Origin of the sequence: Synechococcus sp. R5-15 (genome assembly GCF_047462035.1) — a bacterium.
Lineage (GTDB): Bacteria > Cyanobacteriota > Cyanobacteriia > Thermostichales > Thermostichaceae > Thermostichus.
Genome location: NZ_JANSIK010000060.1, coordinates 1 through 56,435, shown reverse-complemented (window position 1 = coordinate 56,435; position 56,435 = coordinate 1). Strand labels below are relative to the sequence as shown.

The following is a 56,435-nucleotide window of genomic DNA, read 5'->3' as shown; positions in this document are numbered from 1 at the left end:
GGCTTGCCAACTGCAGGGCTACCGAAAGCCCGCCCTGTACTGCGAAGCAGTCAGGGCCGGGTAGTTTACGTCAGTCTTCAACCCAACTCAGGGTGGGGACGGCTAGATAAGGCAAGGGATCCTGGGGTTGCAGTTGAGAAAGATGCCGCAGGATGCCCTGGTTAGCCTGCCACAGGGCTTGCACATCCCATCCGGCGTAGGTGGGCAGAAAGTCCGCCAGCTTGCGGTTGGCCTCCCCCAGCAGGATCATGCAGCCGCGGCGGTTGCCGTTTTGCAGGTGATAGTAGGCCACGGCGGTTTGCAAAAGCCCCTGGTAGAAGCGCCGCTCTGGATCCACTGCCTCCATCCACAGGGCCTCTAGGGTGTCGTGGCAGGCGTAAAATTCCCCCCGGTTAAACTGCTCGGCGGCCAGACGCAGCGCTTCTGAGGGGGCGTCGCTCATGTCGCTAGGCACAGGCCAGGGGGGATGTCTGCACAGGCAGGGATCCCTGCGGCAACACCAGGGTAAAGCAGGTTTTGCCTTGAGAGCTCTCCACTGAGACGCTGCCCCCCAACCGCTGCATCCACTGCTTGACCAAAGCCAGGCCCAGGCCGGTGCCGCCCCGTTTCCAGGGATCCCCGCTGGGAATGCGGTAAAACTTCTCGAAGATGCGCTCCCACTCGCTGTGGGGAATTTCTACTCCCTCGTTGATCACCCGAATTTCCACCTGCTGCGGGCCAGAGCGCTGCGCTGTTACCCAGATGTTGCACCTTGGGGGAGTATACTTGCAGGCGTTGTTGACCAGCTCCTGCACCACCCGCTCCAGGCCGCCCCGATCGGTGAGCACCTTGCCCACATTTGGCGCAATCTGCCACTGCAACCGTTGCTGGTTGGCCTGGGCCCGCTGTAGAAACGGCTCCAGCACGCTGGGCAGCCAGGTTGCCAGCGGCACTTCTTCCAGATGGAGCGTTTTGGATCCCTGCTCCAACCGCTGCAGATCCAGCAGGTCGTTCACCAATTCCGCCTCCCGCTCACACTCCTGCTCCAAAATCTTGAGATATTGCTCTCGTTTTTGGGGGGCGCGGGCGGTTTTCAGCAGTTGGATGGCCATCCTCATGTTGGTGATGGGGGTGCGCAGCTCGTGGGAGACGGTGCTCAAAAAATCATCTTTGAGGCGGTTGAGGCGCTCCAGCTCACCAATTTGCTGCACAGAAGCCTGGTAGAGGCGGGCCTGGCGGATGGCAATGGCGCAGTGATCCGCCACCTGCTGCACCACCTGCACCTCCAGTTCATCAAAGCACTCGGCTGCCGGCTTCGCCAGCCAGAGATCCCCCAGCACCCCTTGGTCATCCCGCAGCGGGCACACCAGCAGGGTCAGCCCTTCCCGACGGGGGATCCAGCCCTGCCCAGGCAAGTGGCAGAATTGCATCGCTTGACCCTCTTGCAGGTGCCGGTAAAGATCGGGGTAGTCGGCCAAGGTCAGGGTGATCCCACCGGCAGGTGGTAGAGCAGAGGTGTATTCATAGCGCACCGTCGCCTGGCCAGATGCCCAATCGTAGAGACAGAGATCGCAACCTTGAATGGGCAACCCCAGAGCCAACTCCTGCACCACTGCCCGCAGGATCTGGGCTTCTTCCAAACTGCTGCGCACCTGGTCGGTGACCCGCTGCAAGAGGGCATCCATAGCCAGAGATCGCTGCAGGGCCGCCGTCCGCTCCTGCACCTCCTGCTCCAGACGGGCGTTGAGGGTTTGCAACTGCCGGTAGAGCTGATTTTGCGTAATGGACAGGGCCAAATGTACCCCGACCCGACTCATCAGCTCTTGCTCTGCAGCTGACCAAGCCTTAGGCTCGTCAATTTTCAGCTCCCGCCAGGCAGCAAAAGAGATCAAAGGCAGTTCTTGTCTGGGATCCCCCTGAGCAAACCAACGGTAACCCGCCCAGTGGGTTTCTTGGCAGATGGCCGCGCGAAACACGCTCAGCCAGCCCACGGGCTGGTCATTCCAGACAAGCTGTACCATCAGCAGGCCACGAATGGGTGTCTGCTTCATCTGCTCTTGCAGCTCCGGCCATTTCTCCAAGTGGGAGAGCGACCACATCTTGACCCAGCCCCCCGCTCCTCCGGCCCTTCCGAGCTGCTCCTGTAGCCAGGTGTCGTAGCTGGCCGGGGGTTGCACGCCATGACAACAGAGGGTATCTGAGCCCATAAAGTGGATCCGCAGCCGCGCCCCGATCCCCTGCAAACCGGCAGCAAGCTGCTCCAGCACCGTGGTCAAGGTCGTCTCCGGGTGCAGGGGCGAGTAAACTAGAGCAGCAATTTGGTTGATGAGGCGTTCCTGCTGCGCCTTCTGCCGCGCCTGCTCCAGCAATTCCGCCTGAGCAATGGCAATGGAAACTTGATCCGCCAGCAACTGCACCACCTGCAGCTCTTCTTGGGAGTAGGGACGAGGCTCAGCATGATGGGAGACCAACAGCCCCCATAGCTCCTGGTGATGCATCAGGGGAACCACCAAGGAAGAGGCCACCCCCATGGATTTCAAATAGTGGACATGGCAGGGATCCACAGGCCGCTGTAGCGGCTCGCCCAGAGGAACCCTAGCAGACAACCCCCAAGACTCCGGCTGGCTGATGGAACGGCTCTGCGCCTCCACATCCACAATTACCCGCGCCTGAGCTAGGCGAAACAACCGCCGCGCCTCCTCGGGAATATCCCCTGCCGGAAAAGTCAGCCCCAAGAGCGAGGGCAGCCGCTCCCCTCCTCGCGCTTCCGCCACCACCGTTCCGTGACCTTCGGGATCAAAGCGGTAAACCTTCACCCGATCCGTACCCAAAAAGGCGCGCACCTCCTCCACCGTCGCCCTCAGGATCTGATCCAGCTCCAGGGATTGCCGAATCTGGTGGGTGATGCGGTTGATGAGGGCGTCTCGGCTGGGTCGAGCTTCGGCAGCCCGCGTTTTGGTATCCATAGTTGCAAGCCCCTAGCCCCTGGGATTAACGGGAAGTATCTAGAGATACATCCCTTTTTTCCAGCATAGGATGTCTTTGAGAAAGGTAAGCGGGCTCAAAAGAAAAGTTAAAGAAAAAGTTAAAAATGGTAACTCAGGGTTTCCCGGGTTGGAATCGCCTGAGATCTGGAGCCGGGAATGGCCTACGGCTCACCCGCGCCCTCGGAAAGCAGAGCTAGAGGAGAGGCAGCTGAAACAGGCGAGCGGCATTTTGGCTGGTTTTTTCTGCCAGTTTTTCCGGTGGGATCCCAAGCAGCTCCGCCAAGGTTTGGGCCACCCGCTGCACATAGGCCGGCTCATTGCGTTTGCCGCGGAAGGGGGTGGGAGCCAGAAAAGGGCAATCGGTTTCCACCAAAAGCTGGGATAGGGGCACCTCCAAGGCCGACCGGCGGACAGTCTCGGCATTTTTGAAAGTAACAATGCCGCTGAAGCTAATGAAGCAGCCCAGCTCGACAAACAGCCGCATCTCCTCCGGGGATCCGCTCCAGCAATGCATCACCGCCCGCACTGGCCCCCCCGTGGCCATGGCCTCCTTGAGGATGGCGTAGGTGGCTGCTGCCGCCTCGCGGCAATGGACGATCAACGCCAGATCCTGCGCTTGGGCAATGGCAATCTGGGCCCAGAAGGATTCTTTTTGCCGCTCGATATCCGCCGGGTTGGACTTGTAGAAATCCAGGCCCGTCTCCCCGATAGCCACCACTCGCTCGTCGCTGGCGGCCAGGTGGGCGATCTTTTCGGCCAAATCGGGCTGCCACTGGCCCGCCTCCAAAGGGTGCAGCCCCACCGACAAAAATACTTCCGGATACTGGTCGGCAATGGCCTGCAACTGGGGGAATTCTGCCGGTGTTACACAAGAATGCACCAAACGCCGGATCCCCGTCTGACGCCAGCGCTCGGCCACCTGGGGCAGATCCGCGGCAAAATCGGGGTAATTGAGGTGGACGTGAGTATCCACCAAAGGAGCAGCAGGTAAGACGGCGGTGCTCAAGGCTCAGCTCCCCAACAATCGTGTTGCCAACCTTATCCAATTGTAAAAGCTGTCCCCGGCCTGCTTGGGATCCCTTCTGGCGCTCCCGTTTGCCGGCGAGCTCCCCTTGCGACGGCTCCTGTGGGAGCAGGATGATCCACAATGATTGAGGAAACCTTACGCCGGAGGTTTGTTATGGCCCGTACCCCCTCAACCATGCTGCCTTTGGGCACCCCAGCCCCTGACTTCAGCCTGCCGGATGTGGTGAGCGGCCAAACCATCTCCCTCTCCACCTTTGCCGACAAGCCGGCCCTGCTGGTGATGTTCATCTGCCAGCACTGTCCCTATGTGAAGCACGTGCAAGAGGAGCTGGCCCGCCTTGGCAGAGATTACAAGGATCGCGGCGTCGGCATTGTAGCCATCAGCGCCAACGATGTGGAGAAATACCCGGATGACAGCCCAGAGAACTTGAAGAAGATGGCCGAGACCTTGGGCTTTACCTTCCCCTTCTGCTACGACGAAACCCAAGAGGTGGCCAAAGCCTTCACCGCCGCCTGCACCCCCGACTTTTTCTTGTTCGACGCGGATCGCAAGTTGGTCTATCGGGGTCAACTGGACGACAGCCGTCCCAGCCTGACCGATGTGCCGGTGACGGGCAAAGATTTGCGGGCGGCGCTGGATAACCTTCTGGCCGGCAAGCCCATCGATCCCGACCAAAAGCCCAGCCTGGGCTGCAACATCAAGTGGAAACCTGGCAATGAGCCTGCTTATTTCGCTGGGTAGATCCCGCTTTTTTGAATCGCGGCCAGGGCCTGTCGATGCAAGCTGGGGTTGGCTGCCGCCAACACTTCTCCCGTGGAGGTGCGGGTTAAGGGATCCCCTTGCCAATCGGTAATCACGCCACCGGATCCCTCAATCACCGGCACAAGGGCAGCAAAATCGTAGAGGGCAAGGCCACACTCCATCACCAGATCCACACAGCCGCTGGCCAACAGGCCGTACTGGTAGCCATCGCCGCCATAGGAGGTAATGTGAACTGCTTGGCTGAGCCCCTGGAAGCACCGTTGTTGGTCGGGTTGGGTGAACAAATCAGGGGTGGTACAGCTCAAGTAGGCGCGGCTGAGGTCGGTATTGGCCTTGGTTTGAGCAGCCTGTCGGTGAGAGGGGGTCATCCATTGGGTGGGTTGTCCCCGCACCCCCAGCCAGCGTTCGCGCAACACCGGTTGATCGATGATGCCCAAAATGGGGCGGTCTTCTTCCAAGAGGGCAATCAGAGTAGCAAAGGTGGGCTTGCCGGTGGAAAAGGCGATGGTGCCATCCAAGGGATCCAGAACCCAAGTATAGAGGGATCCCGTCTGGTGAAAACCAAACTCTTCGCCAAGGATGCTGTGTTCTGGCACTTGGGCCATCAGCAAAGCTCGCATGGCCCGCTCTGCCTCCCGGTCGGCCACCGTCACAATTGGGGAGCGGGCCTCTTTGTATTCGGCTTGCAGTTCTCCGCGAAACAGGGGGCGAATCACCGCTCCGGCAGCATCGGCCAGGGCCTGGGCCAGTTCAATCCACTCTGCCTTGACCACCTTTTGCCCACCCCATCTGCCCCTTCCCTTTCTTAGCATAGGGAAAAATTTCCTCTCGGTTTATGCGGTCTGGCTTGCTCTTAACTCCTCTGGAATGGCTTTGGACGGCGATTGGGGTCCTCCTGACCATTTTGGGCACCCTAACCCATTTGAGTTTTCCGCCGGAGCTGCCTGGGTTGGGGGGATACAGCTTTTCGCTGCAAATTGGGGGCGTGTTGCTGACGGCTTGTTTGGCGGGGCCGGTGGCAGCGGTGTGCGCCCAGATCGTCTATCTGGGGCTGGGGCTGGCAGGGCTACAGGTGTTTGCCCAAGGGGGAGGATGGCAGTACCTGTACCAGCCCGCCTTTGGCTACTTGCTGGGGTTTTTGCCGGGAGCTTGGGCCTGCGGGACGATCGCCTTTCGGCAACGGGATCCCTATCCACCCCCTTCTCCTCTGGCCCGCCAACGTGCTGTCGATGGGAAGCGGTGGGCAGAAGGGATCCCTGACTCCCCGGTGGGCCTCCAAGAGTTGGGATCCGGCAGCTTGGTGGCTTTGGCCTTGGTTCACCTGACCGGGATTCTCTACCTTTTGGCCACACAACCCTGGAATGGGGAGTTGCTGAGGTTGATAGGGCTTTACTCCGGCTACACTCTGCCGGGACAGGTCATCGTGGCCAGCTTTGTTGCGGTGATAGCGTTGCTGTTGCGGCGCTTGCTGCTGCTCTGAAGCAAGGGAATCAACTGTGCGCAAAGGCCCATGCAGATTTGGGTCGGGGCGCATCTTTTCTCAAGCTGCAGAGGCAGAAAGTAACTTAGAAAAGTAACTTAGAGCTGTGCCGCTCAAGCGGTGGTACAGATTCTGGTCAAGTCTTGCCAGGATGGATGGGTTTGCGTGAGGAACTGAGGGATGCAACGGACTGCTCTCACCCTTTTGGCCACCGGCTTTTTGGCCACTGGGCTGGCTGCTTGTGGAGATGGCGGCAGCTCAGGGGGCTCGATCCTGCCCCCACCCCAAGGCCCAACGGTTTCGTTTATCAATGCGCCCACCTCGGTGCGGGTAGGCACCTCCACGCCGGCCTTCACGGTGCAGGTGAGTGTGCCCGGCGGTGCTCGTCCAACGCAGTTCATCGAGCTGGAAACTTTCAACCCCAGTGGCGTGCGCGTGCAAAGGGAATTCTTCAGCCCACAGCAGGCCGGCTGTAACCCTGGGGCCACCTTTTGTAGCTTCAGTACCGATTTCCGCGTTGCCCTCGGGGATCCCATCGGCGTTTGGCAGTTCCGGATTACCGCGTTTGACCAACAGAATCGCTCCGGATCCCAGACATTGCTGATTACCGCCTTCCAGTGAGCCAGCCGAGTTGCCAGCTTTGAGACGAGGCCATTCACTCCAGAGGGGAATGGCCGCCAGCGGGCCGAAGTCCGAACAAGGACTGAATCTTGCTCACCGCTGCGGCTTTCTTCCTGCTTCCACAACCCCTAACCAGCAGCAGCTTGCGTCGCCGCACCGCCGGAGGGATCTCCACAGGCGTCAATTTCCCCAGGGCTAGCGTTCCGCGCCGCCGGTGCGACCGGCAGAGTTCCACAAAAATAGGGCCGGAGCCATGCCCCCTCAAGCGATGAGCCGGTTATCACTTGGGTTCGCAAGCTGCCCAAGGCGGGATCCCCTACTCCAGGTCTCGACGGTTGGGGTTACGGGAGGGATCGTTGCTCAAAAAACCAAACACAAAAAGCCCCACAAAAAAGATGACAACCGCGTAAACAGAGATTTTCAGTAACAGCATAGTTTCAGCAACCCGTTTCCGACTGAGTGAACTGATGAAGCGATAAGGCAATCGTAAAACAAGGGTGAACCACCCCAGAAAGGGGATCCCGTCAAACCTGAGACCCCGCAAAACTTCTTCACAACATCATACCTCTCAGAGGGCCTTTTTCCCGCAAATGGCCCCAGTTCGCCCTGAGAGCTCCTTTCATTACGCCCTCAGGAAAAGCTGCAAAGCTTGGCCTGTTAGGGATCCCCGGCAAGAGCAGAGATTGTTAAGAAATATGCTGGGCTGGAAACAAAGATTGCAACTCCTCAGCGGCAGCAACGCTCGCGGGCGACCGGGACATAGGAAGATATAATTTGCGGCTTTGCCGGTCTTGCCGGACCTGTGTTGGATTTGCCCATGCCTTTTGATCGGTTAGGCCACTTAGAGGTTCTGGATGGGCGGTCGGGAGCTCAGCCGCAACCTTCGTCGGGGATCTATCGGCCCCAGGAGTTGCCGCTTTCCGATGGGATCCCGGCTTTTCTGCACCACTGGCCCCAGGGATCCCCTTGCGGACGGGTGTTGCTTTTGCACGGCAAAGGGGATCACGGCGGCGGGTTTTGCCCTTTGGCCGGCGAGTTGGCTGCTCAAGGGTGGGAGGTTTTGGCGCCTGACATGCGGGGATTTGGTCGCTCCGGCGGGATCCGCTGCTGGATCGACCGCTTCAGCCAATATCAAGCGGATCTGGAGAGGATCGCCCAGCAGGTCTGGCCGCAGAAAGGGATCCCGCAGATCTGGTGTGGGTATAGCGCGGGGGCCAACTGGGTTACGGAATATGCCCTTGCCCATCCCGGCCAGGTGCAGGGCCTGGTTCTCATCTCTCCGGCTTTTCGCATCGACCACTATTTCACCCCTTTGACCCACGCCCTTTTGCAAGTTTTGGACAGGGTTGCTCCCCAGCTGGCCTTAACTGGCCTCTACGAGCCGGCGCGGGTGACTTCCCTACCCGAGCAGCAAGCCGCCTTTGCGGCGGATCCCTACATGTGCGGTGTGACGCGGGCCAGATTCACAGCCGAACTGGTGCGCAGTGGACAGCGCTGCCTCGACCAAGCCCATCGGCTCTGCCTGCCGGTTTTGCTGCTTTACACCTCCGCCGATATCGTCGTCAATCCTGCGGGAGCTGTGGATTTTGCCCGTCGGCTGCCCCAGGGAGAGATCCACGATTTTCCCCGGTCGCGCCACGATCTTTTGCACGACTGCCAAGCGGAAGCGGTAAAAGAGACCCTTCGCCGCTGGCTGGCCCGGCATTTCCCCTCTGCCCCGGATGTCGCCCCTCGCCCAACGACCAGCTCAGCCCCTACCGACCTCATGGCAAAATAGAAACGCCCTCTTTCCTGCTGCTCCCATGAGCCAAGACCTGATCTACCGTCCCCGTCGGCTGCGGCGCACAGAAGCCTTCCGCCAGATGGTTCAGGAAACCCACCTGCGGGTGCAGGATCTGATCTATCCCCTGTTTGTCATGGAGGGGGAGAACCAGCGGCAGGAAGTGGAGTCGATGCCCGGCTGCTACCGCTACACCCTAGACCTGCTGCTGAAAGAGGTGGAGGAAGCCGCTCAATTGGGGATCCCGGCGGTGGCCCTGTTCCCGGTGGTGCCGGAAGAGAAAAAGGATCCCACCGGGCGGGAGTGCTTCAACCCAGAGGGCTTGATCCAGCGGGCGGTGCGGCGGATTAAACAGGAAATCCCCGAGATCTTGGTGGTAACCGATGTGGCTTTGGATCCCTACAACAGCGACGGCCACGACGGCATTGTGCGGGATGGGGTGATCCTCAACGACGAGACGGTGGAAGTTTTGGTCAAGCAAGCCCTCTCCCAAGCAGAGGCGGGAACCGACATTGTGGCCCCCTCGGACATGATGGATGGTCGCGTCGGCGCCATTCGGGAGGCCCTGGACGACCAAGGCTATACCGATGTGGCGATCCTGGCCTATTCTGCCAAATATGCCTCTGCCTTCTACGGCCCCTTCCGCGATGCCCTGGGATCCGCGCCCAAATCGGGAGACAAGAAAAGCTATCAAATGGATCCCGCCAATGCTCGGGAAGCCATCAAAGAGGTGGAGCTGGACGAGGCCGAGGGGGCGGACATGGTGATGGTGAAGCCGGCCCTGGCCTACCTGGACATCATCTACCGAGTCAAGGAATCAACGGATCTGCCCGTGGCCGCTTACAACGTCAGCGGCGAGTACGCCATGATCAAAGCCGCCGAACAAAAGGGCTGGATCGACGGCAAAAAAGTGATGTTGGAATCCCTGCTGGCCATGAAGCGGGCTGGCGCCGATATCATCCTCACCTACTTTGCCAAAGAGGTGGCCTTGCTTCTCAAACAAGCCTAGGCAGAGGCAGCCTACGGCCTGGCAGACGGCTGGGTGGACTGCCCGATCCAGGAAGGGTGGGTGTTCTTCTCGTCGTCCGCCACCCAGGTACTGGGATCCACCAAACGCACCTGAATTTGATTGCGTGGCACCCGATTCAGCCGTTCCTTGATCAGGGCCTCCTGCTGCAAGGGATCCATACCTCGATCCACCCCCTCCTGCAGCCGAGAAATCCGAGTGGACAAGACCTCGATATGCCGCTCCAGAACCTGGAGCCGGTGGTGCTGAGCCAACTGCACCGGCAAGAGGCGATACAAACCACTGAGGGCAGCCGCCGTAAACAAGACATTCACCCCGATGTGACAGGCCATCTCCCAGACTTGAGGCTCGTGGCCAGGTTCTTGCCGTCCGCGCCGGCGGGAGCGCTGGACAGGGATCGTCCGCCGACCGGAAATTGGGAGAGAGGAGGGAAACCCTGCCCGAACCAGGGATCCCTGCCCTTGGGAGCGATGCACTCGTGGAGCAACAGAGATGTCCAGCCGCGGCCCAGCAACCTGCTCTGCACGCATAGACACGTGGCGAGCCGGGGTACGGGAAGAAGACTTGGGTGTCACGGGTGAAGGGAAGAAAATAGGGGGACGATGAACCACCTCTGCTGCCAAGAAGCGCAGCTAGGGCCTATTGAAGCCGATTTTTCCAGGTGTGTCAGGCTTTGCCGCAAAACATTTTTATTCTTGGGCTTTCTTGGGCTCTGCCACTTCGCCAAGCTCAGCAAACGGATGGCGGGATCCCAGGCAATGGTCAACGCGGGGCAGGAAACGCGCTAGGCTAGAGGTTCGAATAGCGGAAAGGCTCTGCACCGTTCAAAGGACAAGGGCGGCACAGGGCTTGTGCAGATGCAAGTCGGATCCACATCATGCGCATTGTCATCACGGGTGGAAGTGGTTTTATCGGGCGTCGCTTGGTGGCCCGTCTGCTGGAGCAAGGGGATCAGGTTTTGGTCTTGACCCGCCGCCTGGAGCAGGCCCGCCGCATTTTGGGGGAATCCCCCAACCTCAAGCTGCTGCCCTACGATCCCTACCAACCGCAAGCCTGGGCAGCCGCCCTGGAAGGGTACGAGGGGATTGTCAACTTGGCCGGAGAGCCTTTGGCTTCTTCTCGCTGGACAGAGACCAAGAAAAAAGAAATCCGTCGTAGCCGTGTGGAAACCACCCAGGCCCTTGTCCAAGCCCTCGCCTCCCTCAACCAAAAGCCCCAGGTGATGATCAGCAGCTCGGCGGTGGGTTACTACGGATCCCATCCGGCAGGAGAACCCTTAACAGAGACGGATCCCCCGGCCCAAGATTTTCTGGCAGGAGTCTGTCAGGCCTGGGAAGCTGCCGCCCGGCCGGTTGAGGAATTGGGGATCCGTTTGGCCATCCTGCGCACGGGGATTGTGTTGGGTCCGGATGGAGGAGCGCTGGGGCAGATGCTGGCCCCCTTTCAGTTCTTTATCGGCGGAACGATCGGCTCCGGCAAACAATGGCTGTCTTGGATCCACCGCGAGGATTGGGTGAGCTTGGTCTGCTTCCTGCTGGAGCAGGGATCCGGAGTGTTCAACGCCACCGCTCCCAACCCGGTGCAGATGGAAGAGTTTTGCCGAACCTTAGGCCAGGTCTTGGGTCGCCCCTCTTGGTTGCCTGTGCCGGAGCTGGCGTTGGAACTGCTGTTGGGCGAGGCAGCTCAAGTGGTTTTGACGGGGCAGAAAGTGATCCCGCAAGCGGCTTTGCAGATGGGCTTTACCTTCCAGTACCCACAACTGAAAGAGGCATTACGACAGATCCTCCTCCCCCGCTGACTTCTCTCTACGCCAATTATTCTTCCGTGAAATCGGCTTCCACCACCCCTGAAGCAGAGCTGGGATCAGGGCTGGCAGCCGCAGTGGGTGCCGGAGCCGGTCGCGATGCCTGGGGCACTTGCACAATTTGGGGAGTAAAGATGAATAGGTTGTACACCGTGTTGCGGCGGATGTTGTCCATCATCTCCAGGAACAGCTCGTAGCCCTCGTTCTTGTACTCGATCAGGGGATCCTTCTGACCGTAGCCTCGCAGGCCCACAGCTTCCCGCAGCGCCTCCATCTGCTGCAGGTGTTCCCGCCAGAGGGTGTCCACCTGTTGCAACAGGAAAAAGCGCTCTGCCTTGCGCATCAAACCGGGCTCAAAGGTATCCAGAAAAGCCTCTTTGGCCTCATAGGCCAGTTCTGCCTGCTTGATCAGGTAGTCCAAGATCTGCTCGTAGGAGAGATCCTGCAGGTCTTCAACCTTGAGGTTTTGCTTCAGGAGCGGCACAAACTCCTGCATCTTGGCGGTCAGCTTGTCAATTTCCCACTCTTCCGGGGGCAGCTCTGGGTTGACATGCGCTCGCACGATCTCGCCAACGGTTTTGCGCACATAGTCAAGGATCTTGGTCTTGAGGTTTTCCCCCTCCAAGATGCGCCGCCGCTCTGAGTAGATGGCCCGCCGCTGGTTGTTCATCACCTCGTCATACTCGAACACCTGCTTGCGCATGTCGAAGTAGTATACTTCCACTTTTCTCTGCGCATTCTCCAGGCTGCTGCTAAGCAGCGGGTGCTCGATGGGCATATCCTCCTCCACCCGGAACATGTCCATGAGCTTGGCTACCCGGTCGCCACCGAAAATCTTGAGCAGGTTGTCTTCCAAGCTGAGGAAAAACCGCGAGGAGCCGGGATCCCCTTGTCGCCCGGCGCGGCCCCGCAGCTGGTTGTCGATACGGCGGGATTCATGGCGCTCCGTACCGATCACATGCAGGCCCCCCAGCCTCACCACCTCTTCGTGCTCGGCCTCAGTAATTTTTTCGTACTCGGCTTTGATGCTGTTGTAAACCTCCCGCAGTTGCAAAATTAGCGGATCCTGCACCGGCGCTTTCTCGGAAGCTACTGCGATGAGATCCTCCACCACCAGCTCTGGCAGACGGTTCAGCCCATACTTGGTCACGGCTGCTGCCACCACTTCGTCTAAAGCTTGGCTGGTGCGGGCCGACAGCTCACAGGGGTAAAAATTGGGGGAGACCACCGTCCAGGATTTTTTCGGCTTGGGTGCTGTCCCACCAAATCCCTGGCCACCCCCCCGTCCCACCATCTGAACGGATCCCAAGGGGTTGTCGGCGTCCAATTGAGCCAGCTTGGGCATCAGCCGTTCCCGCAGCTTGAGGCGGGCCATGTACTCCGCATTGCCTCCCAAGATGATGTCCGTGCCTCGACCGGCCATGTTGGTAGCAATGGTTACAGCGCCTTTTCGCCCCGCCTGGGCAATGATCTCCGCCTCCCGCTCCACGTTTTCTGGCTTGGCGTTGAGGAGGTTGTGGGGGATCCCCATTTCCTTGAGCATGGCCGAGAGGCGTTCGGATTTTTCCACGCTGGTGGTGCCCACAAGGACGGGGCGCCCCTGGGCGTGCATGTGGGCAATTTCCTCGGCAACCGCTTGCCACTTGCCCCTTTCGGTCTTGTACACCAAGTCGGGGGCATCTTTGCGGCGGATGGGTCGGTTGGTGGGGATCACCGTAACTTCCAGGTTGTAGGTTTTGCCGAACTCGGCCTCCTCAGTGCGAGCCGTGCCCGTCATGCCGGAAAGCTTGGGATAGAGCAGAAAAAGGTTTTGGTAGGTGATGGTGGCCAGGGTTTGGCTCTCGCTTTGAATCGGCACCCCCTCTTTGGCCTCCACCGCCTGGTGCAGCCCATCAGACCAGCGGCGGCCGGGGAGCACCCGCCCGGTGAACTCGTCCACGATCACCACCTCTTGATTGCGGACGATGTAGTGGACATCCTTGATGAAGAGCTCTTTGGCCTTCACCGCGTTAAAGACAAAGTGCGCCCAGGGATCCTTGGGATCAAACAGGTCAGAGACCCCCAGCAACCGCTCGGCGGCTTCAAACCCCTCGTCGGTAAGGATGACGTTGCGGGCTTTTTCATCCACCTCATAGTGTTCATCTCGGATCAGCTCCCGCGCCACCTGGGCTGCCCGCAGGTATTTTTCGGAGGGGCGAGCCACCTGACCGGAGATGATCAGGGGAGTGCGGGCCTCGTCGATAAGGATTGAGTCCACCTCGTCGATGATGCAGTAGTTAAAGGGCCGTTGCATCACCTCTTTGATATCGGTGGCCATGTTGTCCCGCAGGTAGTCGAAGCCCAGCTCGCTGTTGGTGCAGTAGGTAATGTCGCAGTTGTAGCTGCGGCGCTTTTCTTCGGGTGACATGCCCTCTTGCACTAGACCGACCGTCAGGCCCAAGAAACGGTGCACCTGCCCCATCCACTCCGAGTCGCGCCGCGCCAAGTAGCCGTTGACGGTAACGATGTGAACCCCCTTCCCAGTCAGGCCGTTCAAGTAGGCAGGCAGGGTGGCGACCAGGGTTTTCCCCTCGCCGGTTTTCATTTCGGCAATCTGGCCTTCGTGCAGCACCATGCCGCCGATGAGCTGTACGTCGTAATGGCGCAAGTTCAAGACCCGCTTGGCAGCCTCCCGCACCACGGCAAATGCCTCCGGCAAGAGATCATCCAGAGATTCTCCTCTGTCTAAGCGCTGGCGAAACTCCGTGGTCTTGGCCTTGAGCTCCGCATCCGAAAGAGAGGCGATCTCGATCTCCAGCGAGTTGATCAGCTTGACGACAGGACGGTACTGCCGGATCTTCCGATCGTTAGGATCCCCAAGGAGCTTTTGTAGGGTTTGGAGCATGGGCAAGCCTAGGCCAATGAAGAACATTGATTAATGATGCGATCTTACCATTTTGACTTGGCCGGCCAGGGAGAGGTGGGCCCAGATGAGCTGAGAGGAGAACACCAAAGCCAACCAAAGCCATCAGAATGGATGAGGAGAGCCGGCAGTTACTTGCAGTCCGCGGCAAGAAAATGTCACTCTAGGGAGGCGAAGGGATCTCGACCAAACCGTACTCTGCCGAGGCTCATGAATTTTTTGGGTGTTGGACTGCCGGAAATGTTGGTCATCTTTGCGGTGGCTCTCTTGGTTTTTGGGCCCCGCAAACTGCCGGAGATTGGTCGCACGCTGGCCAAAACCCTGCGCAGCCTGCAGGATGCTTCCAGAGAGTTCGAGGCGCAACTGAACAAAGAGGCCCAAGAGCTGGAGAAAGCCACCCGCGGGACAACGGCTGCTGCCACTCCCAAGGCTTCCCGAACAGCAGTCACCGAGTCAGTTGCCGATACGCCCCCCCCAGAGACGGATCCCGTCCCATCCGTAGCCGACGACGCTCAAACAGCAGACGCTGCCTAACCTATGGCCCGCTTTAACCCCCTTTGCTTCGGCATGGAAATCACGCGCTTGTTCGAGCAAGGGCAGTCCTACTTCGCTCCTGCTAAGGTGGAGACCTGGCTGCGGCAGCATGGCCAAAACCCGTCTGACTATGAGATCTCGTTTCACCAGGAACTGCCCCCTGCCGGCTCTTCTGCGGCGATGTGGATTCGCATCGACCTAAAGCGTTGGGATGGCCAGCCGGTGGATCCCTGGCTATTGGAAGAGATCAACCGGGTAGATTGAGAATGGATTGCTCTTGGGGAGAGCCAGTCCCCACAAAGTTGAGGCTGTTGTCTACCGATGCCCAGTGCCACCCTGTTGGTATCTTGCCCCGATCAAAAAGGGCTGGTAGCCAAGCTCTCCAGCTTCATCTACAGCTACGGCGGCAACATCATTCACGCCGATCACCATACGGATCCCGAGGCAGGACTGTTCTTGAGCCGCATCGAGTGGGACTTGCAGGGCTTCCAACTGGAGCGAGGGGAAATTGTCCCCGCCTTTTCGGGTATTGCCCGTGGGATCCAAGCCAACTGGGAACTGCATTTCTCCGACACTCGCCGTCGCATTGCGTTGTGGGCCAGCAAGCAAACCCACTGCCTTTTGGATCTGATCTGGCGGCAAAGGGCGGGAGAACTGCCCGCCGAGATCCCCTTGATCATCAGCAATCACCCCGACCTGGAATCAGTGGCCCGCTCCTTCGGTACCGATTACTACCACATCCCCGTTTCTCCAGAGGGCAAAGCCGCAGCCGAAGCCAGTCAGCTCGCTCTCCTGCAGGAATATCGAATTGACCTGGTGGTGTTGGCCAAGTACATGCAGGTCTTGAGTGGGTCGCTGCTCCGCCAAGCCCCGCCGGTCATCAACATTCACCATTCCACCCTGCCCGCCTTTGCCGGAGCCAACCCCTACCACCGCGCCCATCAACGGGGGGTGAAGATCATCGGCGCGACTGCCCACTATGCCACCGAAGATCTGGACGAAGGGCCGATCATCGAGCAAGACGTGGTGCGGGTCAGTCACCGCGATACCGTTGCCGACCTCGTCCGCAAAGGCCGCGACATGGAACGCCTAGTCCTGGCACGGGCAGTGCGGTATCACCTGGAGAATCGGGTGCTGGTGTACCACAACAAAACGGTGGTGTTTGCCTGATCAGCCCGCGGGCGCAGCGTCGCTCAACGGGATCCCTTTCTGGTTTCGTAGGAGAGCCAAGATCTCGTCCTTCACCTCTTGGAAGGAAGAAGTGCGCTTGAGACTGTAGTCGCGCCGACTGGGGAAATCAACCCGGAGCTCCCGTTTCACCCGCCCAGGATGGGACGTGAGTACATAGATGCGCTGGGCCAGAAAGACGGCCTCTTCCACATCGTGGGTAATCATCAAAATTGAGGTGCGCGTGCGCTGCCAGAGATCCAGCAAAAACTCCTGCATCGTCTCCTTGGTTTGCACGTCCAAAGCGCCAAAAGGCTCATCCATCAGCAAAATCTTCGGTTGGGCCGCCAGAGCTCGGGCAATGGCCACCCGCTGCTGCATACCGCCCGAAAGTTGCCTGGGCAGGGCCTTAGCAAAACGCTCTAGACCGACGATATCTGACGATATCTGGGGAGAAGAAGTCATAAGCCCTGAAGTTCAGGTAACTGTGCAGCCAGCTTGAGAACAGCTGTTCGCTGGCCCAGATTCTGGAGTCGGGTTGAGATAAGCAGCAAATAGTTAAGTTGGCTACAGAATCCCCTGACTTGTTGCTTAGGTCTGCTTTGAATCTTGGGTCTTCTTTGAGATTTATAGGATCCCTCAATACTCGAAGGTCATGGGCGGGAAGCGGGAAGGGCGGGATCTGAGCTGGGCCGGTTCAGAGGGGGGAGCGGGATCCCGGAAGGCTTTTGCCTCCTGCTGAAGGTGCTGCATGGCCTGCTCGATTTCCTGGAGTCGCGCGTGGATTTGCCCTTGCCGCTCTCGAATAAACTCTAGCTCTTGGTTGAGCCGCTGCTTTTCCACGGTGAGCTGCTGCATTTCGGCATAGAGGGCGGATTCGGTTTGGCGGCGAGGGATCGAGCGCAGCTTGGGGCGAGGTCGAGTTCGGGGCACACGGGGCAAGCTCATAAGGGGGGATCCCGGAAAACGGCTTGCGCCTATCCTAGCGTGCTCTTGGCGGCCCTTCTATTCCTAGGTAGGATCCATTCGTCCGGTGTGGAAAACAGCGATGGTGGAAACTGGAGCAGACCTGTTGCAACGCTACGGCAGCGGTGAGCGGGACTTCAGCAACAGCCAACTGGCCGGAGCTGATCTGGCCGGGGCCGACTTGGCCGGGATCGACTTGGGGGGATCCATTCTCCGCCAGGCAAAGCTGGCCTCTGCCAACCTGGAGCGGGCCTACCTGAGCGGCGCCGACCTCAGCCAAGCGGATCTGCAGGGATCCAACCTGCGGCTGGCCAACCTAGAGAAAGCCAAGCTGCAGGGATCCCGATTGCAGGGAGCCAACTTGCGTGGGGCCAACCTGGCGGAAGCGGACTTGAGCGAAGCCGATCTCAGCCAAGCGGACCTGGCAGGGGCCAATCTCACCGGGGCCAACTTGAGAGGAGCCCTTCTTGCCCAGTGCAAACTCAAGCTGGCCAACCTGCGAGGGGCTTGCTACGACGCCACCACTCAGATGGAAGCGGATATCACTCCAGCAGAGCTGGGCATGGTTCAAGCCTAGAGGGGGAAATGGGGCTAGTCCTCCGGCTCCAAGTCCAGGATCTCCTGGATCTCAGCATCGGTATAGCCCACCGCCCGCAACTTCTCCGATACCGTCTGAATCTCCCCTGGAGACAAATCCTGCTGCCGTACCCGATCCCAGAGATTGGCCACAATCTGCAGCAGCAAACCGCTGCTCTCCGCCTCAAACAGCTCAAAAGCCGTGGCTAGCTCAATGGCCTGCAACACCTCCTCGGCACTGCCAATCGGCTGATCGAGGGATCGTTCCTCCAGCTCCACCAGCAACTGGCGCAGTTGGTTCAGGCCATCCCCAAGAGCAGACATACAGCAGGCTCCACAACGGCACTCGAACCCTCACCCTAGCAGACCCCTATCATTCCGCAAAAGGAATCCCGCCAATTCTGCGGCAGCTACAGCTATTCTGATTAAGAGAGCGATTCAACTGCAATCGAGGCGATTGTCGAGTCAGCATAGACAATCAACAACACCCAAACAACACCGAGAGGAGATGCATGAGTATGGCCCCAGTGAACGTCCTGCCCAATACCCCCCAGCCTTTAGCCGATGAGGGTGGCACCACCTTGGACTATGGCAGCGCGGTTTACCGGCAGGCCTACTCTCGCATCAACGGCATTGTGATCGAAGGGGAACAAGAAGCCCACGACAACTACCTCAAGCTGGCCGAGATGTTGCCGGAAGGGGCAGAGGAGCTGCACAAGCTGGCCAAGATGGAATTGCGGCACATGAAAGGCTTTCAATCCTGCGGCAAAAACCTGCAGGTAGAGCCGGATAGGGAGTTTGCCCGCACTTTCTTCACCCCTTTGCGCAACAATTTCCAAAAAGCGGCAGCAGCCGGAGACCTAGTTACCTGCTTGGTCATTCAGTCGCTGATCATCGAATGCTTTGCCATTGCCGCCTACAACATTTACATCCCCGTCGCCGATGAGTTTGCCCGCAAGATCACCGAGGGGGTGGTCAAGGATGAATATCTGCACCTCAATTTTGGAGAGCGCTGGCTAGGGGAGCATTTTGGCGAGGTCAAAGGGCAGATCGAAGCGGCCAACGCCCAGAACCTGCCCTTGGTCTGGCAGATGCTGCAGCAGGTGGACCAGGATGTAGAAGCCATCTATATGGATCGCGAGGCCATCGTCGAGGATTTTATGATTGCCTATGGAGAGGCGCTGGCCAACATCGGCTTCAGCACCCGCGAGGTGATGCGCCTCTCAGCCCAGGGTTTGCGGGCAGCATGACCCATCTCAGCATTCATCCTCTGCCGGCGGACTGCAGTTCTAGGCTGGCTACAGGCGGGTATGGACATGTTTTGATGGGATCCATCAGTTATCCAAGCGGGTAAACCTTTATGTTCGGCCTGATTGGGCACTTGACCAGCCTGGCCCATGCGAAGCGGGTGGCAGACAAGCTGGGTTATTCCGAATATGCGGAGAGCGACCTGGAGTTCTGGTGCATGGCTCCCCCTCAGGTGGTGGACGAGATCACGGTAACCAGCATCACCGGCCAAAAGATTTATGGGCAGTACGTCGAATCCTGTTTCTTGCCGGAGATGTTGGCGGGGGGACGGGTGAAGGCAGCTTGTCGGAAAGTGTTGAATGCCATGGCCCTAGCCCAGCGGCGCGGCTTGAACATTACTGCTTTGGGGGGATTTAGCAGCATCATTTTTGAGACTTTTCGCCTCGACAGTCTCCGGCGAGTCCGCAACATTGACTTGGAGATCCAACGCTTTACCACCGGCAATACCCACACGGCCTACATCATCTGTCAGCAACTGCAGTTGGCGGCCCAGCGCTACGCCATGGACTTGGCAGCCGCTACGGTTGCGGTGGTGGGGGCGACCGGAGATATCGGCAGCGCCATTTGTCAATGGTTGGTGGCCCACACTCACTTGGGCAAATTGTTGCTCATCGCCCGAGAGCGACGGCGTCTGGAGGAATTGCAGGCCAAGCTCAAGCAGGGGGAGATCTCTTCGCTGGAAGAGGCCCTGCCCCGCGCTGACTTTATCGTTTGGGTGGCCAGCATGAGCCAAGGCATGGCCCTCGATCCCCAAGTTTTGCCGGATCCCTGTGTCATCATCGACGGTGGCTACCCAAAGAACATCGCCTCCAGCTTGCAGCGAAAGGGACTCTACGTCATTGACGGGGGGATGGTGGAGCACTCTTTGGATATTGAATGGAACATCATGCAGTTTTTGAATGTGGCCAACCCGGCCCGTCAGCTTTTTGCCTGCTTTGCTGAATCCATGCTGCTGGAGTTTGAGGGGCTGTACACCAATTTCAGTTGGGGCCGTAATTTGATCACCCTTGAGAAATTGGATCTGATCGGGCAGCTTTCCCGCAAGCATGGGTTCCGCCCCCTCATGCCCGAAGCCTAATTGAGATTCAAAATGAAGAGAGTCTCAGCCACAGCAGAGGTGCTGCCCCTGGTTAGGTCAATCAGCCCTCGACCGAAGCCGGACAAAACCCGAAGACCAAACGCCGAGAGACGGTCGCCATGCCCCAGTCCTTTACTGCCCACCTTTGGCAAGCCATTCAGCCCATCTACAAGCAAATCCTCGATCACCCCTTCAACCGAGAGTTGGCAGCGGGCAGCCTATCGCGGCAGCGGTTCCAGTTTTACTTGCAGCAGGATGCTCTTTATCTCACGGATTTTGCCCGCGCCCTGGCCTTGATTGGAGCTCGTTCCGAAGGGGCTGAGCAGGTGGTGAGTTTCTTGAACTTTGCCCTGGGAGCCATTGTGGCCGAACGCAGCCTGCACGAAAGCTATTTTCGCCTCTACGACATTCAACCCGAAACAGCCTATGCCCCTGCCTGCTTCGCCTATACCCGTTTTTTGTTGGCTGCGGCGGCTGTGGATCCCTATGAGGTGGCCATTGCCGCTGTGCTGCCCTGCTTTTGGATCTACCGAGAGGTGGGATCCGCCATCTATCGCACCGCACAGCCTGACAATCCCTACCAACAGTGGATCGACACCTACGCCGGGGAAGAATTTGCCCAAGTGGTGCAGCAGGCTTTGGACATCACCGACTCCGTCGCTCAGCAGGCTACAGAACCGCTGCGGGAAAAGATGAGGGCAGCTTTTGTCACTGCCTCCCGGTTGGAATGGCTGTTTTGGGACAGTGCCTATCGCCTCGAATCTTGGCAACCCGCCTAATCCTCAGCCGGTCGGGCTGGCTTACCAGACAGCAACTGCTGGGCTTGCGCGAAAACGGCATCCAACATCGGCTCCGTCAGCAGCCGTGTGGCCGTGTTGCGCCGGCTGGGATGGTAAGACGCCAGCAAATAGCGACCCTCTGCCAGGGGAATAACGCAGTTGTGGCCAAAGCGGGGACGGGGCCTGAGAGGTGGCAAGAGCGTCAGAGCGTGTTGGAAGGCAAAATGCCCCAACGTCAGGATCACCCGCACCTGGGTTAGCAGCTCCAGCTCTTGCTTCAGGTAGCCCAGGCAGGTCTTGGCTTCTATGGCGGTGGGGCGGTTCTCCGGGGGCACACAGCGCACCACTGCCGAGATGTAGCAATCCTGCAATTGCAGGCCATCCTCTCGGTGGGTAGAGGTGGGCTGATTGGCAAACCCGGCTCGGTACAGGGCGCGAAACAGCCAGTCCCCGCTGGGATCCCCGGTAAACACGCGCCCGGTGCGGTTGCCCCCATGGGCTGCCGGCGCCAACCCGATCACCCACAGCCGCGCCTGCGGATCCCCGAACCCTGGCACCGGTCGGCCCCAGTAGAGCTGGTCGCGAAAACGGGCCACCTTCTGAAGGGCGACTGACTCTCGCCAGGCCACCAAGCGGGGGCAGCGGCAGCAACTGACGATTTCAGTTTGCAAAGTGGCCCAATCCTGGAGACCCAGCGCCTCACTCCTCCTCGTCGTCATCCTCCTCTAGCTCGTCGAAGGCAGGGGTGGAATCGTCGATCAATTGATCATCTTCCAAGATCAAACGAGGCGGCAGCTCCGGCAACACCGCAGGCTCTTCCTCCTCTTCGTCAGGCTCCGGCTCGGCGGCAATCTCCTCGTAGGTGGTGAAGCCCGTGCCTGCCGGGATCAAGCGCCCGATGATTACGTTTTCCTTCAAGCCGCGCAGCCAGTCGGATTTGCCCTCAATGGCCGCCTCAGTCAGCACGCGGGTGGTTTCCTGGAAGCTGGCCGCTGAGATGAAGCTGTCGGTATTCAAGCTGGCCTTGGTGATCCCCAGCAGGACGGGCGTGTATTTGGCCGGCGCTCCTCCAGTAATGGCCATGGTGGCATTGATCTGCTGGATTTCCCGCAACTCCACCAGCTCGCCCGGCAGCAGGATGGTGTCGCCGCCATCATCCACCCGCACCTTGGAGGTCATCTGGCGCACCACGATCTCGATGTGTTTGTCGGAGATCTCCACCCCCTGGGAGCGGTAGACGTTCTGCACTTCGTTGACAAAGAAGCGCTGCACCTCCCGCAGAGCCAACCGTGCGGCTTGGTCATCTCCCAAGGTTTGGCGATGGTACTCGTAGTAGATCTCCAAGAGGTCGTGGGGGTTGGCAGGGCCATCGGTTAGGGGATCCCCCACCCCCACCGGCTGTCCATCTACCACGATCAAGCTCTGCCCCGGCAGCACAGGATAGTCTCTAACCGTGCCATCGGCTTCGATGACCTTGAGATCTGGCTCTTCTCCCCGCCAGCTCAGTTGAACGGTGCCGGGCCGCTTGGCCAGAACACACATTTCCTTGGGCTTGCGGGCCTCCAGCAGCTCCTCAATCCGTGGCAGACCCTGGATGATGTCCCCTGTCTTGGCCCGCTCGAACACCAAGAGGGCCAGAGAATCCCCCCGCTGCACCAGATCGCCATTCCGTACCTGCAGGATGGCACCCGCAGAAACCAAGTAGGGCCGCGCCATCCGCAACAGGACTTGGCCGTCCGTTATCTGCATCACCTGTCCTGACTGTGGAGAAGGGATCCCGGGAGCAAGCTCGTCCCCAGCCCGCACCAGCGCCCCCACTTCCACATTGGCTGGGCCCGTCAGGGGCACCTGCACCAGATCGTCGTCGGTAATCACCAGCACCCGCCGTACCACCTCCGCTCCCTCGCGGATCCCTTGGACGATCCCGGCCTTTTTGGCTTGGATTTCGGTGCGGGCGATAACATCTCCGCTGGCGATGGAGTCTCCTTCCTTCACCAACAGCCGCGTGTGGGTACTCCCCTGCGTCAGATCCGCTTCCACGTCGCGGCGCAGCAACAGGGTTTCCAGAATCACCAGTTGCAGGCGGCGAATATCTGGATCCTTCTCATCTTGGATCAGCTCGATATCGGCCTTCAGTTGTGGGGCGTCGGTATCGATTTCCAGCACCAGTTGGGTGCGCAGGAGCTCTACAGGGCCTACCGACTTCACCCGCTCCCCATCTTTGAAGGGAACCCGCTGCACCGCCCGCAGACGAATGGAGCGACCGGACTCGCTGGTGGACTCTTGAGTGGGCACCAAGGGCCGGTCGGGGATCTCGTACTCCTGCACCGGACGCAGCAGCAAGCCTGGGCCTTCGGGAGTTTCCACGTGTTCCAGGTAGACCAGTCGGTCGGGAACGATGCTGCTGAGCACCGGTTGCCCTGGCTGGATTAGGGTGCCACTTTTCACTTCCAAGTCGGCGGGGTTGTCCACCAGATGCAGGGATCCCGGCTTGATGACAATCTCCCGCAGAATGTCGTTCTTCTGGATGACTTCGACAACACCGGCATTCTGGCAAAAGATGTCTTTCACCACCTCAGTGCCTGCTTCCACATACTGGCCATCGTCCACGTTCAGCAGGGAGATGTCCTTGTTCACCTCGTGGGTCTCTTCTGGGATCCACAGCAGGGTGCCGCCCTGGATGACTTCGTAACCTTGCTTGGCCTTGCCGCGCCGTGCCACCTCAATGCCGGCGAACTTCACCAAGCCTCCCGTCTGACTGCGGAAGTGGTTGTCGATCAGCTCCGCCACCACCTCATCGTTGCCCACTTTGGTGCCCGGAGTAGCCTTGAGAACAAAGGTCTGCCCACTGGAAGTGTCCAGCAAAAATTGTTCCCGCCCCTGGTGGGATTCCACCCGTACCCGTGCTTCCCGCAACACCACCGAAGCGTTGATGATCTCCACCTCGCGCCCACTTCTGGTGTCGCTGCGCTCCGGTAGCCGCACAATGCCGCCATGCTCCGTCACCAGCGAGGTTTCGGCGATCACATCCCCCGCCTGCACCCGATCCCCGTTTTTCACCACCGGCTCGGCCCCCGGAGGCAGGTTGTACACCTGTCCAGACATCACCCAGATCAATCCCTGCCGCTGGGCAGTGTAGGTGGTGTTACCCTGGCGGTCAGTCTTCTCCTCGATGGGCAGATCGGCAAAGCGAATTTCTCCAGCCAGGTCGGCCACCACCTCTTTCTGGGCTTTCTCGGTGCTCTTACGGCTGGCCTTGGCCAGGGACACCTCTGCAATCAACTGATCCCGCTGCACCTGGGCTCCGTCCCGCACCAGCAGGGTGGATCCCTGAGTCATGTCGAAGGACTCCCGTTGACCGTCTGGGCCTTCCAAGATGATTTGGTTGTTTACCTCCACTTGTAGAGCATCGTCGCCGTGGCGGGTACGGAAGGGGCGGGTGCGCAGATTTTTCGGGAAGCGCACCACACCCGCAAAGGGGGCGCGAATTTGGCGGGCCACCTCCCCTGTAAACACGCCTCCCGTGTGGAAGGTGCGCATCGTCAACTGGGTGCCCGGCTCCCCAATCGATTGGGCGGCGATGATCCCGACCGCTTCCCCCAGATCCACCAAGCGGGAATGGGCCAAGCTCCAGCCATAACACATCCGGCACACGGAGCGGTTGGCTTCACAGGTGAGGGGAGAACGCACCATCACCTGCCGGATGCCGGCCTCTGCAATGGTTCTAGCCAAGTCGTGATCCACTTCTTGGTTGCGGCGGGCGAGGATCTCCTGGGTTTGTGGATGCACCACGTCGCGCGCCAACACTCGGCCCACCAAGCGCTCCTCCAGAGACACCACCACCTTGTCCCCGTCCATCAGGTATTCCAGAAGGATGCCCTGCTCAGTGCCGCAGTCGGATTCCCGCACGATCACATCCTGAGACACATCCACCAAGCGGCGGGTGAGGTAGCCGGAGTCGGCGGTGCGCAGGGCCGTATCCACCAAGCCCTTGCGGGCCCCATAGGAAGAGATGATGTACTCGGTAACGGTCAGGCCCTCGCGGAAATTGGTTTTGATGGGCAAATCGATGATCTCCCCCTGGGGGTTGGCCATCAGGCCGCGCATGCCCACCAACTGCCGTACCTGGGAGACATTCCCCCTCGCCCCCGAGTTGGCCATCATGTAGACGGAGTTGAGGGGATCGTTCTGCCGGAAGTTGTTGAGCATCTCCTCTTTGATCTGGTCGTTGATCTGGTTCCAGGTGTCGATCACCTTTTGGTAGCGCTCCACCTCTGTGATTTCTCCACGGGTATAGCGCTCGGTGGCCGCCTCGATCTCGGCTTCCGCTTGTGCCAACAACTGCCGCTTGCTGGGGGGAACGCGCAGGTCTTCAACGCTGATGGAGACGGCTGCCTGGGTGGCGTATTTGAAGCCCAGGGTCTTCAGAGCATCCGCCATCTGAGCGGTGCGGGCTGTGCCGTAGCGGGCAAAGGACCAGGCAATCAGGTTACGCAGCTCTTTTTTGCCAATTTGATAGTTGCGAAAGGGCACAGGGGGCAAAGGGGCGTCGGCTTTGTTGCCGTCGGCAGCCTGCCGCGACAGGCCAGCGGAAAATCGTCCTTTTTCGCTCATGATGCCTCGCTAGAGAGAAGGGGAGAGAAGAGCCGTCCTACGGCAGAGGGTAACTACGCAGACAAAATATCCTGCACGGTCTTGTTAAAAATGATCCGGCCCGGCGTGGTGCGAATGTACTGGCTGATCACGTTGCCGTTTTGATCTTCGCGGATACGGCGGTAGTTGGTGATCTTGAGGCGAATGCCGCCCGGTTCTTCGATGATTTGCGGCTCGGACTCTTTTTCGCCCTTGCCCAACTCCATCGGGCCGTGGTAGCGCACCCAGACCTTGCTGTGCAGGCCGATAGCGCCGCGGTCGTAGGCGATGAGAGCATCTTCCAAGCTGGCGAAGAAGCGATCGCCAATATCTGGCGCGTGGGGGTTGTCCGCCGTCAGGTAGTAGCACCCCAACACCATATCTTGGCTGGGGGTGATGATGGGAGCGCCGGTGGCCGGGGAGAGGATGTTGTTGGTGGCCAGCATCAGCAGGCGCGCTTCCGCCTGGGCTTCCAACGACAGGGGCACATGCACCGCCATCTGGTCGCCGTCGAAGTCAGCATTGAAGGCGGGGCAAACCAGAGGGTGAAGTTGAATCGCCCTTCCCTCCACCAGGATCGGTTCAAAGGCTTGGATCCCGAGGCGGTGCAGGGTGGGGGCACGGTTGAGCAAGACGGGGTGGCCGTCGATCACCTCTTCCAGCACATCCCAAATCTGTGGGTCATTGCTCTGGATCATCTTTTTGGCAGCCTTGATGTTGTTGACAATGCCCCGCTTGATCAATTTGTGGATGACAAAGGGCTGGAACAGCTCGATGGCCATCTCTTTGGGCAGGCCGCACTGGTGCATGCGCAGGCTGGGCCCCACCACGATCACCGAACGTCCGGAGTAGTCCACCCGTTTGCCCAACAGGTTTTGCCGGAAGCGCCCCTGTTTGCCTTCGATGATGTCGGAGAGGGACTTGAGGGGACGGTTGTTGGCCCCCGCCACCACGCGCCCCCGCCGACCGTTGTCGATCAGCGCGTCCACCGCCTCCTGGAGCATGCGCTTTTCGTTGCGCACAATGATCTCCGGCGCCATGATCTCCTGCAGCCGGGCCAGACGGTTGTTGCGGTTGATCACACGACGGTAGAGATCGTTGAGGTCGCTGGTGGCAAAGCGGCCCCCATCCAACTGCACCATGGGACGCAAATCCGGCGGGATCACCGGCAGCACCCGCAACACCATCCACTCCGGACGGGATCCGGTGGCGATGAAGTTGTCGATTACCCGCAGCCGCTTGATCAGGCGCGCCCGCTTTTGGCCGCGAGCAGTGGTGATCTCCTCCCGCAGTTGCTCCGCCTCTTTTTCCAGGTCGATATCCTTGAGCAGGCGCTCGATGGCCTCCGCCCCGATCATCGCCCAGTTCTCCGGCAGTTGCAGTTCGGATCCCTCCTCGTACATCTGATCTTCGATCTCGAGGAATTGATCCTCCGTCAACAGTTGCTTGTAAGAGAGATTCTGGGCATTGCCCGGATCCACCACTACGTAGGCGTTGAAGTATACCACCTGCTCCACATCCCGCAGCGGCATATCCAACAGGGTGGCGATGTGGCTGGGGATCCCTTTCAAATACCAAACATGGGTGACGGGGGCAGCCAACTTGATGTAGCCCATGCGGTGGCGGCGCACCCGCGACTCGGTTACCTCCACCCCACAGCGCTCGCAGACGATCCCCCGATGCCGTACTCGCTTGTACTTACCGCAGTGGCATTCCCAGTCTTTGGCCGGCCCAAAGATGCGCTCACAGAAAAGACCATCCATCTCCGGCTTGAGGGTGCGGTAATTGATGGTCTCGGGCTTGGTGACTTCCCCCACCACTTGACCATTGGGCAGGGTGCGCTGGCCCCACTCCATGATCCGTTCTGGAGAAGCCAAGCCGATTTTGACATAGTCAAAGCGTTGCTCTGTTTTGGCCATCGCCGTTTTCCTCCTGGCTTGCTGAACCCAAAGGAGAGGGAAGCCCCACCCTCCTTCGTGGGTTGAAGGGGATCCCCGTCACGTTCGCGTCAGGGGTGGGGAGCGCTCTCAACCCTCAAAAGTCCTCTTCCTCCTCCTCGTCCTCATCTTCCTCAAGGCTGCGGCTGGCATTCGCGTCAGCGGTGCGGAGCACTCTGGTAAAGGCGGGTGATGGCGAGAGATCCTCAGCCGTAACCGATTCATAGGTGGGTCGAGAGGGAGTGTGACGGTTGGAAGTATCGGCCATCAGATCCACTTCCACATCGTGGGTTTGCCCTTCGCTGTCCACCTCCACCTTGTGTACCGACACATCCAGGCAGAGGGACTGCAACTCCCGTACCAGCACCTTGAAGGACTCCGGCGTGCCGGGTCGAGGGATCGGCTTGCCCTTGACAATGGCGTTGAGAGCCTCGTTGCGCCCCACCATGTCGTCGGACTTGACGGTGAGCAACTCCTGCAGGATGTAGGCTGCCCCAAACGCCTCCAAAGCCCACACCTCCATCTCCCCAAAGCGCTGGCCGCCCTGCTGCGCCTTGCCCCCCAGCGGTTGCTGGGTCACCAAAGAATAGGGGCCGGTGGAGCGGGCATGGATCTTGTCATCCACCAAGTGCACCAGCTTCAGCATGTAGGCGCGGCCCACCGTAACGGGCTGGTCGAAGGGCTCCCCGGTGCGACCATCAAACACCTGGATTTTGCCGCAGTACCTGCCTTCCGGGTTGAAGATCCAGTCCTTGCCGGTCTTCTCTCGGGCTTCCCTCAGCTTGGCCTCCACCGTCAGACGGGAGGCTTCTAAACCGTGCATCTCATCAAAGGGCATCAGCTTGAAGCGCACTCCCAGATGTTCTGCTGCCCAGCCCAGCAGGCACTCGTACACTTGGCCCACGTTCATCCGGGAAGGCACCCCCAAGGGGTTGAGCACCACATCCACCGGTGTGCCGTCCGCTAGGTAGGGCATGTCCTCAATCGGCAAGATGCGGGAGATGATGCCTTTGTTGCCGTGACGGCCCGCGATCTTGTCCCCCACCTGGATTTTGCGCTTGAGGGCAATGTAGACCCGCACCACCATGTTGGCGCCGGGAGGCAGCTCATCCCCCTGTTCGCGGGTAAAGATGCGTACATCCACCACCCGACCGCGCTCGCCGTTGGGCACCCGCAGCGAGTTGTCCCGCACATCCCGAGCCTTTTCCCCGAAAATGGCCCGCAATAGCCGCTCTTCTGGGGGCTGATCCGACTCCCCTTTGGGGGTGACTTTGCCCACCAAAATGTCGCCGGCCTCCACCCAAGCCCCAATGCGCACAATGCCGTTCTCATCCAGGTCCCGCAGGGCATCTTCCCCCACGTTGGGGATTTCGCGGGTGATCTCCTCAGGGCCCAGTTTGGTTTGCCGGGCCTCGATCTCGTGCTTCTCGATGTGTACCGAGGTAAAGACATCGTCGTAGACCAGCCGCTCGCTGATCAAGATGGCATCTTCGTAGTTGTAGCCCTCCCAGGGCATATAGGCCACCAACACGTTTTGGCCCAAAGCCAACTCGCCCCCTTCGGTCGCCGGGCCATCCGCCAGCACCTGGCCAGCCACCACCCGATCCCCCGTATAGACAAGGGGACGCTGGTTGAGGCAGGTGTCTTGGTTGGAGCGCTGGTATTTCTGCAGGCGATAGACAATTGGATCGCCGCCGTCATCTGGCCGAACCACGATTTCGTCGGCGGAAACGTAGGTCACCACGCCATTGGTGCGCGACACCACCACCATGCCGGAGTCGCGTGCCGCCTGGGCTTCCAGGCCAGTGCCCACATAGGGCCGATCCGGCTTGAGCAGGGGCACCGCCTGCCGCTGCATGTTTGCTCCCATCAAGGCACGGTTGGCGTCATCGTGCTCCAGGAAGGGGATCAAGGAGGTGGCCACCGAGATGACCTGCACCGGCGCCACTTGGACGTAGTGCACTTCTGTGGGGTGGGCGGTGGTGAACTCTTGGCGGTAGCGCACCGGCACCAAGTCGGCAGTGATGCGGCCCTCGGCATCCACCGGCACATCCCCCGGGGCCACGCGGTACTCGTCCTCTTCATCGGCAGTGAGGTAGACCATGCCCAGATCTTTGCGCACCACGCCGTTCTCGACCCGGTAATAGGGGCTTTCGATAAAGCCGTACTGGTTGACGCGGGCGTGGGTGGCCAGGGATCCAATCAACCCGGCGTTGGGGCCTTCTGGAGTTTCGATGGGGCAGATGCGGCCGTAGTGGCTGGGGTGGATATCCCGCACCGCAAAGCCGGCCCGTTCCCGACTTAGGCCGCCGGGGCCCAGGGCAGATAACCGGCGCTTGTGGGTCAGCTCCGCCAGGGGATTGGTCTGATCCATGAACTGGGAGAGCTGGCTGGAGCCGAAGAACTCCTTAATGGCCGCCACCAAGGGTTTGGGGTTGACCAAAGAGGCCGGGGTGAGGTTTTCCGACTCGGAGACTGTCATCCGTTCTCGGATGATCCGCTCCAGGCGATTCAGGCCCACCCGCACCTGGTTTTGCAGCAGCTCGCCCACGGAGCGCACGCGGCGGTTGCCCAGGTGGTCGATGTCGTCCACATGGCCGATGTCGTACTCCAAATTGATCAGGTAGTCGATGACGGCCAAAATGTCGGTGACGGTAAGCACCCGCACACTTTCGGCTACGTTCAAATTTAACTTTTTGTTCAGCTTGTAGCGCCCTACCCGGCCCAAATCGTAGCGTTTGGGGTCGAAGAAGCGGGATTCCAGCAACTGCTGGCCACCCGATACGGTGGGGGGTTCCCCGGGCCGCAACTTGCGGTACAGCTCCATTAGGGCTTCTTCTTCGGTGTAGGGCCCCTCTTTCTCCATGGTTTTCTGGAAGAATTCGGGGTGGCGCAGGTTGTCGTAAATCTCGGAGTCGCTCAGGCCCAAGGCTTTCAGCAGAACTGCCGCCGAGAGCTTGCGGGTTTTGTCGATGCGCACCCACACCAGGCCGTTTTTGTCGGTCTCGAACTTCAGCCAGGCACCGCGGTTGGGGATGAGGCTGGCGCTGTAGGTGCGACGCCCGTTTTTGTCCAGCTCCGATTTGTAATAGACGCCGGGGCTGCGCACAATTTGGTTGACGATCACCCGCTCGGCGCCGTTGATGATGAAGGTGCCCCGATCCGTCATCAAGGGCAGTTCGCCGATGAAGACGTCCATGTCTTTGATCTCGCCGGTCTCTTTGTTGATCAGGCGAGTGGGCACCCGGATCTGCGCTTGGTAGGTGGCATCCCGCCGCTTGGCCTCCTCAGGGTCGTAGCGGGGGCGGTTGATCTTGTACCCTTTGGAGGGATCCCCAGGGCGATATTCGGGCAGGAAATGCAGTTCCAGCTTGCCGGTGTAATCGACGATGGGGGAAAAGCTGAGAAGCTCCTCTTCAAACCCTTCTCGCAAAAACCACAAGAAACTCTCCCGCTGAATCTCCACCAGGTCAGGAAAGGTAGGAGCGACAGGGGATGGCACTGCTAATTGTGTCATGCGTTGCTCGGGAGGGGTCGCGCTGCAGTCAGGCCTTCCATTATAGAAACCCCGCCAACGATCGTCAACGAACGTTACAAAGGCCGAGGGGCTGTCCGGATCCCTTGAGGGCTCACTTGGAAAATCTCGGCAAAACCGCTGGGGATCCCCTTTTGGCTGCCGGGGCAGGGGCGGTTGCCGCCATGCCTTAAGGATTGTTCACATCCATTCACACTCAGGCAGATTATTCTAATCTTTGACCGTTTTTACGGATCATCCGCTGCTCCAGCTCGGATTTCCGGTCGACCGTGGGGATCGGAGGGGTGGTTCTGACAGGCTCAGCCGGTCGCCAGGGTGGACGCGGCGCCGGTCTTTGTCGCTTTTGAGATGCACGCTGTTGATGCAGGCTAGGGGGCAAGACGCGGAGCCATCAATCATGAGAAAGGATCGGGAATGGGTTTACAAAGCTTCTCAGGCTGGGGGAACCTCGGGATGGCTTGCGGGTGATCTGCGGGTGATCTAATGAAGCACAGTTTGTTGGCGAGGAGGGTTTTGTGAGTCAAAGTCAGAACAATCAGAATAAAAAAAGTGATCTGTATAACCGGGACCACAGCTTGTCGGCCCAGTTGCGAGAGGGCACCAAGCAGTCCCACACCATGGCCGAGAACATGGCCTTTATCAAGTGTTTCCTGAAGGGAGTGGTGGATAAACGGGCCTACAGCCGCTACGTGGGCAATTTCTACTTTGTCTACAGTGCTCTGGAAGAGGGCTTTGCCCAACTGCGAGAGCACCCGCTGGTGGGCCGGTTCTACTACCCGGAGCTGTGGCGCAAGACCAGCCTGGAGAAGGACTTGAATTATTTTATCGGCCCCAATTGGCGCGCTGTGGTCAAGCCCTCCCCTGCCTGCCAGGTTTATGTCAACCGCATCCGAGAAGTGGTGGAAAAAGATCCGCTTCTGCTGATCGCTCACGCCTACACCCGCTACATCGGTGACTTGTCGGGTGGCCAAATCCTCAAAAACATCGCCCGCCGGGCCATGGGCTTGCCGCAGGGGGAAGGAACGGCCTTCTACGATTTCGAGCAGATCCCTCATGAGGGCAAATTCAAGCAGCGCTACCGCGCCCAGCTGGATGCGTTGGAGCTGGATCAAACCACCATCGACCGCATTGTGGCAGAGGCCAACTATGCCTTCAAGCTGAACATGGATCTGTTTAGGGAGTTGGAGGGCAATTGGCTGTTGTCGATGGCCCGCTTGGCCTGGAACTCTCTGCTCAGCCAGTTTCAACGCAAGCCCGCCCGTTCTGAGGCAGCCGCTCCCAGCTCCTAAAATCCGGATTCCAGAGGGCAGTGAGGCGATGGGTTCTGCTGCCTATCTCCCCTCTCCCTCTGGGAGAAGAGCCGGGGGTGAGGATCAGTCACATTCAAGAGTGTCGCGGGTGGCCCGACCGGTTACAGGGTTAACGCCGGTGGCCCGTTCACAGAGGATGGAGAGGGCGTCTTGGCGTATTAAGGCATTGGTGAAATCGGCCCCATCAATTTGGATCCCTTCGACTCGGGCCAGCCACATCATGCTGTCCTGCAGTTGCGCTTCTCGCAGATCCGCACCCTGTAAGTTGGCCATGTCCAAAGTGGCCCCCCGCAGGTCGGCCCCGCGCAAGTTGGCTTTGCTGAGATTGGCCCCGAATAGGTTTGCCCCTGCCGCCTTCACGTGGCTGAGATCGCTTTGGCGCAGGTTGGCCTTGAGAAACTTCCAGCCGCTCAGGTCTTGCCCTGCAAAGCTCACCCCCTGCAGATCTCGTTTGGTGTAGTCCTCTGCCTGGGCCGGGGATCCCAGCAGGGTAACCCCCAGGCAGAGTATCAGCCCGCAAAGCACCATCCCCCGCAGGAAACGGCTCAGCCGAGACAGCCTCGCCAGAACCGAAGCCAGCCAAGCAACAGACATCGTGGATCCCTCCCTCAAGGAAACCTCCATGGCTTGGGAATTGCTTCTGGTTTTATCTTACCGGATAGGGATCCCGCCGGCAGATTGGGCTATCATGAACTACCCCACCGCATAGGCGGATGGGGTTTCTGATGCCCCATCCCCTTGACGGCAGGATTTTAGTCTCTTCCTCTGCCCCAGGTGCTTCATAGACCCGCAGGACTTTGAAGTAGAGCTGAAGCATCCAAGACTCACGAGGCCGGTTCCCAACCCCGGTTGCCGATTAGTGGCAACGTTGTACATCACCATCACCGAGCCACGATCCCTCGGTACCTCAAACCCACAACCAGAGCAGACATGATAGCGGTTGCTCAAGTCCGCCCACTCCTTGTGGACTGCCCCACATTTGGGACAGCGCTGCGAGGGCTTGATGGCTTGCGTAGGAAGCACGAGAACTAAACCACCTTTCTGCTCGATTTTGTAGGTAATCATCTGGTTCAATGTACCGAACCCCACCGACAAAATCGACTTGTTTAGCCCTGCCTTGCGCTTCCCACCCTTGCGGGTCATCCCTTTGACATGCAGCTTCTCCGTTACGCCGTTCGCCTACGGCGGCGCGGAGCGCTTCGCCATAACGACAAGCTATCTCTGACGTAACTTTGTGTTGCCAGTCTTTGCGCTGACGGGCAACCTTTGCTTGCAGTTGCGCTTCCCGCCGGTGGATTTTCTTCCACCTTCTGGAAGCCTTGACACCCTTCTTCGGAGCGCGCTTTCTCCGCTTCAACTTGGCAAGCTCGCGTATCTTCGCCTCACTCCGCTGGGTAAAGCGGGGATTGGCAATCTCCTGAAACTCCGCCCCGTCAAACAGGGTCAGGGCGGTCTCTGTACCCAAGTCATAGGCAACGATGGACTCATATCGCAAATCCGACTGCGACCCAAACTTAGGCTCTGGTATGGCAACCTCAACCGTAAACGAAGCGAACCACTGCCGCCGGGACGGCTTGTAGACAAGGGTCAGCGTAGTGGGCACGCCCCAATGCTTGGCTTGACCGCGCATTTTCAGGGTAATGCCCAAGTCATTGAGTGTGACCGTGCCATGCTTCCCCGTGCTGTTGACCTTCCACCCCGACCGAGCAGGATACGTCCAGCCCGAATACCGGCGAATGGACTTGAACCTCGGCTTCCTACTCAGTCCTCGAAAGAACCGTTGGTAAGCATAATCCACCCGCTTGACGGTAGCTTGCAGGGCTTGGGAGTTCAGTTGGGCAAACTCCACCCACACCTGCTTGAATTCGGGGAGTAGGTTCTGCTGTTCCAGGTAGGTCACCGTTCGGCGGTGGAGCTTGTACTCGGTTTCCCGGTGGCTGACACAGGCGTTGTAGAGGTAGCAGTGCAGACGACGAGCCTCGAGCAAAGCCTTTTCCTGAGCTTTGCTGGGATACAGTCGAAAGGTCTGCCTTCTGGTTGCCATATGCGTTATCCTACCCCCACCTGCCCCAGTTCTGAGTGCTCCACAAATCCAGTGGCGCTATCCATCCCCACCCTACAGAGGGTGGGGAATTCCGCGCGTTTTGTTAAAGTCTTCTACAGACCAGATCCGCGATTGGCGAGGGGGCGACAGGGATCCATGTCCGAGATCGAGGTCTTCGATGCGGAGCAGTTGGCCGGGCTGATCGAGGGTCTGGCAGAGGCGATCGGCAGGGATCATCCCCACCTCCAAAAGTTGACGTTGATCGGCATTCGCACCCGGGGAGTTCCCCTGGCCTACCGCCTGCGGGATCGGATTGCCACTCTGCTGGGGATCCCGCCCCAAGTGGGGGAGCTGGACATCACTTTTTTCCGCGACGATTTGAGCGCCGGCGGGTTGCGCACCCCCGATCGCAGCGAAATGCCGCGTGACCTGACCGGCCAAGAGGTGGTGCTGGTGGATGATGTGATCTTTCGCGGTCGCACCGTCCGGGCGGCTTTGGAGGCCCTAAACCACTTTGGGCGACCGGAACGGGTGCGATTGGCGGTGTTGATTGACCGGGGTCACCGACAGTTTCCCATCCAGCCCGATTACTGCGGTTGTCAGCTTTCCACAGAACCGGAGCAAACGGTGAGAGTCCATCTGCGGGAAACCGATGCGGAAGAGCGGGTGCTGTTGATAGACAAAACGGCAAAGATCAAGTCCTGAGCCGGCGCTGGGGTGCGGTATTTTGGGGATGACCTGCTAAAACTTGCCGCCATGCCTCGGTTGCCGGAAACTCGCCGTTACGCTGTTTTGGGTACGGGTGCTTTGGGAGGATTTTATGGGGCGAAATTGCAACAGGCGGGCTTTGCGGTGCATTTTCTGCTGCACAGCGACTATGAGCATGTTTGCCAAAACGGCCTGTGGGTGCAGTCCTGCTGGGGGGATTTTCATTTGCCCCAGGTGAATGCCTACGCAGCCGTGGAGGACATGCCGGCTTGCGAAGGGGTGATCGTGGCTTTGAAAGCCACCCAAAATGCGCTTCTGCCGCACTTGATCCCGCCTGTGTTGGCCGAGAATGGCGTGGTGATCTTGTTGCAAAACGGGCTGGGGGTGGAACCCGAGATTGCCGATTGCGTTGGCCCAGAGCGGGTCATGGGGGGCCTCTGCTTCATCAGCTCCAATAAGGTTGGCCCCGGCCACATTCACCATCTGGATTACGGTTCGGTGCTGCTGGCAGAGTACGGCCCTGGCTATGCCCCCCAAGGGATCACGCCCCGCCTTCAACAAGTTCAAGCCGATTTTCAACGGGCAGGGATCCCGACTTCGCTCTCTCCAGATTTGATGTTGGCCCGCTGGCAGAAGTTGGTCTGGAATATTCCCTTCAACGGCCTCTCGGTGGTGTTCAATGCCGATACTCAGCAAATGATTCGAGACCCTGAGGCCCGTGCTTTGGCGGAAACGCTGATGCAGGAGGTGATACAGGGAGCTGCAGCTTGTGATCGCCTGCTTCCCGACTCCCTGATCCAAGAAATGCTCACCAATACCGAGAAAATGGCCCCCTACCGCACCAGCATGAAAATCGACTATGAGCGCAAACGTCCTCTGGAACTGCAGGTGATCTTCGGCAACCCACTGCAGTACGCTCGACAAGCTGGGATCCATCTGCCACGGGTTGAAATGCTCTACCGACAGTTGCAGGTGTTGGATCGCCTGAATCGAGGGATCCCTGGGGAGCAGCAGGCTTAAGTTTTTCAAGATCCGGCGGAGCGATCCCAGGGCTGGAGCAGGCTTTCTCCTTTGCTTGCGGGTAGACTGAGCCGCAGTCGTGTACTGTTGCTCTGGCTTTATGCCGCTGGGATCCACCCACGATCGCATTACCCTCTGGACGGCCCCCGGCATCACCCTAGCCGCCGGTGTGTTGGGGAACAGCACCACAGTTGCCCTGGCTGTGGGATCCGCCTATCTGTTCAGCGGCCTGATGTTTTCTGGAGATCTGGACACCTGTTCCCGACAGTATCAACGCTGGCTGTTCTTGCGCTGGATTTGGCTGCCCTACCGCAAGTGGATGCGGCATCGCTCCTTTTGGTCTCATGGGCCGATTGTGGGCACCGCCGTGCGGGTACTGTACTTGAGCCTATGGGCAGGAGGAGCTGGCCTGCTGGGGGCTTGGCTGGGATCCCGGTTGGGCTGGTGGATGTGGCAACCCTGGGTGTGGGGCAGCGATCTCTGGCAATTGCTGCAAGTTCACGCCGAGATGCTCTTTTGGATTGGGATGGGGTTGGAACTGGGATCGGTGAACCACAGCCTAAGCGACTGGATGGTCTCCCGCTGGAAACGCTGGCGCAGAAAACGCCGTCAGGTTCGATCTCCTGCCAGGCGACTCAGCTATCGTGGCTAGGGATCCATTGGGCCAAGGTTTGATTTTTCGCCCGCCACGGCATTTGAATGGCAGTGAGGTTACCTACTGTTCCGCAACGCGTAGTCATTTATCTCACCGTCAAGGCGAAACAAACGACCGGTTGCTTCCTGCTAAGGCCTCCGGCCCGCTACGCGAGCAGTTGAAATAGAGGGTAATAAGAACCACGACTGCTATCAGCCCCTCACCCCCCCTTGAACCTGTGCTGTGCCCACAACTCCGCGACCTATCCTCTCAAGAGGGCTGAAACTGCAAATCTTGGCCAATTACCCTTTAGCCCAGGTACTCTGCTTGTGGCCATTTCGATTCAAACTGGGACACTGCACCCATACCTAAAGCCTTGAATACAGGGAATCAGAAGGCTCTCCTCAGTAGCCCAAGCGTCTCACCCTAACTTGAAACGACTACTTGAAGCAGTTTTGTCAAGAACATTTCTTCTTACGTTGGCTAGGTATTGCGATTTAATCTCAATAAAGCTATGCTGTTACTCAGTTGAGTGGTGGAGTCATATCCATCAGTCTTCCTCTCTTGTCTTGGATGCGGCAGGGATCCTGTGCTGGCAGAGCTGGCCATCTGCGTCAGCAGGGATCCCTTTTTCTCCTCTCCAAGGCTAAGCAAGGTTCTGTGCTAATGAGAGTCAGAGTCAGTTGATAGAGAGATTTTTTGCTTGCTCATGTCAATCTGTGGAGGTGGCAGTGTAAAGGAGCAACAGCGGCTGAGGGTTATGGCTTTGGAAGGGGGCAATCTGGCTTCGGGAACCGGAAGACAAGACCGAATACAAAGATTGCTGCTCTAGTTTCCTTTGCAAACTTGTCAGAAGCTAAGGAAAAAGACCAACCTTTTGGGACAAACTGTCTGTCCTATGTCTTGTTTTGTCGTTCAAAAATTTATGTTGGGCTCAAGAGAAACTCTAGAAAAAAGTTGAATCAGGTGGAAGAATCAGTTAGAATCTAGCTAGCGTTAACGCTAACCGCGACGAAGAGACTGGAGGGAGGAAAGCCTAACAGCCTCTCTCCTTTTTTCTGTAGAGATTACCCTCACCTTCAACCCCTGTCTTGTGAGAGAGGGGGAAGCCTGAATGTCCTATGACCCAAAGCGGCTAGAATTTCCATCAACTCTTGTTTTATTCTCTATCCCAAACCTGATACTAAAGAGTTGCTCCTCGATCTTGTAACCATTGAGCAGCCAGCCTGTGTTGGCGTTTTTGTGCATAGGCTAAGGGGGTATGCCCATCTTCATTGCGAGGGTTTAGTTCGGCTCCATTTTCCAGCAAAAGCTCCAGGATTTCGATGTGTCCTTCCCAAGCAGCCCAGTGCATCGGTGTCGCCCCGAATCGGTTGCGCGCATTGGCATTGGCCCCGTACAAGAGCAGAAAGCGAGCGATGCCCAAATCCCCTCGGGTGGCGGCTTCATGCAGAGGGGTTCGGCCTGTTTCGTCAGTGGCATCCACCGGCGCTCCCTTAGATAGTAGGCGGGCCAGAATGCTTTTTCGACCGGTGGCTGTGGCCCAGTGGAGAACACGACCAGTGTTGGCTCCCTTTTGGATGAGCAGACCGATTACTTCTACCTGATCGGTTAAAGCAGCCCGATGGAGAGGGGTATAGCCATGGTTATCTGGGAGATTGATATCACTGCCTGCCCTCAAAAGACGCTCCACCAGCTTGACCTGACCGCTGGCGGCAGCCAAATGGAGAGGGGTAGCACCTGTGGGATCTAAGGCATTGGGGGAGGCGCCATATACTAAGAGCAAGTCCAGCAGTCCCAGATGGCCAAGGAGTGTCGCTTTGTGAAGCAAGGTCATTCCCTGAGCATCGACAGCATTCACATCTTCCCCCCGCTGCAAATGAGCCAATAATTGTTTTAGATCTCGATTGGCAAGAGCTTGATGAAGCGCTTCACTCATAACAGATAGAAATAAAAAAGCCAAGTTGCAATGAAGTTGGGCAACAGGAAGGGATCCTCGATAGGCCGGAATGGAGGCTCCAAACAACTTGGGCAAAGTCTAACACTGGATCCCTGCTGCTGAGGGAAGCGGGAGAACCAAGCGCTTGGTGGGATCCCTTGGTCAAGCCGGGGCCGCAGCGATAGACTAGAGCTGGTTTTTGGCCAGGTCTTTTCCCGATCCCTTAGTTGCGCCACCGTTTATGGATTACTACGCGATCCTGAACCTATCTCCTGCAGCGGACATTGAAGAGATTAAACAGGCGTTTCGACGGTTGGCGCGGCAGTTTCACCCTGATGTGGCAGGGGAGGGATCCCGAGAGCGTTTCCAACAAATCCACCAAGCCTACCAAGTGCTGAGCGACCCTGAGCAGCGGCGGCGCTACGATGCACAACGTCAATCTGCACAACGTCAATCTCCACCCAGCTCTCCTGCTGCCGGCGAAAGGCGGGTGGTCATTCGCAGCATAGGCCCCTCATCGGCAGAGCAACCCAATCCGGAAGGGCTCAAGGAGGGGATTGCCCGCGTCAAGGCAGCCTGGCGGGAGCGGAAGTTGCCCACGGCGGTGGCCCAGGCGGAGGCGCTGCTGAAACGGTTTCCCAACTCCAGCGAGGCCATCCACATCTTGGCGTTGGCCTACCAGCGCTTCGGCAACCATTTGATCTACGAGGGGCGCTATCAGCAGGCGGAAGCCTACTTGAGAAAAGCTTTGGCCACGGAGCCGCACAACCGAGAATTGGCCTTTGAAATCAAGCGAGATTTAGCCCGTCTGGGCATTCGGGAGGGATCCCGCTAACTTGCCTGCGTTGGGATCCCCAACGTCTGAGCTGCCCACTGCCGGAGTTGTTGGCGGTTGACTTTGCCCTGAGGGTTGCGCGGGATCCCCGTACACCACAGCCAGTGCTTGGGGTGCTTGAAGGGACTCAGTTGGCGGCTCAGGTGTTGCTTCAGGTGCATTTCCAGCTCTTTGGGGATCCCCGTTTTGGGGACGACCACCGCCACCACCTGCTGCCCCCATTCGGCATCCGGCAGGCCCAACACGCACACATCTTCCACCCAGCCGCTGGCTCGGATCTCCCCTTCCACTTCTGCAGCCATCACCTTTTCCCCGCCGGTTAGGATCAGGTCATCGGCTCGACCTAACCAATAGAGGGATCCCTGTCGGTCTAGATAGCCCAAATCGCCGGGGGTAAAGCCTTGCTGTTGCCCTTCGCGTAAGCGGTGCGTAGCACTTAGGTGCGGGTAGTAGCCCAGTGCCAGCGACTCTGCCTGAATGTGAATGTAGCCCACAGCATGGCTGGGCAGGGGATCCCCTTTTTCGCTGCGGATCTGGAGCGTGGCGTGGGGCAGAGGCCGACCCAGACTGTCGCTCCCTTGCCAAAAGGCTTCTGGCAGTAACGTACACACCTGGGAGGCGGTCTCGGTCATACCGTAGGTGAGGGCAAGGGGAAGGTGAAGTTGCCGGGCCTGTTGCCGCAAGCTGGGCCAGGTGGGGCCACCGCCGACCAAAATGGCCCGAAATTGGCGCAGGCTCTCCAAAACTCCCGGATGGGCGCTGAGCAACAACCGTTGCAACTGAGTGGGCACCAGCGATAGAAAGCTCCCCGGCAAAGGGGGATCCCAAGACTCGGCCTGCTGTTGCCGTTTCCAATCCCAGACAACCCACTGCCCACCGCTCAGCCAGGAGCGGACTGCCTGCATCAAGCCGCTGACGTGGTACAAGGGCAGAACGCAATAGCTGTGTACAGGCCCAACGGCAAAGTGCTGTTGGTGGGCTTTGGCCGAGGCACTGAGGGTCAGCCAAGAGTGCAGGGCCCATTTCACTTGGCCGCCAGAGCCACCCGTGGGGATGCCGATCAGCGGCCAATGGGAGCTGGGCAAAACTTCCCGCAACTCTCGCAGGCGCGGATTCAAGGGGGCGGGATCCCCTTCCAGCCGTCCCTGTCGCCACCACCAGCCGGATCCCATATCCGCCAAAGCCTGTCCCCATTCCCGTTCTCCCCAGTGGGGATTACCCAGGAACAGCGGGATCCCCAAGCGTTGGCAGGTCAAAACTGCCGCCCACACCTGCACCGGATCGGAGTCTGCCACCAGCAGGGGAACGGCCTTGTCTGCCAAAGGGCGCAGTTGCTCTTCCAGTTTGGACAGGCACTCCTTCAAGTCTCCGCCATCCCCGGACAAGACAATTGACCTCATGGGCTATGGGTATGCCATCTCAACGGCTTCGCGGATCCCCTGCATTTTATTAGGGGATCCCCCCTCGATTTCCTTGGCAAGGAACGGTGAGGATAGGTTTGGGCTTGGCTTATCATGATCTAGGTTTGAACTGGGAGGTCTGTGTTGTGATCGAGCCGATTTTGTTGGGGATCGTCTTGGGCATGGTGGTGGTCACCTTGGCGGGCTTATTCGTGGCAGCCTACAGGCAGTATCAACGCAGCAACAAGATCGGCCTGTAGGAGCAGCCTTTGGGGGGGTTGGAGAAAACCCATAGGGGAGAGAGAGATTGAGGTGGCATGGCGATGCACTGGCTGCGCACAGTTGCTGCTTTGCGGGAGCAGGTAGCCGATTGGCGGGGATCCACAGTTGGCTTGGTGCCCACGATGGGATCCCTGCATGAGGGCCATCTCAGCCTAATCCGCCGCTGCCGGCAAGAGTGTGACCACACGGTGGTCAGCATTTTCGTCAATCCGCTGCAATTTGGCCCCAACGAAGACTGGGATCGCTATCCCCGCGACGAAGAGGGGGACCGAGCTTTGTGCGAGGCAGCAGGTGTGGATGTGGTCTTTGCCCCTGACCCGCAAGAGATGGGAGCCGACCCCGCAACCGGAAGCGACCGCACCTGGGTCATGCCCCCCGAATCCCTTCTGCAGACCCTCTGCGCCCCCCACCGACCTGGCCACTTTCGCGGTGTAGCCACCATTGTGCTGCAACTGCTGAACTTGGTACAGCCGCAGCGGGCCTACTTCGGCCAAAAAGACGCCCAGCAACTGGCGATCATTCAGCGTTTGGTTCGGGATCTGCAAATACCCACCACGATTGTTCCCTGCCCCACGGTGCGAGAAGCCGATGGCCTCGCCTGTAGCTCCCGCAACCGCTACCTTTCTGCTGCTGAACGACAGGTGGCTGCCGGGCTGTACCGGGCCTTGCGTCGGGGATATGACCATTGGCAGGCCGGGGATCCCTCAGCAGAAGGGATCCTTGCCGCCGCCCGTGCTGAGCTGGAGCATACCCCAGAGCTGCAACTGCAGTACCTGGAATTGGTGGATCCCCAAACGCTGCAACCGCTGCCGCGGGTGGAAGACAAGGGCCTGCTGGCCATTGCTGCCTATGTGGGGCAGACTCGCCTGATCGACAACCTGCTCCTTTCCCCAGAGCAAGGGGATCCCTCGCCGGAGAGAGTCCAGCATGCGGCACCGCCCTCTTCCGGCACGACCTCTCCCCCGCGTCGCCCGCTGATTGCCATCGACGGCCCGGCTGGAGCCGGAAAATCCACCGTGGCGCGGGCAGTAGCCGCCCAGCTGCAGCTTTTGTACTTGGACACGGGGGCCATGTATCGAGCCATCACCTGGCTGGCACTGCAACGGGGGATCCCTTTGGACGATGCCGAGCAACTCACCCAACTGGCCGCCCAAACCCAGCTCACCCTGCAAAGTGGCACCTCTTCGACAGAGCCGACCCGCATCTGGGCCGATGGCGAAGAAATTACCCAGGCCATTCGCTCTCCGGAAGTGACCCGCTGGGTCTCTCACGTGGCGGCAGTGCCGGGAGTACGCCAGGAGCTGGTGAAGCGGCAACGCAGCATTGGCCGGGATGGCGGTGCTGTCTTGGAGGGGCGGGATATCGGCACCCACGTCTTTCCCGATGCAGAGCTGAAGGTTTTCTTGACCGCTTCTGTTGGGGAGCGGGCGCAGCGTCGGCAACACCAACTCCAAGCCCAAGGGCAAATGGTGCCTCTCGAAGAATTGAAAGCGCAAATCGAGCAGCGGGATCGCCGCGACAGCGAACGGCTCATCTCTCCCTTGCGGCCTGCCCCCGATGCCATCTTGATCGACACAGATCACCTGAGCCAATCCGAGGTGCAAGACAAGATTGTCATGTTGTACCGGCAACTTTTGGAGCGATCTGGCCCGGCCCGTTTAGATCAGTAGCTTTGACTCAATCAAGACTAAATCAACGGGACAAGTCAGATTTCCGCATGATTTTCAGGGAGCTGGCCGGTTTGAACAGCTTGATCCCTCTCTCATTTCTCATTGAAGATTTTCGTTGAAGATGCAGTTGATGAGGGGGCACGGATGCCGAGCTATGGGTTGAGTGATGAACTTTGGCAAAACCACCGAGGTGTTGAGGTGCCGGAGGGGATCCCGTTGATGATGGAAATAGGCCGACCCGCTTTTCTCTCGATGAGCCAATGCTACCTGTATCCCGTTCCGCCGTCGCGAACGGAGCGCTATGGTTAATGTCTTTCTCTTGGCCTTTCTGCTGCTCCTCTCAGGAGCTTGCTCTGGCGCCGAAACGGCCATCACGGCCATGGACAACCTGCGCTTGGAATCCCTGATCGAAGAGCAAGGGGATCCGCAGGGCTTGTATCGACTGGCCCAACAACAGCGCTCGCGGCTGATCACCACCCTGTTGCTGGTGAACAACTTTGTCAACATCGGCATTGCTGCTCTGGCCACAACCCTCTCCATTGAACTGTTGGGAACCCAGATTGGAGCTTTGGCCGCCACCGTGCCCACCACAATTGTGGTGCTCCTCTTTGGAGAAGTAGCCCCAAAGTCTTTAGCGGTGAGCCATCCGCTAGGGGTGTTCCGCTGGGTGGTGCGGCCTGTTCATGTCCTATCGCTGCTGTTGCGCCCTTTTAGCGACGCTTTTGAGTGGGTTGTCAGCAGGCTCTTCAATCTATTGGAATTCTCCCCCCTGACGGCCACCGCTTCTCTCAAGGATTTGGAGCTGCTGATCGATGTGTTGGGGCAGCGGGGGCTGCTGGATTGGCAAAAACGGCGGCTGTTCCGTGGGGCCTTGGCTTTGGACTTGCTGCAGGCGCGGGACGTGGCCAAGCCCAGAGTTAAAATGGAGACCATCTCCCACGACAAAACACTGCAGGATGTGGTGAAGCTCTGTTTGGAAACGGGCTACTCGCGCATCCCCGTGCAGGGAGAATCCAAGGACGAGATCGTCGGCATTATCCACCTCAAGCAAGCCTTGCGCTATCTCGATCAAAAAGGCAATGCCGAAGTGACCCAGGCGATGGCACCGCCTTTTTTTGTGCCGGACACCAAGCGGGTCAGCTTGTTGCTCAAGGAAATGCTGCGCTCTCGCCAACACCTGGGGATTGTGGTGGATGAGTTCGGCGGCACCACCGGCCTGATCACGCTGGAGGACATTTTGGAGGAGCTGGTGGGCGATATTTACGACGAGAGCGATCTCTCCCCCCTGCTGCTGCGGCGGCAGCGGCGACCAGGTGGAGCTTCTACCTCCCCTGGCTGAGAACAGGAGCAAGGGGATCATCCCCTCTCTAAGTCCTAGCTGGCTCTGGAGGGATCCGTCTCCGCGGCTGTTGGGTTTTCGTGCGCGCCGGGAGTGAGCTCCCCAAAGCCGGCCTCGACGGGATAGCGGGCCACAAAAAAGATCCAGAAGCTGTGGATCCCTAGCCCCAAAGCCCACCAGCCCAACAGGGGCACCAGCCACGGCCAATCCGCGCGGTACAGTTGCTGAAAAAACACCAGCCCAGACCCGCTACAGAGGAAAACAGACAGGTGGGCGGCATAGGTATAGCGATCATCCAGCTTGCGAAATTCGGGATCCCGACGGGAGGGCTTCCGGGGCCAGCGAGGCGGCATGGCAAAACCATCCAGTTAAAACCTTCTCCAGTGTAGAACAGCCGTCGGCGGGGATCCCTGAGACTGGGGATTGACATTTCTGCTGCGCAACCCCAGCTTCACCGCCCGTTTGCCCAGCCAGTACACCAGCAAACCCATCAGCAGCACTGCCAGCCAAGGGGCCAGCACCGCCACCACCGCCAGCAGCAGAGAAGTGACGTCTTCACCGGTGGCCAACAGCGGGTTGCCCAGCCCCCCTGTGTGGTGGTAAAGGTCACCAGTGTGGCACAAAAATGCGAAACTGAGGCCCAACCCCCAAAAAATGGCCGGTATGCCCTTCATATCCTCAGCGTTGATGGGAGTGCTCCCGCCAAGCGCAACTGGGGGGATCCGTCTCGGCTGGCTGAACCTCGAACTCCAGCGGTCCCTCTTCAGTGTACAGGTGCAGGTCGAACCAGAAGGTGGATCCCTGTTCTAGCTTGCTCTCCAGGCAGATGCGGGTTCGATGTTTCTCCAGGATGTTGCGCACGATGGCCAACCCCAGGCCGGTGCCCTCTAGGGTGTGGACCCGGTTCTCGACACGGAAAAAGCGGTCGAAAATCCGCTCCTGATCTTCTGGGGCAATGCCAATGCCTGTATCGGCCACCGCCACCCGCACTGCCTGCGGGGATCCATCCGCCTGAACCACCAGGTGGGCATGTACCGTCACCAGGCCCCCTGAGGGGGTGAACTTGAGGGCATTGCCCAGGAGATTGGTCATCACCTGCAGCAGCAGATCGTAGTTGCCCCAGACCAGCGGCAGATCCGGATCGACGAACTTGCGCAGCTGGATCCCTTTGTCGCGGGCCTGCAGTTGGTGGGTGCGCAAAGTCTGCTCGATCACTGCCGCGATGTCGACACCTTCAAAGTGGTACTGCTTGCCCGATTCCAGACGAGACAAATCCAAAACATCGTTGACCAGGCGAGTGAGGCGATCGGTTTCGCGGTTGGCAATTTCCAGGTAGTCCAGCCGCTCCGCCGAGGACATCTGCTCGCCGTACTCGTAGAGGGTCTCGATAAAAGACTTGATGCTGAAGAGGGGGGTGCGCAGCTCGTGGCTGATGTTGCTGATGAATTGAGCCTTGGCTTCGTTGAGCTCCACCTCGCGGGTGATGTCCTGCACCGTCATCACGATCCCCTTGAGGTTTTGCCGCCGCGGATCCGACACCGGCGAAAGCAGGATGCGGATAACACGCTTGGTGGGGCCGGTGAGGTTGACGCGAACTTCCTCTGCTTCTTGATCCCCGCGGGCAATTTGCATCAGGGGGCGGGCCAGTTGCTGCTGCAGATCCTCCGGCAACAGCTCCGGCAGGGGTTTGCCCAAAACGGGATCCCCTTCCCAGCCAAACATGCGGGAGGCGGCAGGGTTGAGCAGCAGCACCCGCAACTCGGCATCCAGCAAAATGGCAGCATCGACGATGGAGAAGACCAAGGTCTCCAACTTGGCTTTGGCGGCAGCCAGTTCCTCGATGTTTTGCTCTTCGTAGCTTTGCAGCCGCTCCGCCATCTCGTTAAAGCTGTCGATGAGCTGGGCCAGCTCGCCCCCGAAGGGCAGGTCGATGCGCTGCTTGAAGTTACCTTTGGTGATCTCCTGGACACCTTTGACCAGCTCTTTGATGGGATAGGTGATGGTGAGGGCATTGACCACCGCTCCCAGGATGGCCAAGACCCACACCGCCAAAAACACCCCAATCGAGACCTCCCGCGCCAGCTGGGTGGAGCGCACCAGGGCGGGATTGGGATTGATGCCCAAGCCGAGGGTGCCCAAAAAGCGGCCCTGATGGTAGATGCCGACGAAAATATCCGTCACCCGCCCAGCAGGGGTAAGGTGGGTGCGCACCAGCGGTTGGCCCTCAGCAGGAGGACGGTTGTCCGGCAGTTGCATGCGACGGGTAAGGCTGAGGGAGGTTTTCACCTCCTGATTGGAGAACGGGATCCCGTAGTAGATGTTTCCTTCGGGATCGGCGTAGAGCAAATAGCGGATGCTGCTGGTGCTCTCAAAGTACTGGCGGGACAGTTGGGCGACTTCGCCAATGCGATCTTCCGCAATTAGAGGGGCAACATTGGCCGCCAAAAGCAACCCCAGATCCCGGCCAAAGCGGGCCTCGTTGAAGCGGGCATCCTGCTGCACAGTGCTGACGGCCCAGAAGGTAAAACTGCTCACCACCAAGGAGACCACCAGCGTGGCCACAAAGAGCAACTGAGTTTCCAACCGCAGTTTTTGCTTCCATCGCGCCCACCAGCGCTGCAGGGATCCCATCGAAGACCCGGCTGGCTTCGACTGCGAGGGATCCACAGCCCCAGGCAATGGCTCTGGAGACGGAGCAGTCGCTTCTGGAGATTGGGCTTCAACAATTGGCTCGGCTGGCTCGACGGTGCTGACAGGAGGCATGAACCCAACGTGAACAGATAGCGTGAACGGATATAGGGCGGTGATTCGCCACCATTCTGACATGGGCAGGCGATCCCTTTGTCTCAGCCAAGGCCGGGTGAGAACCGGTATGGGATCCCGGCTTCGCAACGCAACCTGCTCCAGCCGACCTGCAGGGGAATGGTTGCCAATACCGATAAAGGTATCCCCAAGCAAAGCTTGTCAGCGCCCCTAAAGTTGATAGACTAGAAAATCGTGCTTCACCAGGTCAGAGTGACCGGAAAAATCGTGACCAACAGCCCCGTCAGCCAATTTATCCAACATCATTTTCGCCACTTCAACGCCGCCGCGCTGGTGGATGCGGCCAAGGGCTACTGTGCTCACCTGGAAAAGGGCGGCAAAATGATGGTGACCTTGGCCGGCGCCATGAGCACAGCGGAGCTGGGCCTTTCCCTAGCGGAAATGATCCGGCAGAACAAGGTGCACGCCATCTCCTGCACCGGCGCCAACCTAGAAGAGGACATCTTCAACCTCATCGCCCATGAGTTCTACGAGCGGGTGCCCCACTACCGCGATCTTAGCCCGCAGCAGGAGCAGGAGCTGCTGGAGCGGCACCTGAACCGGGTAACCGATACCTGCATTCCCGAAGAGGAGGCGATGCGGCGCTTGGAAAAAGCCCTTTTGGAAGAGTGGATCGGCGCCGATCAGGCGGGCGAGCGCTATTTTCCCCATGAGTTTCTCTACCGGATTCTGCGCAGTGGCCGGCTGGAGCCCTACTACCAGATCAATCCGCGGGACTCTTGGGTTTACGCGGCTATGGAGGCCAACTTGCCCATCTATGTGCCGGGATGGGAAGACTCCACCACCGGCAACATGTATGCCGCCCACTGCATCACGGGTGAGATCCGCAATGTACACACCGTCCGCACAGGGATCGAGTACATGATCCACCTGGCGGATTGGTACCTGCGCACCTCGGCGGAATCCTCCATCGGCTTCTTTCAAATTGGCGGCGGCATAGCCGGGGATTTCCCCATCTGTGTGGTACCCATGCTCCATCAAGACCTGGGCCGCCAGGGCGTGCCCATGTGGGGCTATTTCTGCCAGATCAGCGACTCCACCACCAGCTACGGCTCCTATTCGGGAGCAGTGCCCAATGAGAAGATCACCTGGGGCAAGCTGGCTGTCGATACCCCCAAGTTTGTCATCGAGTCGGATGCCACCATTGTGGCACCTTTGATCTTTGCCTGGGTGCTGGGGTGGTAAGAGAAGCGGAATCAATCCATATGCCCGTCAGCGGATGCCGAGCGGGGCCAGCGGGACAAAAGGATCGCAGCTTCCCAGCGCCGCATGTCCTGGGCAATTTGCAGGGGGGTGAGGCCGTAGCCATCCGGCTCGTCGATCTCGGAGCCATGTTCCAGCAGCAGCCGAACGACCTCTGGGTTGCCGGACCAAGCGGCAAAATGTAGGGGAAGGCCACCGGCACCAAAGCGAGCGTTCACCTCCGCCCCTCCCTGGAGCAGGGCTTTCGTAACCTCAGGGTTGCCCAGGCGAGCGGCTTGGTGTAAGGGGCTGGCTCCCCCATAGTCCGGTCGATTGGGATCCGCCCCCGCTGCCAGCAAAAGACGGGCGTTGAGGCCGCTCTCCACGAAAAACAGGGCTGTCTTGCCCCGCTCATCGACAGCGTTGGCGTCTTTCCCCAGCCAGAGAGCCAGTTGCAGCCGCAGCGGGTTGGCTTGGGCCAAGGCTTGTGGATCTTCTGCCAAGGTGTGACCGTAGAGGCCCAAGCCCCCCACCACCATTAGGGATCCCAGTCCGACAGCGATTTTTAGGACCTGACCTCGCATAGCCCTATTCCTCAAAGAAAAGGATGGCGAGCCCCTGCCTGGGCAGAGCCTGGGCCGAGAGCAGCAACGGGTTGCTGAGGGCAGGTTGCGGGGCAGCAGCGGGGAAGAGACGCAAAAACTCCTGCAGCGGCAGCAGCTCGCATTGGGATTCCTCGGCGGCGGCCGTGCGATACATGGTGGGGATGACCAGCTTGGGCTGCAGCGCCTCAATGGCCGCCTTGGCCCCGGCAGGATCGTAATTTTTCGGCCCACCCCCCACTGGCACCAGCAACAGGTCGGGACGAGCAAGCAGGATGGACTGCTCCCGCGTAATTGGCTGTAGCGCCCCTCCCAAATGGACAATGTCGATCCCAGCCATGCGCCAGCGCCAACCCACGTTTACGCCAAAGCGAGGGCCACGGGGCATGCGTACTCCTTGCACCCGGATCCCGTCAATCAGATAGTCTCCCGGCTGAAACAGCACCTTGGGGTTGCCGGGCACCACATCCAAAGCCCCTTCATCCAACAAGCGGCTGCTGAGCAACACCAGATCGGCAGCAACTCGTGGGGCAGGATAGCCAGCCGTACAGCCCGCCGGCCGAAACGGGTTGACCAGAAACCGTCGGCCCTCCCCCTCGAACAAAACACAACTGTGGTGCAGCCAAGTCAGTTGCAGCCCCTGCGAGCTGGAGCCGGGAGTGAACTCTATAGACCCTGGGGTTGTTGGCGTTTCCGAACCTTGTGCCGGCGCTGTCTGAGCGCCCGCTTTGCGCCCTCTGGCCAGGTTCACGGCCATCGATCCCAGCAGCCCAGCGCTGGCTTGCAGAAGCTGGCGACGCTTCATGGAGTGGGGATCCCTGATGTAACAACGGCAACGGTTTCCTGAGGTTTCTGCGAAACATTGGGCTGAGCAGCAGTTGAGGCTTTGGCGCTGCGCAGGAAGTTGCTCAACAAGCGCTTGCCCTCTGCAGTCAAGATGCTCTCCGGGTGGAACTGCACGCCCTGAACGTGGGGATAGCGGCGGTGGCGTACCCCCATGATGATCCCATCGCCTGTTTGAGCCGTCACCTCCAGCTCGTCAGGACACGTAGAAGGCTCGATCACCAAGCTGTGGTAGCGGGTGGCCGTGAAAGGCTGGCTCAACCCCTCAAACACCCCCACCCCTCGATGGTAAATGAGCGAGGTTTTGCCATGCATCAGCTCAGGTGCGCGCACGATCTGACCACCGTAGACCTGGCCAATGCACTGGTGCCCCAGACAAACCCCCAAAATCGGCAGCTCTGGCCCCAGCTCCCGAATCAACTCCAGGGAGATCCCGGCATCTTCCGGCCGCCCTGGCCCAGGAGAGATAACTACAGCTTGCGGCTGCATTCGGCGCAGGTCGTCAACGGAGAGCTGGTCATTGCGAAAAACCTGAAGCTGAGCTCCCAACTCCCCCAGGTACTGCACCAAGTTGTAGGTAAAGCTGTCGTAGTTGTCGATGACGACCAGCACGATAGCATCCGGCAACGGCACCCCATTTTAGCACTTGCTTGAGCTGCTGTTCTTGATCCAAAGAAGCAGAGTAACTGGCGCTTTTTGCAGGGGAGCAGTCGACGCCCCAAGAAAGCTTGTATCCTAGAAGGTACAACCCACAGGAAGCAGTGAATTGGGCGGGTTTCCAGGTTTCCCAATGTTGATTTGGATCCCATGAGTGCGCTTCTCTCCCCGGCAACCGATTTGCTGGACGAGTTGCGGCAGCTTTTCCCCTTCGAGCTGGACGACTTTCAGATCCGAGCCATTCAGGTTCTGGCTGCTGGGGAATCGGTGGTGGTCTGTGCTCCCACGGGATCCGGCAAGACCCTGATCGGAGAGTATGCCATCTATCGGGCCCTATCCCAGGGCAAGCGGGTTTTCTATACAACGCCCCTGAAGGCCCTCTCCAACCAAAAGTTCCGGGATTTTGGCCAGCAATTCGGCCCAGAACAGGTTGGCCTGCTCACCGGCGACATCTCCATCAACCGGGAGGCGCCGATCTTGGTGATGACCACCGAGATCTTCCGCAACATGCTCTATGGCACGCCGCTCTCTCTGGCCGTTCAGAGAGGAGCCTCCGGCGATGGGATGGAACCTTGGGAGGAGGCGGAGGCCCTGAGTCGGGATCCCTTGCGAGAGGTGCAGGCGGTGATCCTGGACGAATGCCATTACATGAACGACCAGCAGCGGGGCACCGTCTGGGAAGAAGCAATCATCTACTGCCCCCCCACGATCCAGCTCATTGCCCTTTCTGCCACCCTGGCCAACAGCGACCAGCTCACCGATTGGATGAACCAGGTGCATGGCCCCACCCATCTGATCGACTCCAACCACCGCCCGGTGCCGCTGCAATTTCACTTTGCCAATCGCAAAGGGCTGTTCCCCCTGCTGGAGCAAACCGAGTCCGGCCAGTGGGTTTGCAATCGCCGCCTGAAAAGCAAACTCCCCAAGTCAGGTCAGTCTCCCTATGGGGGGGTGCCGGATATGGTGCAGGTGGTGGAGAACTTGCGCCAGCGGGACATGCTGCCGGCCATCTATTTCATCTTCAGTCGCAAAGGCTGTGATATGGCCGTGGCCAGCGTAAGGGATCTGGACTTGGTAGCCAGCGAGGAAGAACGGCAGCAGTTGGCCGAGCAGATCGACCGCTTTTGTCGAGAAACGCCCGAAGCTGTCCGCCGAGATCAGTTGGATGCCCTTTACCGGGGCATTGCCGCTCACCATGCCGGTATGTTGCCTGCCTGGAAGGGGCTGGTGGAGCATCTGTTTCAGCAGGGGCTAGTGAAGCTGGTCTTCGCCACCGAGACTTTGGCCGCCGGGATCAACATGCCTGCGCGAACCACGGTGATCTCTTCCCTTTCTAAGCGCACCGACAACGGCCACCGCCTCTTGACCGCTTCCGAGTTCATGCAAATGTCGGGCCGAGCCGGACGGCGGGGCAAGGACATCATCGGCCATGTGGTGACGGTGCAATCCCCGTTTGAGGGGGCCCAAGAAGCTGCGCGGCTGGCCACCTCTGGAGCGGATCCCTTGGTGAGCCAGTTTACCCCCACCTATGGCATGGTGCTGAACCTGCTGCAAAAGCACTCTTTGGAAGCAGCACGGGATCTGATCAACCGCAGCTTCGGCCAGTATTTGCTCTCGTTGCAAAAGTTGCCCGAACAACAGGAGATCCTGCACACGCGCGCCGAGCTGGAGGAGATCGACCGTCTCTTGGGAGGCATTGCCGACGAAGATATCGCCCGCTATGAGAAGATGCAGGCGCAACGGCGGGAAGAACGACGCATTTTGCGCTACTTGCTCAAACAACGGGAAGCTGAGCCGGATCCCACCTTGCGGCTGTTGGCCTTTCCCCACATTCATGCCCAAGAGGAAAAAATCCGTGCCCTAGAAGCTCAAATCCGAGAGAATCCCGCTCACCAAGTGGGGAAAAAATTGCTGGGTTTGCGAGAAAAACGCCAGCGCTTGCTCAAGCGCCTCGAGCACCTGGAGCGGCAAAGCGATTCCGTGCAGGAGTTGCGCTGGCAGCAATTTATGGCCTTGGTGGGGGTGTTGCAGGATTTCGACTGTCTGCAAGAATATCAACCTACCGATAGCGGAGAGGTGGTGGCTGCGCTGCGGGGGGATAACGAGCTCTGGCTGGCGCTGGCTCTGCTCTCCGGTGAGTGCCAGGGCTGTGCTCCTCATCATTTGGCCGGAGTTGTGGCTGCCTTGGTCTCAGAGGCTCCCCGTTCAGGCATCTACAGCCGGTTGCGCACCTCGGGGCTGGTGGAAGATGTGCTGCACGGGTTACGGGGTTTACGGCGGCAACTGTTCCGCAGCCAACGCCAACACCAGGTGTTTCATGTGCCGATTGGGTTTGAGCCCAGCTTGGCCGGGATCGTCGAACATTGGGCTCAAGGGATCCCTTGGGAAACCCTAGAAGCCAGCACCAACCTAGATGCCGGAGACCTGGTGCGCCTGATCCGCCGCACGCTGGATTTGCTTTCTCAGATCCCTTATGTTCCCCATCTGCCGGCGGAGTTACGGGAAAATGCCCGTCAAGCCCAAAAAATGCTGGATCGCTTCCCGGTGAGCGAGTTGATCTAGCGAGCTCAGACCGTTTGCTGTTCAGTGAGGTTGCAGCTCTATGATGCCCGCTGGTGAACCCACCCTCAGGGATGTGTTGAGTGTTATTGAAGAGATCCGGCAAGATGTGGAAGAGATCCGACAGGATGTGGAAGGACTCCGGCAGGATGTCTCCAGAACCAACGAGCGGCTAGAAGCCCTGGCAGCCGATCAAGCAAAGCGCTGGGCCGAGCAGGAAAGACGTTGGGCTGAGCAGGAGAGACGTTGGGCCGAGCAGGGGATAGAAAACCGGGTGATCCTAGAACGAATTGACACCTATCAAAAGGCTAGCGCCCAAGTGGTTAACCTGGCTTTTGCCTTGATTGGAGCTGCCACCGTAGCTCTTGTCGGCATCGTCCTACGGTTGGCCGTTAGTCTATAGTCAGCTGGTTCGGCAAAAACTTCGGCAGGCAGGATGGCCTTGCTTCTCTATTCGGCAACTGGTACGGCTTGTCCTTGAGTTTGGCATTCCGAATGGCCATCTCTGACAGGGCCATGTCCCACCCCGTCTGTTATATCCCCTATTGTGTCCCACTTTAGCCTGGATTACAGTGGGTTTCCCCGGTCTATCGTGGACACTAAAAAGCCCAGAAGCCTTGCTGGGTAAGAGCTTTCTGGACTTCAGTGGACGTTATCGGATTACGGAGAGAGTGGGATTCGGTCGCGCCAGCGGGCCGGATGGCCTTACCCACGGTGAGTTGCTCTCACAAACAAGTTCCAGCGGAGAGAGTGGGATTCGAACCCACGGTGAGTTGCCCCACACAGCATTTCCAGTGCTGCGCCTTCGACCACTCGGCCATCTCTCCAGATTGAGAACAGGGGCGACTTTCCAGAGAGCTAAAAAGTCAGCTTTGTGATCCTAGCAGAGGATGGAAGCCATCAATGAGATCCTTTGGGCTCCCCAGGCCGAAACATTTGCAGCAACACTTGCCGGCGAGAGCACCGCCAGTAGTCAATATGGGATCCGATCAACCCCGACTCGTTGATCTGTATTTCTGTCCAGCCGGGGATGCACAGGCGGGGACGCCAAGGCAAAGCCAAAGAACCGCTTAGGATCCACTCGGTGCGGATCTGGTTGCCGGTTTGCCGAATATCCTGCAGCTCGAGACGGATATCCTCTATCCAACGCCCTATCCCCTCGATCATGCGGCGATAGCGATCCAAGCCGCGAAACTCGTTGAGGGGATCCCGGAAGTAAACCTGCGGGTCGTAGATCGCATAGGTCTGATCCCGGGGAAAGCGAGCGTAATCTGCCCGCAAGATGGCCACCAGATCGGCGCTAGGCGGGGCTTGGGAAGGAAGGCTCATGTCTTGGCCACGACAGAAAGAAACACCGTTTCTCCGGGGGCAGGGCAACACAACCGGATAGATTGGGACGTGGCGGCATTCAAGGCTGCCAGCTTTTCTCGAAACTCCTGCAGGCTGCCCAAGGGGCGGATCTGGGCGGCAAACCAGCCGTGGTAGTCCACCTCTCCCATCGCGGTTGGGATCACCTGCTGGGGGCGTAGGGCTGCCACCACCTCCAGGGCCCGCTCCGGCCCCATGATCACCTCTCCCAAGAGGGGAAAGATCTGCCCCACCACCGGGATCAGCAGAGTATGAATGGGGCACAATTCCTGCTGCAATCGCAGCCGGATATCCGGTTGGGAAAGATGAGGCTCGTAGTAAAGCCGTGTCTGAGAGGGCACCTCTTCCAGCAGATAGCCCAGCTCACGGACAGGCCCTAGGGGCGCACCGGGAATGGCCGTGACGCGCAGATCCCCCCACTGAGCGGACTGCCAGGGATCCAGAGCTTGAACTGTTGCAAATCCCAGACTCTTCACGACTCTGGCTGCAGCCGGCGAGGCCAAAACGGGGATCCGCTTATCCAGGCGCTGCAACGTTGGTGGGTGGCAGTGATCCGGCTGGGCTTGGCTGAGGAGGATCCCGTCGATTTTGGGCAAGGTCTCCGGCGTAAAAGGGAGCGGCTGGCGGTGCTCCAGGCGGATGAACCAGGGGATCCCCAGAAACACCAAGGGATCCACCAGCCACGGATCCAATAGGAAGGTTTGCTCCCGGGTGTGGATGAGCCAACTGTTGAGGTCGATGCGGGTCAGTTTCATGAGTTGAAAGTAAGGTTATTGGCCGGTAATGGAGAGATCGGCAACCCAAATGCGGGGACACAGCCCACCGGGTGTGACTTGCGGCTCGGGCTCGACGTAGAAAATCGACTTCAACAACTCCAGAAAGTCTCCGGCCACTGTGGCGGCTTCGATGCTGATGCGCTCTCCTTGGCGCACCCACCACCCCTGAAACGGCAGCGAGAAGGATCCCTGTAGGGGCTTAACGCCGGCATGAAGCGCTTGCAGCTCATCGATCCAAACTACATTTTCAGCCGTAGCCAAGTCATAGGTGCTCTCCGGCGGTGCCCCGGCAAATACATGGTAGTAGTGGGCGGCAACTGTGACCTTGGCGCCGATGTTGGCATGGCCGGTGGGCTTGGCTCCTAGGCGCTTAGCCGTACCGGCGCTGTGCAAAAAGTGGGTCAAGACCCCATTGGTGATGAGGGGGACACGGCGGGTGGGGGTGCCTTCTCCATCAAAGCTGATCGCTCCCACATTGGTCGGGTGTAGGGCATCGTCACACACCGATAGAAGAGGCGAGGCAATGGTCTTGCCCAGGGATTCTGGGGTGGACAGGCTTTGGTTGTCCAAAATGTTTTGAGCATTGAACACATTGGAGAAGGCGCTCAACAAACTCAAAAAGGCTTCTCCGGAAAAGACCACTGTGTATTTTCCAGAGGGGATCCGCTCGTACTCCAGATGGCTAATCAGTTTCTCAGCAGCTTCCTGCACACAACCCTGGATATCCAACTCATCCAGGCTGCGGGCCACTCGCATGGCTCCGGCACTGCGGGGTTTGCGGCCCTCTTGCTCTGCCTTGCTGTAGAGAAAAACCGAAGCGAGGGTATGCTCCTCTTGTCGTAGGGCTTGGTGGCTGTTGAGGTAGAAGCGGTTGATTTGCCGCTGCGCTAGGCCGTTGTAGGGCACCCCCTGAATGGCGGGATGGGATCCCAGCAGTGCCTTTTCGGCAGCCACCAACTGTTCCAACAAGTCGCCGGCCAAAGCCAACGGCCCTTTGTCGTTACAAGGCTGGGCAATGGGCAGAGTGGCTTCCGGGCTGAATTGAGGGGCATGTTCCCGCACGCCAAAATGGCTGGCTTCAAAGGCCGTTTGCAGGGCCAGTTCCAGCCCCGCCTCATCCACATCGGTGGTGGAAGTTACTCCCACCTGCCCTTGGTCGTTCCAGGCCCGCACCGTCACGCTGCAGCGGTGGGAAGCCTTGACCTGGCGAGGTTCCCCATGATCTACCTGCACGCTGGTTTCATCCACTTGAGCCCCGTAGAGATCAAACTGAGGGATCCCCAGCCGCCGGGCACAGCTTTGTGCCTGTTCTGCCAACACCTCGACTTGCACCATTGCCACTCCCCAAGTTCCTGTTGCCATCCAGCGCCTCTAGTAAACTACCCGCACTCATGCTGACGCAGAGCGCTCCGCACCGCTAAAGCGAAAGAGTGCAGGCTTTCGGTAGCCCTGTAGTTGGCAAGCCAACCACGGACCTCTAGGCTGGTTTACAGCAGCCCCAAGTTTGGCAATCATGTTGGCCCCATTCCAGTCCGCATCCCCTTCCCATCCACAGTGCCCACA

At 59.1% G+C, this 56,435-nt stretch carries 52 protein-coding genes, 1 tRNA gene and 2 pseudogenes; 25 read left to right on the top strand and 30 right to left on the bottom strand.

What is annotated here, in order from left to right; translation table 11 throughout:
- Positions 1–70: 70 nt before the first annotated feature.
- From NW839_RS06070 to NW839_RS06060, 3 genes are all read right to left on the bottom strand, one after another.
- Positions 71–442 carry a DUF309 domain-containing protein gene (locus NW839_RS06070; protein WP_414351347.1) on the bottom strand — a complete coding sequence of 124 codons (372 nt, stop codon included), beginning with the start codon at positions 440–442 and terminating at the stop codon, positions 71–73.
- 4 nt (positions 443–446) lie between these two features.
- Positions 447–2,945, bottom strand: a complete 2,499-nt coding sequence (locus NW839_RS06065; protein ID WP_414351349.1) for a GAF domain-containing protein — start codon at positions 2,943–2,945, stop codon at positions 447–449.
- Positions 2,946–3,159: 214 nt separating this feature from the next.
- Positions 3,160–3,972, bottom strand: a complete 813-nt coding sequence (locus NW839_RS06060) for a TatD family hydrolase (RefSeq protein WP_414351351.1) — start codon at positions 3,970–3,972, stop codon at positions 3,160–3,162.
- A gap of 174 nt (positions 3,973–4,146) precedes the next feature.
- On the opposite strand from NW839_RS06060, the gene NW839_RS06055 reads away from it, so the two are divergent.
- Positions 4,147–4,734, top strand: a complete 588-nt coding sequence (locus NW839_RS06055) for a thioredoxin family protein (protein ID WP_041437584.1) — start codon at positions 4,147–4,149, stop codon at positions 4,732–4,734.
- On the opposite strand, the gene hisN is transcribed toward NW839_RS06055, so the two are convergent.
- Positions 4,719–5,528: a histidinol-phosphatase gene (gene hisN / locus NW839_RS06050; RefSeq protein ID WP_414351353.1), complete on the bottom strand. Its 810-nt coding sequence runs from the start codon at positions 5,526–5,528 to the stop codon at positions 4,719–4,721. The genes NW839_RS06055 and hisN overlap by 16 nt on opposite strands.
- A gap of 62 nt (positions 5,529–5,590) precedes the next feature.
- On the opposite strand from hisN, the gene NW839_RS06045 reads away from it, so the two are divergent.
- Positions 5,591–6,235, top strand: coding sequence for a biotin transporter BioY (locus tag NW839_RS06045; protein ID WP_414351354.1), 645 nt, complete (start codon positions 5,591–5,593; stop codon positions 6,233–6,235).
- A gap of 180 nt (positions 6,236–6,415) precedes the next feature.
- Positions 6,416–6,856, top strand: coding sequence for a hypothetical protein (locus NW839_RS06040; RefSeq protein WP_414351356.1), 441 nt, complete (start codon positions 6,416–6,418; stop codon positions 6,854–6,856).
- Positions 6,857–7,172: 316 nt separating this feature from the next.
- Here NW839_RS06040 and NW839_RS06035 read toward each other — a convergent pair whose 3' ends face one another.
- Positions 7,173–7,289 (bottom strand): photosystem II reaction center protein I, encoded by a 117-nt coding sequence (locus tag NW839_RS06035; RefSeq protein WP_011434021.1) that lies wholly within the window; start codon positions 7,287–7,289, stop codon positions 7,173–7,175.
- Positions 7,290–7,673: 384 nt separating this feature from the next.
- Here NW839_RS06035 and NW839_RS06030 point away from each other — a divergent pair, with 384 nt between their 5' ends.
- Together NW839_RS06030 and hemB are read left to right on the top strand one after the other, a co-directional pair.
- Complete coding sequence (locus NW839_RS06030; protein WP_414351358.1) at positions 7,674–8,633, top strand: lysophospholipase; 960 nt, start codon at positions 7,674–7,676, stop codon at positions 8,631–8,633.
- A 25-nt stretch (positions 8,634–8,658) separates the two neighbouring features.
- Positions 8,659–9,645 carry a porphobilinogen synthase gene (hemB, locus tag NW839_RS06025; protein ID WP_414351359.1) on the top strand — a complete coding sequence of 329 codons (987 nt, stop codon included), beginning with the start codon at positions 8,659–8,661 and terminating at the stop codon, positions 9,643–9,645.
- Positions 9,646–9,656: 11 nt separating this feature from the next.
- Here the strand turns inward: hemB and NW839_RS06020 are convergent, their stop codons facing one another.
- Positions 9,657–10,193: a hypothetical protein gene (locus NW839_RS06020; protein ID WP_238376986.1), complete on the bottom strand. Its 537-nt coding sequence runs from the start codon at positions 10,191–10,193 to the stop codon at positions 9,657–9,659.
- Between the two features lie 347 nt (positions 10,194–10,540).
- Here NW839_RS06020 and NW839_RS06015 point away from each other — a divergent pair, with 347 nt between their 5' ends.
- Positions 10,541–11,461, top strand: coding sequence for a TIGR01777 family oxidoreductase (locus tag NW839_RS06015; protein WP_414331417.1), 921 nt, complete (start codon positions 10,541–10,543; stop codon positions 11,459–11,461).
- 16 nt (positions 11,462–11,477) lie between these two features.
- Here NW839_RS06015 and secA read toward each other — a convergent pair whose 3' ends face one another.
- The gene (gene secA / locus NW839_RS06010) at positions 11,478–14,351 is read right to left on the bottom strand and encodes a preprotein translocase subunit SecA (RefSeq protein ID WP_414351418.1); all 2,874 of its coding nucleotides are present in this window, start codon (positions 14,349–14,351) and stop codon (positions 11,478–11,480) included.
- A 228-nt stretch (positions 14,352–14,579) separates the two neighbouring features.
- On the opposite strand from secA, the gene NW839_RS06005 reads away from it, so the two are divergent.
- From NW839_RS06005 to purU, 3 genes are read left to right on the top strand one after another with little or no spacing between them, the layout of a single operon-like run.
- The gene (locus NW839_RS06005; protein ID WP_414351361.1) at positions 14,580–14,903 is read left to right on the top strand and encodes a TatA/E family twin arginine-targeting protein translocase; all 324 of its coding nucleotides are present in this window, start codon (positions 14,580–14,582) and stop codon (positions 14,901–14,903) included.
- A 33-nt stretch (positions 14,904–14,936) separates the two neighbouring features.
- On the top strand, positions 14,937–15,167 hold the full coding sequence (locus NW839_RS06000) for a hypothetical protein (RefSeq protein ID WP_414343737.1): 231 nt from the start codon (positions 14,937–14,939) through the stop codon (positions 15,165–15,167).
- Positions 15,168–15,224: 57 nt separating this feature from the next.
- Positions 15,225–16,073, top strand: a complete 849-nt coding sequence (gene purU, locus NW839_RS05995; protein WP_414351364.1) for a formyltetrahydrofolate deformylase — start codon at positions 15,225–15,227, stop codon at positions 16,071–16,073.
- Here purU and NW839_RS05990 read toward each other — a convergent pair.
- Positions 16,074–16,508: pseudogene (locus NW839_RS05990) on the bottom strand (ABC transporter ATP-binding protein); the annotation flags it as partial.
- A gap of 201 nt (positions 16,509–16,709) precedes the next feature.
- On the bottom strand, positions 16,710–17,018 hold the full coding sequence (locus NW839_RS05985) for a gas vesicle protein GvpV (protein ID WP_414330861.1): 309 nt from the start codon (positions 17,016–17,018) through the stop codon (positions 16,710–16,712).
- Between the two features lie 100 nt (positions 17,019–17,118).
- Between NW839_RS05985 and NW839_RS05980 the strand changes: the two genes are divergently transcribed.
- Entirely contained in the window at positions 17,119–17,613 is a 495-nt protein-coding gene (locus tag NW839_RS05980) for a pentapeptide repeat-containing protein (RefSeq protein WP_414351367.1), read from the top strand.
- Positions 17,614–17,627: 14 nt separating this feature from the next.
- Here the strand turns inward: NW839_RS05980 and NW839_RS05975 are convergent, their stop codons facing one another.
- Positions 17,628–17,936 (bottom strand): hypothetical protein, encoded by a 309-nt coding sequence (locus tag NW839_RS05975; protein ID WP_414330858.1) that lies wholly within the window; start codon positions 17,934–17,936, stop codon positions 17,628–17,630.
- A 194-nt stretch (positions 17,937–18,130) separates the two neighbouring features.
- Here NW839_RS05975 and NW839_RS05970 point away from each other — a divergent pair, with 194 nt between their 5' ends.
- From NW839_RS05970 to tenA, 3 genes are all read left to right on the top strand, one after another.
- Entirely contained in the window at positions 18,131–18,862 is a 732-nt protein-coding gene (locus tag NW839_RS05970) for an aldehyde oxygenase (deformylating) (RefSeq protein WP_414351420.1), read from the top strand.
- Positions 18,863–18,972: 110 nt separating this feature from the next.
- Complete coding sequence (locus NW839_RS05965) at positions 18,973–19,998, top strand: long-chain acyl-[acyl-carrier-protein] reductase (RefSeq protein ID WP_011434004.1); 1,026 nt, start codon at positions 18,973–18,975, stop codon at positions 19,996–19,998.
- A 119-nt stretch (positions 19,999–20,117) separates the two neighbouring features.
- Entirely contained in the window at positions 20,118–20,777 is a 660-nt protein-coding gene (gene tenA / locus NW839_RS05960; RefSeq protein ID WP_011434003.1) for a thiaminase II, read from the top strand.
- On the opposite strand, the gene NW839_RS05955 is transcribed toward tenA, so the two are convergent.
- The 4 genes from NW839_RS05955 to rpoB form a co-directional block, all read right to left on the bottom strand.
- Positions 20,774–21,496: a uracil-DNA glycosylase gene (locus tag NW839_RS05955; protein WP_414351370.1), complete on the bottom strand. Its 723-nt coding sequence runs from the start codon at positions 21,494–21,496 to the stop codon at positions 20,774–20,776. The two genes, tenA and NW839_RS05955, sit on opposite strands and share 4 nt — an antisense overlap.
- Entirely contained in the window at positions 21,477–25,391 is a 3,915-nt protein-coding gene (locus NW839_RS05950; RefSeq protein WP_414380514.1) for a DNA-directed RNA polymerase subunit beta', read from the bottom strand. Before NW839_RS05950 ends, NW839_RS05955 begins: the two co-directional genes overlap by 20 nt.
- A gap of 53 nt (positions 25,392–25,444) precedes the next feature.
- Positions 25,445–27,328 carry a DNA-directed RNA polymerase subunit gamma gene (locus tag NW839_RS05945; RefSeq protein ID WP_414351372.1) on the bottom strand — a complete coding sequence of 628 codons (1,884 nt, stop codon included), beginning with the start codon at positions 27,326–27,328 and terminating at the stop codon, positions 25,445–25,447.
- Positions 27,329–27,443: 115 nt separating this feature from the next.
- Positions 27,444–30,863 (bottom strand): DNA-directed RNA polymerase subunit beta, encoded by a 3,420-nt coding sequence (gene rpoB / locus NW839_RS05940; RefSeq protein WP_414351375.1) that lies wholly within the window; start codon positions 30,861–30,863, stop codon positions 27,444–27,446.
- A 593-nt stretch (positions 30,864–31,456) separates the two neighbouring features.
- Here rpoB and NW839_RS05935 point away from each other — a divergent pair.
- On the top strand, positions 31,457–32,170 hold the full coding sequence (locus tag NW839_RS05935) for a heme oxygenase (biliverdin-producing) (RefSeq protein WP_414351378.1): 714 nt from the start codon (positions 31,457–31,459) through the stop codon (positions 32,168–32,170).
- Positions 32,171–32,254: 84 nt separating this feature from the next.
- On the opposite strand, the gene NW839_RS05930 is transcribed toward NW839_RS05935, so the two are convergent.
- The 3 genes from NW839_RS05930 to NW839_RS05920 form a co-directional block, all read right to left on the bottom strand.
- Positions 32,255–32,785, bottom strand: a complete 531-nt coding sequence (locus tag NW839_RS05930) for a pentapeptide repeat-containing protein (RefSeq protein ID WP_414351381.1) — start codon at positions 32,783–32,785, stop codon at positions 32,255–32,257.
- A gap of 99 nt (positions 32,786–32,884) precedes the next feature.
- A complete protein-coding gene (locus tag NW839_RS05925) occupies positions 32,885–33,214 on the bottom strand; it encodes a zinc ribbon domain-containing protein (RefSeq protein WP_414351383.1) in 330 nt (109 codons plus the stop codon).
- On the bottom strand, positions 33,099–34,235 hold the full coding sequence (locus NW839_RS05920) for an RNA-guided endonuclease InsQ/TnpB family protein (RefSeq protein ID WP_414351385.1): 1,137 nt from the start codon (positions 34,233–34,235) through the stop codon (positions 33,099–33,101). The genes NW839_RS05925 and NW839_RS05920 overlap by 116 nt, the downstream gene beginning before the upstream one ends.
- Positions 34,236–34,391: 156 nt before the next feature.
- Between NW839_RS05920 and pyrR the strand changes: the two genes are divergently transcribed.
- The 3 genes from pyrR to NW839_RS05905 all read left to right on the top strand — a co-directional run bounded on the left by pyrR (position 34,392) and on the right by NW839_RS05905 (position 36,615).
- Positions 34,392–34,940 (top strand): bifunctional pyr operon transcriptional regulator/uracil phosphoribosyltransferase PyrR, encoded by a 549-nt coding sequence (gene pyrR / locus NW839_RS05915; protein ID WP_011433996.1) that lies wholly within the window; start codon positions 34,392–34,394, stop codon positions 34,938–34,940.
- A 51-nt stretch (positions 34,941–34,991) separates the two neighbouring features.
- A complete protein-coding gene (locus tag NW839_RS05910; RefSeq protein WP_414380512.1) occupies positions 34,992–35,963 on the top strand; it encodes a putative 2-dehydropantoate 2-reductase in 972 nt (323 codons plus the stop codon).
- Between the two features lie 79 nt (positions 35,964–36,042).
- Entirely contained in the window at positions 36,043–36,615 is a 573-nt protein-coding gene (locus NW839_RS05905; protein ID WP_414341609.1) for a metal-binding protein, read from the top strand.
- A gap of 1,165 nt (positions 36,616–37,780) precedes the next feature.
- Here the strand turns inward: NW839_RS05905 and NW839_RS05900 are convergent.
- The gene (locus NW839_RS05900) at positions 37,781–38,536 is read right to left on the bottom strand and encodes an ankyrin repeat domain-containing protein (protein WP_414351393.1); all 756 of its coding nucleotides are present in this window, start codon (positions 38,534–38,536) and stop codon (positions 37,781–37,783) included.
- 241 nt (positions 38,537–38,777) lie between these two features.
- On the opposite strand from NW839_RS05900, the gene NW839_RS05895 reads away from it, so the two are divergent.
- Positions 38,778–39,371 carry a J domain-containing protein gene (locus NW839_RS05895; protein WP_011433991.1) on the top strand — a complete coding sequence of 198 codons (594 nt, stop codon included), beginning with the start codon at positions 38,778–38,780 and terminating at the stop codon, positions 39,369–39,371.
- Here the strand turns inward: NW839_RS05895 and NW839_RS05890 are convergent.
- Complete coding sequence (locus NW839_RS05890) at positions 39,368–40,771, bottom strand: 2-succinylbenzoate--CoA ligase (RefSeq protein ID WP_414351396.1); 1,404 nt, start codon at positions 40,769–40,771, stop codon at positions 39,368–39,370. The two genes, NW839_RS05895 and NW839_RS05890, sit on opposite strands and share 4 nt — an antisense overlap.
- A gap of 146 nt (positions 40,772–40,917) precedes the next feature.
- On the opposite strand from NW839_RS05890, the gene petG reads away from it, so the two are divergent.
- The 4 genes from petG (at position 40,918) to NW839_RS05870 (ending at position 44,062) form a co-directional block, all read left to right on the top strand.
- Complete coding sequence (gene petG, locus NW839_RS05885) at positions 40,918–41,031, top strand: cytochrome b6-f complex subunit V (protein ID WP_011433989.1); 114 nt, start codon at positions 40,918–40,920, stop codon at positions 41,029–41,031.
- Between the two features lie 63 nt (positions 41,032–41,094).
- Positions 41,095–42,723, top strand: coding sequence for a bifunctional pantoate--beta-alanine ligase/(d)CMP kinase (locus NW839_RS05880; protein ID WP_414351423.1), 1,629 nt, complete (start codon positions 41,095–41,097; stop codon positions 42,721–42,723).
- A 144-nt stretch (positions 42,724–42,867) separates the two neighbouring features.
- Positions 42,868–43,032, top strand: a complete 165-nt coding sequence (locus tag NW839_RS05875; protein WP_187147237.1) for a hypothetical protein — start codon at positions 42,868–42,870, stop codon at positions 43,030–43,032.
- Positions 43,025–44,062: a hemolysin family protein gene (locus NW839_RS05870; protein WP_414351398.1), complete on the top strand. Its 1,038-nt coding sequence runs from the start codon at positions 43,025–43,027 to the stop codon at positions 44,060–44,062. The genes NW839_RS05875 and NW839_RS05870 overlap by 8 nt, the downstream gene beginning before the upstream one ends.
- A 35-nt stretch (positions 44,063–44,097) precedes the next feature.
- Here NW839_RS05870 and NW839_RS05865 read toward each other — a convergent pair whose 3' ends face one another.
- Genes NW839_RS05865 through NW839_RS05855 form a run of 3 tightly spaced genes read right to left on the bottom strand, consistent with a single transcriptional unit; the run spans position 44,098 to position 46,693 of the window.
- Complete coding sequence (locus NW839_RS05865) at positions 44,098–44,415, bottom strand: hypothetical protein (RefSeq protein WP_011433986.1); 318 nt, start codon at positions 44,413–44,415, stop codon at positions 44,098–44,100.
- A 15-nt stretch (positions 44,416–44,430) separates the two neighbouring features.
- A complete protein-coding gene (locus NW839_RS05860; protein ID WP_414351401.1) occupies positions 44,431–44,736 on the bottom strand; it encodes a DUF4126 domain-containing protein in 306 nt (101 codons plus the stop codon).
- A gap of 4 nt (positions 44,737–44,740) precedes the next feature.
- On the bottom strand, positions 44,741–46,693 hold the full coding sequence (locus NW839_RS05855) for an ATP-binding protein (protein ID WP_414380516.1): 1,953 nt from the start codon (positions 46,691–46,693) through the stop codon (positions 44,741–44,743).
- A 399-nt stretch (positions 46,694–47,092) separates the two neighbouring features.
- Between NW839_RS05855 and NW839_RS05850 the strand changes: the two genes are divergently transcribed.
- Positions 47,093–48,070, top strand: a complete 978-nt coding sequence (locus tag NW839_RS05850) for a deoxyhypusine synthase family protein (protein WP_414380510.1) — start codon at positions 47,093–47,095, stop codon at positions 48,068–48,070.
- Positions 48,071–48,081: 11 nt separating this feature from the next.
- Here NW839_RS05850 and NW839_RS05845 read toward each other — a convergent pair whose 3' ends face one another.
- Genes NW839_RS05845 through NW839_RS05835 form a run of 3 tightly spaced genes read right to left on the bottom strand, consistent with a single transcriptional unit; the run spans position 48,082 to position 50,124 of the window.
- Positions 48,082–48,651: an ankyrin repeat domain-containing protein gene (locus tag NW839_RS05845; protein ID WP_414351407.1), complete on the bottom strand. Its 570-nt coding sequence runs from the start codon at positions 48,649–48,651 to the stop codon at positions 48,082–48,084.
- 4 nt (positions 48,652–48,655) lie between these two features.
- Complete coding sequence (locus NW839_RS05840; RefSeq protein ID WP_414331279.1) at positions 48,656–49,474, bottom strand: MBL fold metallo-hydrolase; 819 nt, start codon at positions 49,472–49,474, stop codon at positions 48,656–48,658.
- Positions 49,471–50,124, bottom strand: a complete 654-nt coding sequence (locus tag NW839_RS05835) for an anthranilate synthase component II (RefSeq protein WP_011433980.1) — start codon at positions 50,122–50,124, stop codon at positions 49,471–49,473. The genes NW839_RS05840 and NW839_RS05835 overlap by 4 nt, the downstream gene beginning before the upstream one ends.
- A gap of 195 nt (positions 50,125–50,319) precedes the next feature.
- Here NW839_RS05835 and NW839_RS05830 point away from each other — a divergent pair, with 195 nt between their 5' ends.
- Both NW839_RS05830 and NW839_RS05825 read left to right on the top strand, forming a co-directional pair.
- Complete coding sequence (locus tag NW839_RS05830; protein WP_414351408.1) at positions 50,320–52,731, top strand: DEAD/DEAH box helicase; 2,412 nt, start codon at positions 50,320–50,322, stop codon at positions 52,729–52,731.
- 40 nt (positions 52,732–52,771) lie between these two features.
- Entirely contained in the window at positions 52,772–53,131 is a 360-nt protein-coding gene (locus NW839_RS05825) for a hypothetical protein (RefSeq protein ID WP_414331067.1), read from the top strand.
- A 339-nt stretch (positions 53,132–53,470) separates the two neighbouring features.
- Here the strand turns inward: NW839_RS05825 and NW839_RS05820 are convergent.
- The 5 genes and pseudogenes from NW839_RS05820 to NW839_RS05800 all read right to left on the bottom strand — a co-directional run.
- Positions 53,471–53,555: transfer RNA gene (locus NW839_RS05820), tRNA-Ser, on the bottom strand.
- A gap of 73 nt (positions 53,556–53,628) precedes the next feature.
- Positions 53,629–54,057, bottom strand: a complete 429-nt coding sequence (locus NW839_RS05815; RefSeq protein ID WP_414351411.1) for a DUF2358 domain-containing protein — start codon at positions 54,055–54,057, stop codon at positions 53,629–53,631.
- On the bottom strand, positions 54,054–54,851 hold the full coding sequence (locus NW839_RS05810) for an MBL fold metallo-hydrolase (protein WP_414351412.1): 798 nt from the start codon (positions 54,849–54,851) through the stop codon (positions 54,054–54,056). The genes NW839_RS05815 and NW839_RS05810 overlap by 4 nt, the downstream gene beginning before the upstream one ends.
- A gap of 15 nt (positions 54,852–54,866) precedes the next feature.
- A complete protein-coding gene (locus tag NW839_RS05805) occupies positions 54,867–56,207 on the bottom strand; it encodes a TldD/PmbA family protein (RefSeq protein ID WP_414351413.1) in 1,341 nt (446 codons plus the stop codon).
- A 54-nt stretch (positions 56,208–56,261) separates the two neighbouring features.
- Positions 56,262–56,435 (bottom strand): annotated as a pseudogene (locus NW839_RS05800) (RNA-guided endonuclease TnpB family protein); the annotation flags it as partial.

Coding starts and splice junctions, on each gene's coding strand:
- NW839_RS06070 (WP_414351347.1), bottom strand. CDS start 442: ATGAGCGACGCCCCCTCAGAAGCGCTGCGTCTGGCCGCCGAGCAGTTT.
- NW839_RS06065 (WP_414351349.1), bottom strand. CDS start 2,945: ATGGATACCAAAACGCGGGCTGCCGAAGCTCGACCCAGCCGAGACGCC.
- NW839_RS06055 (WP_041437584.1), top strand. CDS start 4,147: ATGGCCCGTACCCCCTCAACCATGCTGCCTTTGGGCACCCCAGCCCCT.
- NW839_RS06045 (WP_414351354.1), top strand. CDS start 5,591: ATGCGGTCTGGCTTGCTCTTAACTCCTCTGGAATGGCTTTGGACGGCG.
- NW839_RS06040 (WP_414351356.1), top strand. CDS start 6,416: ATGCAACGGACTGCTCTCACCCTTTTGGCCACCGGCTTTTTGGCCACT.
- NW839_RS06035 (WP_011434021.1), bottom strand. CDS start 7,289: ATGCTGTTACTGAAAATCTCTGTTTACGCGGTTGTCATCTTTTTTGTG.
- NW839_RS06030 (WP_414351358.1), top strand. CDS start 7,674: ATGCCTTTTGATCGGTTAGGCCACTTAGAGGTTCTGGATGGGCGGTCG.
- hemB (WP_414351359.1), top strand. CDS start 8,659: ATGAGCCAAGACCTGATCTACCGTCCCCGTCGGCTGCGGCGCACAGAA.
- NW839_RS06020 (WP_238376986.1), bottom strand. CDS start 10,193: ATGCGTGCAGAGCAGGTTGCTGGGCCGCGGCTGGACATCTCTGTTGCT.
- NW839_RS06015 (WP_414331417.1), top strand. CDS start 10,541: ATGCGCATTGTCATCACGGGTGGAAGTGGTTTTATCGGGCGTCGCTTG.
- secA (WP_414351418.1), bottom strand. CDS start 14,351: ATGCTCCAAACCCTACAAAAGCTCCTTGGGGATCCTAACGATCGGAAG.
- NW839_RS06005 (WP_414351361.1), top strand. CDS start 14,580: ATGAATTTTTTGGGTGTTGGACTGCCGGAAATGTTGGTCATCTTTGCG.
- NW839_RS06000 (WP_414343737.1), top strand. CDS start 14,937: ATGGAAATCACGCGCTTGTTCGAGCAAGGGCAGTCCTACTTCGCTCCT.
- purU (WP_414351364.1), top strand. CDS start 15,225: ATGCCCAGTGCCACCCTGTTGGTATCTTGCCCCGATCAAAAAGGGCTG.
- NW839_RS05985 (WP_414330861.1), bottom strand. CDS start 17,018: ATGAGCTTGCCCCGTGTGCCCCGAACTCGACCTCGCCCCAAGCTGCGC.
- NW839_RS05980 (WP_414351367.1), top strand. CDS start 17,119: ATGGTGGAAACTGGAGCAGACCTGTTGCAACGCTACGGCAGCGGTGAG.
- NW839_RS05975 (WP_414330858.1), bottom strand. CDS start 17,936: ATGTCTGCTCTTGGGGATGGCCTGAACCAACTGCGCCAGTTGCTGGTG.
- NW839_RS05970 (WP_414351420.1), top strand. CDS start 18,131: ATGGCCCCAGTGAACGTCCTGCCCAATACCCCCCAGCCTTTAGCCGAT.
- NW839_RS05965 (WP_011434004.1), top strand. CDS start 18,973: ATGTTCGGCCTGATTGGGCACTTGACCAGCCTGGCCCATGCGAAGCGG.
- tenA (WP_011434003.1), top strand. CDS start 20,118: ATGCCCCAGTCCTTTACTGCCCACCTTTGGCAAGCCATTCAGCCCATC.
- NW839_RS05955 (WP_414351370.1), bottom strand. CDS start 21,496: ATGACGACGAGGAGGAGTGAGGCGCTGGGTCTCCAGGATTGGGCCACT.
- NW839_RS05950 (WP_414380514.1), bottom strand. CDS start 25,391: ATGAGCGAAAAAGGACGATTTTCCGCTGGCCTGTCGCGGCAGGCTGCC.
- NW839_RS05945 (WP_414351372.1), bottom strand. CDS start 27,328: ATGGCCAAAACAGAGCAACGCTTTGACTATGTCAAAATCGGCTTGGCT.
- rpoB (WP_414351375.1), bottom strand. CDS start 30,863: ATGACACAATTAGCAGTGCCATCCCCTGTCGCTCCTACCTTTCCTGAC.
- NW839_RS05930 (WP_414351381.1), bottom strand. CDS start 32,785: ATGTCTGTTGCTTGGCTGGCTTCGGTTCTGGCGAGGCTGTCTCGGCTG.
- NW839_RS05920 (WP_414351385.1), bottom strand. CDS start 34,235: ATGGCAACCAGAAGGCAGACCTTTCGACTGTATCCCAGCAAAGCTCAG.
- pyrR (WP_011433996.1), top strand. CDS start 34,392: ATGTCCGAGATCGAGGTCTTCGATGCGGAGCAGTTGGCCGGGCTGATC.
- NW839_RS05910 (WP_414380512.1), top strand. CDS start 34,992: ATGCCTCGGTTGCCGGAAACTCGCCGTTACGCTGTTTTGGGTACGGGT.
- NW839_RS05900 (WP_414351393.1), bottom strand. CDS start 38,536: ATGAGTGAAGCGCTTCATCAAGCTCTTGCCAATCGAGATCTAAAACAA.
- NW839_RS05895 (WP_011433991.1), top strand. CDS start 38,778: ATGGATTACTACGCGATCCTGAACCTATCTCCTGCAGCGGACATTGAA.
- NW839_RS05890 (WP_414351396.1), bottom strand. CDS start 40,771: ATGAGGTCAATTGTCTTGTCCGGGGATGGCGGAGACTTGAAGGAGTGC.
- NW839_RS05880 (WP_414351423.1), top strand. CDS start 41,095: ATGCACTGGCTGCGCACAGTTGCTGCTTTGCGGGAGCAGGTAGCCGAT.
- NW839_RS05875 (WP_187147237.1), top strand. CDS start 42,868: ATGCCGAGCTATGGGTTGAGTGATGAACTTTGGCAAAACCACCGAGGT.
- NW839_RS05870 (WP_414351398.1), top strand. CDS start 43,025: ATGGTTAATGTCTTTCTCTTGGCCTTTCTGCTGCTCCTCTCAGGAGCT.
- NW839_RS05865 (WP_011433986.1), bottom strand. CDS start 44,415: ATGCCGCCTCGCTGGCCCCGGAAGCCCTCCCGTCGGGATCCCGAATTT.
- NW839_RS05860 (WP_414351401.1), bottom strand. CDS start 44,736: ATGAAGGGCATACCGGCCATTTTTTGGGGGTTGGGCCTCAGTTTCGCA.
- NW839_RS05855 (WP_414380516.1), bottom strand. CDS start 46,693: ATGGGATCCCTGCAGCGCTGGTGGGCGCGATGGAAGCAAAAACTGCGG.
- NW839_RS05845 (WP_414351407.1), bottom strand. CDS start 48,651: ATGCGAGGTCAGGTCCTAAAAATCGCTGTCGGACTGGGATCCCTAATG.
- NW839_RS05840 (WP_414331279.1), bottom strand. CDS start 49,474: ATGAAGCGTCGCCAGCTTCTGCAAGCCAGCGCTGGGCTGCTGGGATCG.
- NW839_RS05830 (WP_414351408.1), top strand. CDS start 50,320: ATGAGTGCGCTTCTCTCCCCGGCAACCGATTTGCTGGACGAGTTGCGG.
- NW839_RS05825 (WP_414331067.1), top strand. CDS start 52,772: ATGATGCCCGCTGGTGAACCCACCCTCAGGGATGTGTTGAGTGTTATT.
- NW839_RS05815 (WP_414351411.1), bottom strand. CDS start 54,057: ATGAGCCTTCCTTCCCAAGCCCCGCCTAGCGCCGATCTGGTGGCCATC.
- NW839_RS05810 (WP_414351412.1), bottom strand. CDS start 54,851: ATGAAACTGACCCGCATCGACCTCAACAGTTGGCTCATCCACACCCGG.
- NW839_RS05805 (WP_414351413.1), bottom strand. CDS start 56,207: ATGGTGCAAGTCGAGGTGTTGGCAGAACAGGCACAAAGCTGTGCCCGG.